Raw genomic sequence first — 56746 nt, forward strand, 5'->3', positions numbered from 1 at the left:
ATGGCGCCCACTGGATCACCGGTCACGTCGTCCAGGCGACGGGCGGCTGCCGGTCCTGAGGCTCCGGCGGGCGCCTGGGCGCGGGCAACAAAAAACGGGCCGGTTCGCAGGGGGGGAGAGCGAACCGGCCCGAGGGGGGGGAGTTACACCGTACCGCCTATGAGCGCGTGCTCAGCACCTCACGCGCCGGACGGAGTGAACGTAATCTCCACGCGGCGGTTCTGACGGCGGCCCACTTCGGTTGAATTATCCGCAATGGGGTAGTCCTCGCCGTACCCACGCACCTGGAAACTGCGGTTCGCGCCACCGGCGGAGCCGAGCGCACTGGCCAGGACTCCGTAGACGGCGTCGGCGCGTTGCTTCGACAGGACCTCGCCGTGCTCCTCGCTGCCCAGGTTGTCGGTGAACCCGAAGACCCGGATAGGTGACGAAACGTTCTTCGCATTGATGTCACCCGCGATGGCCTTGATCCGCGACGTGGCGGCCGCCGACAGCGCGGCGCTGTCCTTGCCGAACAGCACGTCCGCCTGGAGCGCGTACGTGATGGAGGTGTTGGACTCCTCATGCCGCTGTTCCGGCTGGCTCGCCTTTGTCGACGACTGATCCGTGACCGCCACGATGTCCAGCACCTTCGCCGGAGCGAGCGTCGCCCCCTCGGGCAACTTCAGCCGCGGCGACGTCGGATCGACCTTCACCGGCGCCGACGGCGCCGCCGTCGAAGGCGAAGCCGAAGGCCCCCCATCCGCCCGAGCCACCACCACCGGCCCCGCGAACGCAACCGAAACCACCGACACCACGATGACCACCGCCCCGGCAGCCCGTCGCTTCGTACGATCCATGACCGATCACCCCTCCGAAATCTGAATCTTGGCGGGCGGCATGGTGGGCAACTGGAACTCAACGGAGGTGGTGGCGGTGGGCGGGGCGGGGAACTGGGCGAAGAACGGACGGGTCTCCTTGGGCTGAACGCTCAACAGTTTCATCGTGCAGAGACATTTTCCATCGGTGTCCCGAAGCACGTAGTAGCGCTTCTTGCCCGCCTGATCAACGAGAACCGCACCGGCCATGGACGCGCCGGACTGGCTGAGCGCGGTCTCCTGGCCAACCCAATTCGTCGCATCGAAGATTTCCGTGCCGTTGTTGGTGACCATTCCCTCCACCGTGACGAAGCCGCCCGTGTCACGTATGGCTGAGCTGATGGTCACCTCGACATTCTTCTCGCCCTTGATCTGGGCCAATACCTGGGGCGGGCTGGCCGAAGCCGAAGCGCCTCCACTGGTGGACCCGGCGGGTTTGGAGGAACTGGACTGAGACACCTTGTCGTCCGGCTTCTTGTCGCCGCTACCGCCACAGCCAGCCAGCACCAGGACGCTGCTCGCCATGAGTGCCACCACCGTTGAGGCCTTGAGACCCATCCGTCGAGGCTGGTTGTTCATCGATCCCCGTTTCTTCTCTGCCCGGTCGGCCGTCAGCTGGCAAGGTGAACGAAGTAGAACATCGAGAGGTCCAGGCGAAAGTCGCTCGCCGTCGCATCGATGGTCACCGGCTCACCGGCGCAGATGAATTTGACTGCCTTACCTTCCGACCCATCGAGGACACAACGCGCCTCGACGACCGCCGAAGCCTTCGCCCCGGCATGCACATTTTCCGTACCTTCGACCACGGAGGTCCCCACCGTGCCCTGGGTCTTCACCCGGACCGAGTAGCCGACAGGGCTGGCAAGCCGCTCACAGAGCTCAAGATCGGCATGGTTCTCGTCGGCGTATCCGTGTGCGGCGCCACAGCCGTCGGATCCGCTCATGCCCGATCCCCGCAACAGCTTTTCGAGCTCGGGCAGGTCAACCGCCTGCAAAGCTGCAAGGAAAGCGGCCTGACTACCGTCGCGGGCCTCGCGCGCAGCGGCCAGAGCCGCCGCGTCAGCGGCGGTCTGGGCGCTGTTGCGCGTCACGGAAGCCTGTCCGACAGCGAAGAAGGCGAACGCGAGAAAGAACAGCGCTGCCATCGCCACGATGTAGAGACCGAGGGTCTGCCCCTCATCGCGACGCCACGGCTTTACTTGCCGCTGCCCGCCACGATCTTGTTGATCATCCCGGTGATGCCGTCCTTGACCTTCGTGCCGATGTCCGTCGTTCCCGCGAGCACGCCGATGATCACTGCGATCACGACAGCGATCCCGAGGTACTCGAACGACGTCTGCCCCCGGTCGCTGCTCAGCTTCTCGCGCATCCAGATCTGTGTGACCACGAGCCGCTTCACTGCCCAAGTGCTCATGTCTGATCGCCCCATCCTTTGTCACCTGATGAACGCCAACCACGCCCGATGCGACGGCCGGTCTCTCGTTCCCACGCTCGCTACGACCGCCGAACTCGACGTCACCCTTCACGGCGCACCGCCTCTCACCGTTCCGGTCCGTAGCGATCCGTTCTTGATTGCAGGTGCAAATATGGTTGCGTCTGCAAAGGTACACCCGAAACCCGTGCAACCGCAGCCCTTTGTGCGCCAACTGGCGCATCCAATATGGCGGTTCCGTACATGACACATGTGCGGAATCACCCATTCCCAAGGAGATTGCCGAAGTTGATCTGAGAGCCCATGACCGTGCCGGTGATCAGCAGGATCATCGTCGCAGGCACCAGCAGCATGGTGATGACCCCGGTCGCCCTCGGCACGGTCCGCGCCGCGCGGCGACGGGCGTTCTGCGCCTCGGTCCGCCGCATGTCCTGGGCGATCTGCAGCAGCGTCCTCGCAATGGGCGCGCCCAGCTCCTCGCCCTGTTGCAGCGTGCTCACGAACTGGCTGACCTGATCGCTCCTGTTGCGCTTGCGGAGCTGGTCGAAGGCGTCACGACGACTGACCCCCACATCCATCTGCCGCAGCGCGATACGGATCTCGTCCGACCACGGGCCCTTGTAGACCGTGTTGACGCGCTCCAGGGCCTGCCGGAAGCCGAGGCCTGCGCTCACCACCACCGCCAGGACGTCCAGGAAGTCGGGAAGCGTGCGCTCGATGTCGTCGCGGCGTTTGCGGACGGCCAGCCACAGGCCCAGGTCGGCCCAGCCCCAGGCGTATCCGACAAGGATCAGCGCCAGGAACCAGTGGCCACTGGTGAGGAGGGTGAACGCCGCCAATCCCCCCAGCGCCCCATACACCGCCCGTCGCGCCGCATACCGTTCCACGGTCAACCCGTGGGGGTGGCCCGCGTGGTCGATCCTCATGCGCATTTTGGCGACGCGGGCGGGGCCCATCCAGCGCATCACCATGGGGGACCAGCGCATGCCGAGTTGGTCGACGGCGTTGCCGGTGCGGGTGGTTCGGGTGCGGCCGACTTCCAAGGCGAGCATCAGGTCGTCGGGGAGTTTGGCGTCGGAGCGCAGGAGGGCTACCGCGTGGACGACGCCGACAGCGCACAGCGCCACCGCGGCGGCCAGGGCCAGGCCGATCATCAGCATCAACAACCGCCCCCTCTCATACGTCTCATACGTCTCATACGTCGATCCTCGACATCCGGCGGATCATCCAGAACCCCACCGCATACAGGCTCAGCGAGATCAGCACGCAGATGCGCCCCGCGTTGGAGCCCGTCATCGCGCTGAGCGAACCCGGCATGATCTGGTTCAGCAGGAACAACGAGCCGATGCCGATGACGGGGACGGCGTACGCGGTGACCGTGACCTGGGACATCTGGGTGCGGATCTCCCGTCGGGTCTCCTTGCGCTCCTCCAGGGTGACCGTCAGGTTGCGGAGCGACTCGACGACGGAGCCGCCGGCGCGGCTCGACAGGACGAGGGTGGAGACCAGGACGATGAGCTCGCGGCTGGGCAGCCGCTCCTGCAGCTCGGCCAGGGAGTCCTCCACGGAGTGGCCCATCGCCATCGCGTCGGCGACCTTCTTCAGCTCCTCGCCCGCCGGGGCCTCCAGCTCGTCCGCCGCCATGCCGACCGCCGTGCGCAGCGCGAGGCCCGCCTGGGTGGCGTTGGCCAGGACGCGGGCGAGTTCGGGGAGTTGGGCGATGAAGCGTTCGGTGCGCACGCGGCGGCGCCACTCCAGGAAGGAGTACGCGGACCAGAACGCGAGGATCGCGGCGATCGGCCCGAAGAACGGGGCGAGGACGACGTCGGCGACGAGCCAGGCGCCGCCGACCACTCCGATGGCGGCCGCGGTGAACTGGCCGGGGGTGAGGTCGGTGCCGGTGGAGGCGAGGCGGCCGGCGAGGCGGCGGCCCCAGCCGGTGGCGCGCACCCGCCGGTCGAGGGCGGCGAAGGGGACGTGGCGGCCGATGTCGCCCGGCTCGCCCGCGAGGCGCTCGACGAGGGCCGCTCGTTCCGCGCGGCCACCCGACCAGGCGTGCAGACCCCAGACGCCCAGCGTCAGGGCGAGCAGGGCGGCGCCGATGACGATCAGCGGGAGCCGGTCGTTCACTTGGCCTCCCGGATGTCGAGTTCCAGCTCGGTGGCGCCGACGCCGAAGGCGGCCGGGACGTGTTCACCGGCCAGGTACAGGCGCTCCGCGAGCTGGCGCGGCAGCGGGTGGTGTTCGTACCAGCCGCGGACGATGCGGTCGGCGCCGAGCGGCTCGGCGCGGAAGCGGGTCGCGCTGGTGAGCCGGAAGACGTCGCGGCCGCGGGAGGAGAGCATGGCGATCTCGACGATGCGGCGGGTGCCGTCGACATGCCGGGTGAGCTGCACGAGGACGTCCACGGCGCTGTTGATCTGGTCGCGCAGCGCCTCGAAGGGGATCTTGACCTCGCTCATCGAGGCCAGCGTCTGCAGGCGCAGCACCGCGTCCTCGGCCGAGTTGGCGTGGACGGTCGCGAGCGAGCCGTCGTGGCCGGTGGACATCGCCTGGAGCATGTCGAGGGTCTCGCCGCCGCGGACCTCGCCGACGATGATGCGGTCGGGGCGCATGCGCAGGGAGTTGCGGACGAGGTCGCGGATGGTGATGCGGCCCTCGCCCTCGACGTTCGGCGGGCGGGTCTCCAGCCGGATGACGTGGTCCTGCTGGAGCTGCAGCTCGGCGGCGTCCTCGACGGTGATGATGCGCTCGCCGTCCGGGATCAGCCCGGACAGCGCGTTGAGCAGCGTCGTCTTGCCCGAGCCGGTGCCCCCGCTGACGATGATGTTGCACTTGGCGCGGACCAGCGACGAGAGCAGCATCAGCATGTGCTCGTCGAGGGTGCCGAGGGCTATCAGCTCCCGCAGGGTGTAGGCGCGCGGGAAGCGCCGGATGGTGAGCGTCGGGCCGCTGAGGGAGAGCGGCGGGATGATGACGTTGACGCGCTCACCGCTCGGCAGCCGCGCGTCGACCATCGGGTTGGACTCGTCGACGCGGCGGTTGACGGTCGAGACGATGCGCTCGATGGTCTGGAGCAGCTGCTCGGCGGACGAGAAGCGGGCGGCGACCTGCTCGACCCGGCCGCCGCGCTCCACGTAGATCTTGTCCGGCCCGTTGACCATGATCTCGGTGACGGTCGGGTCCTCGAGGAGCGGTTCGAGGATGCCGAGCCCGAGCGCCTCGTCCACGACGCGGCGGATGATGCCCGCGCGCTCCTTGGTCGACAGGACCGGGCCCTCGCGGCTGATGATGTGCCCGAGCACGCGCTCCAGCCGGGCCCGGCGCTCGGCGGTGGCGAGCGCCGACATCTCGGCGAGGTCGATCTCCTGGAGCAGCTTGGTGCGGTAGACGGCCACCATGTGGCCCTCTTGGGTCTGGGGGGTGGCCTCTTCCGTGACGGCGAGGCGTGCGCGCAGGCTCATGGTGTGGTGTCTTCCTTCGGCATGGTCGCGCTGCGCCGCACCGGACCGAAGATGCTCACGCCGGGGATGACGGACGGGATGTTGATGACGGCGGTCGCCGTGACGGAGTCGCCGTCGTCCGAGGGGGGCGAGATGCTGGTGCCGTCGCGCAGCCAGTCGCTCACCGCGTTGCGGCCCGCGTCCTCGGCGTTCGGGTGCGGGGCGCGCAGCGCCGCGGTGCGGGCCGCGGTCCTGGCGGCGGTGCCGGCCTGGTTGGCGGCGTAGGCGACGAAGCCGAGCTGGATCCCGGCGAGGGCGATGAGCAGCAGGATCGGCAGGACGCCGAGGAACTCCAGGGACGCGGAGCCGCGTTCGCCGCGTCCACGCCGGTCCCAGCTTTCACGCCCTTCACGCCGTGCGCGCCGTCCACGAGTTCCGGTCACCGCTTCGCCTCCTCGTCCACCGTGGACGCATGTCCGTGAACCGTCAACGGGAAGTCGATGGCGCCGGGGAAGAGCACGGGGACCTTGAGGGTGACGGTGACGGTCACCTTGCCGCCGCCCCGCTCGACGGCCGTGGTGCCGTTCCACGCGCTCGGCAGGTCCCGCTGCGCCGCCGCGGCCGCGTCCTGGCCCACCGCCGCCGCCCGTGCCGCCTCGTCCGCCGCGTGGCCGGCGAGCGTGTACGTGTAGCCCGCGAGGACCGCCTGCCAGACCAGGATCAGGGTGATGAGGATGATCGGCGTCATGCCGAGGGTCTCCAGGACGACCTGGCCCCGGTCGTCGCGCAGAGCCCCGCGCCGGCCGCGCCTGGCCGCCTTGGGCTGCGGACCGCCGACGGCGAGGCCGAGTTCGGCCGCCAGCGCCCACAGGCCCTGCTTGACGGTGGAGCGGTTGTCGAGGTCGTGGAGGCGTCCGGCGTCGATGACGGACTGGAGCTCCTTGAAGGCGGCGGGCACGACGGACGCCGCGACCTTGGTGCCGGTGATGCGGGCGACGAGGGACGGCTGGATCTCGGTGGAGCGGGTGTAGCGGTTGACGACGGCCGTGGTGTCCTGCGGCTTGCGGATCTGCAGCCGGTCCCACATCCGCACCATGCGCTTGGCGGCGCGGACGGCGACGACGTCCGGGGTGGTCACCAGCAACGCCGTGTCGGCGGTCTCCACGGCCACGGCGTTCGCTGTGGTCAGCTGCGTGCCGCAGTCCACGACGACCACTTCGTACCGCTGCCGCAGCGCGTGCAGGACCAGCCGCACCGAGCGGTCCGTGACGTCCTCGCCGCGTTCGCCCTCGCCCGGGGCGAGCAGCAGGGCGGGCCCGGACTCGTGGAGGTACATCGCGTCGTGCAGGACGCGCGACGAGATGTCCGCGATGTCGGCGAGGTCGGCCATCGACCGGCGGAACTGGACGTCCAGGTACGAGGCGATGTCGCCGCCCTGCAGGTCCAGGTCGACGAGGGCGGTGGACCGGCCGGCGGCGTGCGCCGCCAGCGCGAGCTGGATGGCGGTGACGGTGGTGCCGACGCCGCCCTTCGCGCCCGCGACGGCGACGAGGGTGCCGCCGGCCACGGCGGGCAGCGCGCGCTGCGGGCTGAGGTGGCGGCGGACTCCGCCCGCCCAGGCGGCGGCCGCCTCGACGCGGGCGCCCAACTCGTCGTACGACAGCGGCAGCCCGATGACGCCGCGCGCGCCGGAGTCCATCGCGGCGGAGAGCACGGCCGGGCTCGGGTCGGCGGTGAGCAGCACGACGCCGACGGCCGGGAAGCGGAGCGCGACCTCCCGTATCAGTTCCAGCGCGGGCATCGGGGTGATGCCGTCGTGCACGATGACGACCTCGGGCAGCTCGTCGATCCCCGTCTCGGCCGCGCGGGCGAGGGTGTCGAGCAGCAGCGTGGAGTCGGGCAGCGCGGGGCCCGGCTCCGCGCCGGGCAGCTGGTGCAGCAGACCGGCCAGCGCGCGGGCGGCATCCGGATCAGCGGTGCCGGACAGGATCCTCACGATCATGGACGGCCTCCCCGGTCGGTGGCGGCCGCCGTGCCGGCGGCCGTGAACGGCATCGTCGCGACGGCGCGACGGCGGTGACCCTCGTGCCCCGTCATCGCTTGGCCGCCGCGTCGCCCAGCAGCGTGTACGTCCGGTCGCTCTCGGCCGGGGCGCGCTCGTCGCCCGGGGCGATCAGCGCCAGCCGGACGTGACGGGCGAAGGATTCGGAGAACGCGACGCGCTGCGCGTCGGCCGCGTCGAGGGCGAAGGTGATCGGCACGCCCTGGGCGGCCTGCCGCTGGGACTCCTGGTTCTTGTCGAACGCCTTGATCTCCCCGACGTCGATGACCCGCGCACCGGTGACGATGATCTTCGAGACGTCGGGGTCGGTGTCCTTCTTGCCCGCGAAGGTGGCGAAGATGTTGACCTTCGACCCTGGGGTGATCTTGCCGGCGACGCCGGTCTCCGCGTCGATCATGATGGCGATCTCCATCTGGCCCGGCTGCAGCACCGGCCTGGCCGCGACCATGCCGGACTCCAGCAGGGAGCCGCGCTTCAGCGGGATCGTGGCGACCATCCCCTGGACGGACGCGAGGTCGCGCACGGCGGTGTCGGGCAGCCACTTCTCCGGTATCCGCACCTTCTCCAACTGCCCCGAAGTCACGGCCTGATACGCCGGAACGTCCTTGGTCAGCTGGTACGCCGTGACCTTGGGCCCGACCTCCGACCGTGCGTTGCCGATGACCGTGACGACCCCCGCGAAGGCCGCCACCGCGCACACCACGGAGACCACCAGGAGGACGACACCGCGTCGCTGACGTGAATTCATCGGCAGGCAGACCTATCGCTTATGGGGTTCGAGCTGGGGGCGGTTGGGGTTCGGCAGCGGGCGCTGGTGCTGCGGAGGACGGCGTAACGGCTGCTCCGCACCCGCCGCCACCTGCTTCCGCCCGCCGGAGCGGCCCGGGCCGCCGGACGTGTCGGAGCGGTCGGAGCGGTGCGCGCCCTCGGCACGGCCGCCGAGCCGCGTCGAGCAGAAGAGGCACTGGTCGCCGATCACCTCGAGCCCGCACCACGGGCAGGTGTCCCGGCGGACCGACGTCACCAGTTGGTACAGGATGCCGATGTCGGCGATGTACGCGGTGAACTCGACGAGCCGGCCGGTGCCCCACCAGCGTGCCGACCCGTCCGGCAGCGGCACCTCGCGGATGTGCTGGGAGCGCCAGGCGGGGGCGAGCGTGCCGGTGACCCAGCCCGCGTCGAGCCCGTGCCCGGCCACGGCGAGCTGGGTGAGGAAGCCCGGCCCCGGGGGGACTGCGTCGGAGCCGGCCTCGGACAGCCCCGGTTCCGGGTGCGCCATGACGGCGAAGTGCCGTCCGGGGACGAGGGACTTGAGGTGCTTGCCGACCGTGACCGGCACCCGGTCGAGCTTGCTGACCGAGCCGAGCAGCGCGCCGGAGTACAGGTAGTACGAGAGCAGCCGGGCCGCACCCGCGAGCACGCCGGGCCCCAGGTCGGTTCCGGCCAGCTGACGCAGTTGCTCCGTGAGCAGCGCGGCGGCGAGCGGCGGCAGGTCGACGGGGACGATCGCCATCCGGTCCGCCTCGAGCGCGGCGCGCACGGTGTGCAGCCGGCGGCGCGCGGGGTCGGCGGGATCGGCCGAGGCGAGGGCGATGAGGTGCCCGTAAGCGTCGAGCGCGGCGGAGGTGCGCGCGACATGCTGCTCGAGCGGCACGGCGAGATCGTCCGCCGTGACCGTTATGACGCTCGACATCCGCAGCCCTCCTGTCCTGCGCAAGGACCGTTCACCAGCCGGATCGCGTGCGCCAGCCTATCGATGTGTAGCGGAATGAGTGCGGAAAGTCGCGGATCAGGATCGGTGAACGCACGGATCCGCTGCATGAACGACCTGTGAAGGCCAGAGGTCTTGACAACCTCATTGGTCTGGACCAACTTGGTCCCACGCAGGGCGCGTCGCCCAACCCTCTTGCGCATTCCCCACCACCCCCCAACTCCTTGCCCCCAGGAGGCAGTCGTGGAACGTGCATCTCATGCTTATCGGAGACCCAAAGCCGCGCGTACGGCCCTCGCCACCGTCGGAGCCGCCTCACTGGTGGCCGCGGGCTTCGCGATAGCCAACGTCGGGACCGCGCAGGCCGCCGACACCAACCTCATCAGCAACTCCGGCTTCGAGAGCGGGCTCTCCGGCTGGACGTGCACGGCGGGCAGCGGTGCGGCCGTGTCCACCCCGGTGCACGGCGGGTCCTCGGCCCTCAAGGGCAGCCCGAGCGGCTCCGACAACGCCAAGTGTTCGCAGACCGTGGCGGTCAAGCCCAACTCCGCGTACTCGCTGAGCGCCTGGGTTCAGGGCTCGTACGTCTACCTCGGCGCCAGCGGCACCGGCACCTCGGACGTCTCGACGTGGACGCCGTCCGCCGGCTCCTACCAGCAGCTGAGCACCAAGTTCACGACCGGCGCGAGCACCACCTCGGTCACCGTCTACCTCAACGGCTGGTACGCGCAGCCGGCGTACTTCGCGGACGATGTCGTCCTGACCGGTCCCGGCGGCACTCCCACGACGCCCCCGACCACACCCCCGACGACCCCGCCCACGACACCGCCGACCACCCCGCCAACCACTCCCCCCACGACACCGCCGACCACGCCTCCCACCACCCCGCCGACCACTCCCCCGAGCGGCAGCCTGCCCAAGCACGTCCTCACCGGGTACTGGCAGAACTTCAACAACGGCGCGACGGTCCAGACCATCGCCCAGGTGCAGAACCAGTACGACATCATCGCCGTGTCGTTCGCCGACGCCTCCGGCACACCCGGCGGGGTCACCTTCAACCTGGACCCGGCGCTGAACTACTCCGTCGCCCAGTTCAAGGCGGACATCGCGGCGAAGCAGGCGGCCGGCAAGCGCGTCATCATCTCCATCGGCGGCCAGAACGGCACCGTGTCGATCAACGACTCGACCTCCGCCAACAACTTCGCCAACAGCGTCTACTCGCTGATGCAGACGTACGGGTTCAGCGGCGTCGACATCGACCTGGAGAACGGCCTCAACGCCACCTACATGTCGCAGGCGCTGCGCAGCCTGAGCAGCAAGGCGGGCTCGGGGCTCATCATCACGATGGCGCCGCAGACGATCGACATGCTCTCCCCTTCGAGCGCCTACTTCGCCACCGCGCTCAAGATCAAGGACATCCTGACCGTCGTCAACACCCAGTACTACAACAGCGGTTCGATGAACGGCTGTGACGGCGGCGTCTACTCGCAGGGCTCCGTGGACTTCATCACCACGCAGGCCTGCACGGTCATCCAGGGCGGGCTCGACCCGTCCCAGGTCGGCCTCGGACTCCCCGCCTCGACGAGCGGCGCCGGCTCCGGCTACGTCGACCCGTCGGTGGTCAACAACGCGATCGACTGCCTGACCAAGGGCACCGGCTGCGGCACCTTCAAGCCGGCCACCAAGTGGCCGACGCTGCGCGGCGCGATGACCTGGTCGACCAACTGGGACGCCAAGAACGGCAACCAGTGGTCCAACTCGGTCGGCACCCACGTGCACGCCCTGCCGTAACACCCCGCGGATCCGTCCGCACCAGCTCACCGCGCCCCCCGGGACGGCTCATCGCCTCCCGGCGGGCGCGGTGTCATGTCGCCGCCGCCTCGCCGTCCCGGCGTCGGCGCGACCACCACCGGTACCCGGCCAGCGCCAGGACCCCCAGCGCCGCGGCGCCGCCCACCGCTGAGCCCGCCCTGAGCCCCGGCGGGGTGAAGTCGCAGCTGATGGTGCGCGAGGTGCCGTCCAGCGGGACCGACAGCAGACCCAGGTGGTTGCCGGCCGGCCTGGCGGCGCCGCCGCCCGCCGAACAGCTCCACCCCTCGATCGCCGGGGCTGCGATCACGGCCACACCCGTACTGCCGGGCGGCAGTTCCGCGCTCAGCCGACTGCCGGACACCGACACCCGCGTCGCGCCGGTGGCCTTCAGTACGGCCACCCGGGCGGTGAGCTTCGCCGGGTCGAGACAGCCGATCGGCTCCCGCGGCAGCGCTCCGGCTCCCAGCGCTATCAGGTCCACCCGCACCTCACCCGAGGCCGGCACCTTTCCCATCGGCTGGACGGTCGCTCGGTTCTGCGGCGGGCGGGCGTCGAAGCGCACCCCGCCGGACACCCCGTGCAACCCGCCCTGCCCGGCGAAGTCCGGCACCGACAGGAAGACCTCACTGCCCGCCGGGCAGTGCGCCCGCAGCACCTGCGTCGGCCCCCACTTCCCCGCCTCGCGTGCCCTGACCCCGTACTGGCCGTTCAGCGTCAGCCGCGGCACACTGCCGTCGGCGTCGCGCACGTCGACCACCGGGACGGTGTAGACCCGGGCGCCGAGCAGGGCCTCCTGGTTGCGGAAGGTGTTGTCGCCGTAGGACCGGGGCGGGCCCGCCGGGCGGACGGTCACCAGCGGGGGAACGTCCATCCGCGAGACCGACACCGTCGTCGTGTACGGGCCGCGCAGCGGGTGCCGGAACGGGTCCTGGTCGGAGTGCAGCCGGGCGCCGACGGAGAAGATCGCGTCCGTGACCGGCCCGTCGATGCTGCGCGGCGACCGGCCGCGCGAGGAGTAGCCGCCGCCGAGCGCGGTCAGGGTGCTCGCCCAGACCTCCGAGGTGAGACTGCTGTAGTACTGGGCGCCCTGCCCGCCGACGACCAGCGGGTCGTTGCCGACCGTCTGCCAGACGCCGGGATCCGTCCGGTACGCGGGCCAGCCGTCGGACCGGCTGACCGCGGCGCTCTGCACGTCCTGGCGCTGGCTCCACGGCCCGTAGTCGTCGAGCCGCCCGAGCCGCGCCTTGTCGTACGCCGCCTCCGCGACCGCCGACTCCCCCACCTGCGCACCCACCAGCAGCAGGGCGGCCAGCACCGGCACCCAGCGGGTGGTGCGCTGCCGCGCCTCCACCGTCCGCAGGAGGACGAGGCTGCCGACCACCAGGGCCAGCGAGAGCGCCAGCAGCGGCACCGTCCAGGACTCCGTGACGACGCTGGTGCTGCCGATCGCGGCCACCACCACGAGCAGCCCGACCCCGCCCAGCAGCGGCTTCCACCGTGGCGCGCCCTGCGCGAGGGAGAGCCAGCCGGCGATGACCAGCACCCCGCAGAGCACGAACGTCTGCCGGTACGAACTGCCGTTGGGCGTCGCGAACGCGTGCCACGCCAGGTGCGTGGGCTTCCACTGCATGGACAGCAGCACCAGCACCACGAGCGCGCTCCAGCCGGCCCGTTCGCGCCGGTCGACGGCGGTGTTGAACGGCAGGGTCAGCGCGAGCAGCAGCGCGGCCGTGCCGACCCAGACGGCCGGCGTCTCGAAGGTGTACGTGCCCGGCAGCAGCCGGGCCAGCACGTCGGGCATGGTCGCGGGCGCGAAGTCGTTGACGCGGCCGGGGTGCGCGAGCTTCGTCGCCTTGTAGACGACGAGGATCAGCGGCGCCGCCAGCCCGATGCCGAGCAGCACCGCCAGCACGGCCCGCCCCAGCACGGCGAGCCGGCGCCGCACGTCCTCCCGCCCGAGCAGCAGCCGCAGCAGCAGGACGAGCGCGGCGCCGATCGTCGCCATGTACGCCGTGTAGAAGTTGGCCGTCCAGGCGAGGGCCACGACCAGCGGACCGAGCACCGGGCGCCGGTTCGTCAGCGCCCACTCGCCGACCAGGCACAGCAGCGGGAACGCGATGAGCCCGTCCAGCCACATCAGGTTGTACGACGCCTCGGCCATCGACCAGCCGCACAGCGCGTACGAGGCGCCGAGCGTCCCGGCCGTCCACCAGCGGCCCTTGCGGAGCGTCAGCAGCAGGAACGCCATCGCGGCGCCCGCCGACGCCATCTTCAGGACAGTGATCACGTACACCGCCAGGTCGGTCTCGTCCCGGGGGAAGAGACCGACCAGCAGCGCGAAGGGGCTGCTCAGATATGTGCCGAGGTCGGGGAGGAAGCTGGAGCCGTACCCGGACTGCCAGTTGACGAGCAGACCGCCGTCGGCCCTGCCGTGCAGCAGGTCCCACAGGTGGGCGTGGAACGGGACGAACTGGTTGCCCAGGTCGCTGACGCTGCGGCTGTGGTGCCCGAACGGAAAGGTCGTCGCGACGGCGTCGCCGACGCAGAACGCCAGCGCGGTGATCAACGCGGCCAGGGCGGTGGCACGGCGCCGGATGTGCGGGGCGGTTTCGCGTCGTTGAGCCGGGGTGGCGGTGCTGGTGCTGGTGTCACTGGTGGCGCTGTCACCGGCCCCTTTCGGGGCGGCTTCCTTCGTCGGCATGGCTTCCTCCGCAAAGGACGCTAACCCGCCGAAACCCCGGATGCGCCCGGTGACCCGAATGCCCGTTCACCCGACGCCCCTGCTTCAGGGGGTGTTCACTGCGCGTTCCGTCAGCGCAGGGAACCGAAGAAGCGCCGGAGGTCTCCCACCAGCAATGCGGCTGTAGATCTTCTTCTGCTGCTTCCTACCGCCACGCCAGGGAGCGATGCGGTCAGGTGCGTTCCGCGGTCAGGTACCTTCCGGGTCCACATCCGGGTCCGCGTCCCAGCGGAAAGTGGTCATCACAGCGTCGAACAGCTCCACCATCAGATCGGCGAGCCGGGGCTCCACGTCGGCCGTCGGCGTCGAGAACGCGGCGGCCAGGCAGCGTCCGGGGACGCCGGGGAGCGGCAGCACGTAGTCCACCCGCCGGGCCTCACCCACGACGTACTCGCGCCGCTCCTTCCTGCCCTCCACCGCCAGCTCCGACACGACGAACGACGCGGGCGGCGGTGCGGCTCCGCCGCGCGACCGTACGGGGAGGTAGAGGTCGATCCCGGCGCCGTCCCGGCGCGCCCGGACGGCCAACTCCCGCAGCCGGCCCTCCAACCGGACCCGTAACCGCGCCACCGCGTCCCCGTGGGAACCGTCGAAGGCCGCCCCCACGATCCCCCGGATCGCGTCCTCGGTCCCCTCGCGCAGCGGGATCCGCCCCCAGCCGGGGGGAAGCACCAGCCCGTATCCAACAACCGCCACAACCGCACCCTGTTCCGTCGCTGATTCATGCCTGTGACCTATGCCAGACCGAATCGTTCCACAAGGACACAACCCCACAGGAGTCCGGACAAATGTCCAACACATGCACGAACACAGCCGACTTGAAGGTCGACGGCCGTCTCCTCGACGCCTCGGAGCACTCCCTCGGCTCGATCCGGGCAGCCCTGCAGCGCTGCCCCGCCACCCAGGACGCCCTCGCCCACGCCGTCGGCGCGCCCCGCATGGCCGACGTGATGCACACCTTCTCGGACAACTGGAAGGACAACCGCAAGGAGACCCTCTGGAACCTCGGCCAGGTCCTCAACCTCATCCGCGAGACGAAGGCCGCCTTCGCGTCCGTCGACCGCGAACTCGCCGCCCGAGCGAAGGGCTGAGCCCTCCCGATGCCCCGCCGCCCGCACGACTGGCACCCCCTCCGCACCGAGGACCGCCACGCCGACCCCACCCCCGGCTCCCCCGCCGACATCCGCACCGGCCGTCGGACCCTGTCCGACACCGCCATCGAGATCCGCACCCAGATCGCCCGGCTCCGGGCCCTGTCCGACGGCACCGGCCTGAAGGGCGACTACGCGGATGCCCTCCAGGACGGCGCGGACCGCCTGCGCGACAAACTCGGCAAGGTCGCCGACCGTTACGAGAAGGTCGCCGTCAAGGTCTCGGCCTGGGCCGAAGCCGTCGAGGACGCCCAGCACCAGACCCTCGACGCCCACCGCGCCGCCACCGCCGCGCACGACATCATCACCCCGCTCGACGCCCTCCCCGAAGCGGATCTCACCCCCACCCAAAAGAGCGACCTCGACCACGCCCGCGCGTCACTCGTCCGAGCGCAGGCCGTCTTCGACGGCGCCGTCGGAGACTACGCATCCGACGCGCGCCGCCTCTCCGGCGCCATCGAGGAGATCCTCGACGACTCGCTGGAGGACTCGTACTGGAGCTGGACCTCCAACCTCCTCGAACGCAACGCCGCCTGGATCAACGAAGCACTGGAGATCATCGGCTGGATCGCCACGGTCGTCGCCATCGCCGCCGTCCTCATCGCCTGCGCTCCCACCGCCCCGGCCTGGCTCGCCCTGGCAGCCTCCTGGGCCCTCGCCGGAGCAGAAGCCGCCACCTACGGCACGGCCCTCATCCACACCACCCTGGCCGCCACAGGCAACGGCACGTGGGCCGATGTCGGCCTCGACATCGTCGCCATCCTGACGCTGCGCATGGGCAAGGCGGCGGAGCGGGGGGTGACGGCGGGAGTCGACGCGACGAGGGTTGCCTCGCGGCAGGCGGCGAAGGACGCCGTGGCGGCGTCGAGAGCGGGCCAGCGCGATGCCCGCCAGGGGATCGCGCGCGAGCTGCAGAATCGGACCATCTCGAAGCCGAGACGGCAGTTCCTCCAACGCCAGCTAAAACGCATGGACGCGCAGGCCCGCGCAGCGGCGAAGTACCCGTCGCAACACGAGCCGAAGGTTTCGGCGGCCGAAATCCTGCGTTCGGGCGGGTCCAGAGAGACAGCCGTAGCCAAGAAGGCGAGTGCGCATGAAGGTGCCAAGCATGCGGAGAGTTCAGCCGTTCAATCTGCAGCCCGCGATGTCGGCGGCAGCGCAGTGAAGAATTTCAGAGCCTTCGCAGTCGGCACGTCGGCTGATCTCGCAGATAAATCGGCAGGCAACAGCGAGATCTTCGCCTCCAAGCCAAGCGTGGATTCCTACGGCTCAGCCAAGGACTCGTTCAAGTTCCACACCAGTTGGCTCGACCCCGACCTCACAACCGGAGACCCGAATTGAGCTGGGTAGATGTTCTCTATCGGCTGGACACCTGGGTTGACATCACCCCTGTGCCTTCATGGGAGGAGGCGGGATGGGATGACCAGAACCAATGGGCGCAATCATCTGCGGACACCATCCTCGCCCTCCGTCGGCAGCCGTACAGGTGGTTCCCCATGCGACGGCTGTCAAAGGCGATCATCCGGTCCTACGATGCCCACGCCAAGCGTCAACTCGGCATGCGCACGTACCTCCACATGACGGACGATGCCCGTGCGTCCTTCACCGTCTCGCTAGGCTACTTTCCCGCCGAGGGCGATCGAACCCGCGCGCTCAGACGCCTCTGCCGCGCCGAAGACCCCGAACTCCTCCGCCCTCCACAACTCGACACCTTCCACGCCGGCCACCTCGGCGAGGGCCTAAAAGCCCTGGGGCACGTCGTGCTAGACGACAACGAGATCGTCGCCAACCTCTGGTACGCCTTCCGCGACGAGACGCACGCACTCGACGTCGTCGTGTTCGCCTCCACCGGCGACCTGGTGCGGCTGCACGACGTCGGGCCCGACATCGATGCCCTCGTGCACGGGATCAAAGTGCGGGCGGATGACGAGGAGGGGTGGTGGGCGGGGGTCGCTGATGACATTCCCGCGGATATCGACCGTTGATACGAGAAGGGGCGCGCCGGCCCCGCCCGCGGGCAGGCGCACCCCTTCGGCCTAGATAACAAGGCTGAGCGACGCGGCGACCACGAAGCCCGATACCGACAGGACGGACTCGAGGACCGTCCAGGACTTGAGGGTGTCGCGTTCGGAGATGCCGAAGTACTTGGAGACCATCCAGAAGCCGCCGTCGTTGACGTGTGAGGCGAAGATGGAGCCGGCGGAGATCGCCATGATGACCAGGGCCAGGTGGGCCTGGGAGAAGTCGCCCGCGGAGAGCATGGGGGCGACGATTCCGGCGGTGGTGACGATGGCGACGGTCGCGGAGCCCTGGGCCACGCGCAGGACCACCGAGATCAGCCAGGCCAGCACGATGATCGGGAGGCCCGCGCTGTCGAAGGCGTCGGCGAGCGCCTGAGCGACCCCGCTGCCCTTGAGGACGGCGCCGAAGACACCGCCCGCGCCGACCACCAGCAGGATGTTGCCGACCGGCTTGAGCGAGGACGTCGAGACGGTTTCGAGGGACTTGCGGGACCAGCCGCGGCGGATGCCGAGCAGGTAGTAGGCGAGGAAGAGCGCGATCATCAGGGCCACGAAGGGGTGGCCGAAGAACTCGATGACCGATCGGAGGGTGCTCGGGTCCAGGGCGATGGAGGAGAACGTCGCGCACAGGATGAGCAGCAGCGGGGTGCCGATGATGGCGAGGACCGTGCCGAGCGAGACGGGGGTCTCGACGGGGGTGACGCCCGCGGCCTGCTGCTCGGCGGCGACGGCCGCCTTCGCCTCGTCGGCCGCGTCGACCATGTCCTGCGGGACGGGGACGAAGATGCGGTTGCCGATCCAGGCGGCGTAGACCCAGGCGGCGATGACGGACGGGATGCCGACGGCGGCGCCCATCAGGATGACCCAGCCGAGCTGGACGTGCAGCAGGCCGGCGGCGGCGACCGGTCCCGGGTGCGGGGGCAGGAACGCGTGGGTCATGGAGAGGCCCGCGAGCAGCGGCATCGCGTAGAGGACCATCGACTTGCCGTTGCGCTTGGCGGCGGCGTAGACGATCGGCGCGAGGACGAAGATGCCGACGTCGAAGAAGACCGGGATGCCGAAGATGAGGCCGGTCAGGCCCATCGCGAGCGGGGCGCGCTTCTCGCCGAAGGCGCTGAGCAGGCGGCCGGAGAGTGCTTCGGCGCCGCCGGATATCTCGAGGATCGCGCCGAGCATCGTGCCCAGCGCGATGATGATCGCGATGTGGCCGAGGGTGCCGCCCATGCCGGTCTCGATGAGCGAGGTGGCGCTGGACTTCTGCACCGTGCCGAAGAGTTCGGTGACGGACAGTCCCGCGGCGAGGCCGACGGCTATGGAGACGCCGAGCAGGGCGACGAACGGCTGGACGCGCGCCTTGATGATGAGCAGGAGCAGCAGGCCGATGCCGAGGGCTGCGACGGTCAGCAGGCCGGCCGTGCCGTGGATCAGCAGGAGGAGGCCGCCGGTGTGCGGCACCGGTGGTGGCGGGTCCGCGGCGAGGGTGGTGAGCGATGAGAACACGTGGGGACTCCGTATTCGGGGATGCGGGCAGGGGGGACCGCGGCACGGCGCCCGTGGTGCGGGCGCCGTGCCGTGCGGTGTCGGGGGTCGGGTGGCGCGGTGCTGCAAGGGGAAGAGCTCAGGGGAAGAGCTCAGGGAAAAGCTCAGCCGAGGACGGCCAGCGCGTCGATCTCGATCAGCAGGCCGGCGGGGAGGCCGACGTAGACGGTGGTGCGGGCCGACGGGGCTTCCTTCAGGCCGGCGAAGTACTCGTTGTAGATCGTGTTGAACTCCGCGAAGTGCGCGGTGTCGGTGAGGTAGACGCGCGTCATGATGACGTCCTCCCAGGAGGAGCCGCCCTCTTCGAGGATCGCCTTGACGTTCGCGAACGTCTGGAGGGTCTGTTCGCGGAGCGTCGGTCCCGCGGGGGTCGGGGCCTGGCCGTCCACCGCCGGCAGGAAGCCGACCTGGCCGGCGACCTGGAGGAGGTTGCCCTTGCGCACGCCGTGCGAGAACCTGGCGGGCGGGGTGGTGTGGGTCGCCGGGGTGATGGCGGTCTTGCTGTCGCTCATGGGGTGTCCTTCGAAACGGTGTTTCCTGAGTACTCCCGGCTGATGGCCTCCGCGGTACGGAGGATCAGCGGGCGCAGTTTGAGCAGTTCGTCGGCGGTGACGACGACGTTCGGCGCGGAGACGGACATCGCCGCGGCGATCCTGCCGTCGGCGCCCCGGATGGGGGCGCCGACGCAGTTGATGGATTCCTCGTGGCCGCCGAGGTCGGTGGCCCAGCCCTGGTCGCGCACGCGCAGGAGCTCGGTGAGGAAGGCGGCCGCGTCGGGTGTCGACCGGGCCGTGTACCTGGGGTATTCGAGGCGCTCGGCGATGGAGCGGCGCTCGGCCTCGGGGAGGTCGGACAGGAGCAGTTTGGCGACGGCGGCCACGGTGATCGCGACGGGCTTGCCGATCCGCGAGTACATCCGTACGGGGTAGCGGCTCTCGACCTTGTCGATGTAGACGACCTCGCCCTCCTCGTAGACCGCGAGGTGGATGGTGTGGCCGATCTTCTCGTTGAGCGCGAGGAGGTGCGGGTGGGCGATCTCCCGTACGTCCAGGGTCTCCATGGCCTGCTGGGCGAGGGCGAAGAGCCGGGCTCCGAGCCGGTAGCGCTGGTCCTCCTGGCGGTAGACCATGCCGTGCTCGTGGAGGGTGCGCAGCAGCCGGAGCGCCGTGGACTTGTGGACGTCGAGGCGGGTGGCGACCTGTTCGAGGTTGGCGGGTCCCTCCGCGAGCAGCGGCAGGATGCGCAGCGCGCGGTCGACTGTTTGGCTCATCTGTCCTTCTCCGTCCGTCCGGCCCGATCCGTCTGTCCGGCCGGTTCCGTCCCATCGGCCTGGTCCGTCCCACTGGCCGGTTCCGTCCCACCGGCCTGGTCCGTCCATCCGGGGCCCAGCCGCAGTGTCCCCCACGCTTCGTCGCCGAGGGCGACAAGGGCGTCGGCGTGGGCGCGTGCGGGCGGGGTGCCAAGGTCGCCGGGGACGGTGAGGGCGGCGGCGGCCATGACGTGCCCGTGGCGCAGCCGGTCGGCGAGGGACAGCCCGCGCAGGGTGGCGGAGAGGAAGCCTGCGGCGAACGCGTCACCGGCGCCGACGGGCTCGACGACGTCGACGCCGAGGGCCGGCACGAAGGTCGCGGTGTCGCCCGTGAAGGCGGTGGCGCCCGTGCTGCCCTGTTTGACGACGAGGACGGTGGGCTCGGGGAGCGCGGTGCGGATGGCGGCGGCGTCGGCCAGGCCCCAGGCGTCCTGCGCCTCGTCCTCGCCGACGAAGACGATGTCGCAGCCGCGGGCGAGTTCGGCGAGCAGCCAGGGGTCGTCGCCGGTGCGCCACAGGGCCGGGCGGAAGTTCACGTCGTACGAGACGAGGGGCCGGCCCGGCTCGCGGGCGACCAGGGAACGCATGAGGGCACGGCACTCGGGCGACAGCGCCGCGGTGATGCCGGACAGGTGCAGGATGCGGCCGGACCAGGCGTCGCGCCGGTGCACGGTCTCCGGGGACATGGCGGCGGCCGCGGAGCCGGCGCGGTAGTAGAGCACGGCGGTACGGTCCGCCAACTGCTCCTTGAAGTAGATGCCGGTGGGGCGGTCGGCGTCGCGCTGGACGGCGGTGACGTCGACGCCGGTCGCGGCGACGGCGCGGATCAGGTGGTCGCCGAAGCCGTCGCCGCCGACGCGGCTGATCCAGCGGGCGCTGTGACCGGAGCGGGCGAGGGCGCAGGCGACGTTGGACTCGGCGCCGCCGATCCCGCGGTGGAAGGCGGGGACGTCGGCGAGGCTGCCGGGCTGCGAGGGCACGAAGGTGACCATGGATTCGCCAAGGCACGCTACGTCGAACTGCGGGCCGCTCGGGACTGCGGGCACGGTCGCTCTCGCTCCTCATGGGGTCGTGGTGTCCGGCGGGCTCCACCCGCCCCGGCCACTGGCCGGTGCTTCACACACCGTTGACCCGGTGCTTGCCGGGATGTTAGACAGCTCAAAGCACGACATGCAATGGACGTTGCACATGTTGCAACGCAAGGGTCCGCGAAGAGATTCTCCAGGAGGTTCCATGGACGTCGCGAAGACGACCGAGCGGCTGCACGAGGAGCGGGTCGGTTTCCGCTTCAAGGGCCTGCCGCCGGATGCCGCGGAGCTGACCCTCGGTGAGCTGGCGGCCGAGCGGCGCTCGCTCTTCGACGGCGGCTTCACCACTCCGGTGCTCACGCTGTCCGCCGAGTCCCTGGAGCACAATCTCGCGCTGATGGAGAGCTACTCCGAGAAGTACGGCCTCGCCTTCGCCCCGCACGGCAAGACGTCGATGGCGCCGCAGCTCTTCGCCCGCCAAATCGGCCGCGGCGCCTGGGGCATCACGGCCGCCGTCCCTACCCAGGTCCGGGTGTACCGCGCCTTCGGCGTCCAACGGATCTTCCTGGCGAACGAGTTGGTGGACGCCGCCGCGCTGCGCTGGCTCGCCGCCGAACTCGCCGCCGACCCGGACTTCCGCTTCGCCTGCTACGTCGACTCCGTGCGCGGCGTGGAGCTGATGGACGCGGCCCTCGCCACCGGCGACCGGTCCCGCCCCGTCGACGTCGTCGTGGAGCTGGGCGAGGAGGGCGGACGTACCGGCGTACGCGGCGCCGCGGCCGCCACCGAGGTCGCCGACGCCGTCGGCGCCGCCCGCCACCTGCGGCTCGTCGGGGTCGCCGGGTACGAGGGCGAGATCCCCGTCAAGACGCCGGAGACCGTCCGCGACTGGCTGAACCGGCTCGTCGCCCTCACCCGGGACTTCGACGCCGCCGGACGCTTCGCGGACGCCGACGAGATCATCCTCAGCGCGGGCGGCAGCGGCTGGTTCGACGCGGTCGCCGAGGTGTTCCAGCCGGTCGGGGCGGCGGACTTCTCGAAGCCGCTGCTCAAGCTGCTGCGCTCGGGCGCGTACATCACCCACGACGACGGCCACTACCGCGAGATCACCCCGTTCCACGACCGGATCCCCCAGGAAGGCGCTCTCCAGCCCGCGTTCCGGCTGTGGGCCCAGGTCGTCTCGAAGCCGGAGACCGCGCTCGCCTTCCTCAACGCCGGCAAGCGCGACGCCTCCTTCGACCTCGGACTGCCGGAACCGCAGGTCGTCCGCGGCACGGACGGCGTGCTGCGGCCGGCGGCCGGGCTGACGGTGACGGCCCTCTCCGACCAGCACACGTTCGTCGCCATCGCCCCCGGCGCCGGTCTGGAGATCGGCGAATGGGTCGGCCTCGGCCTCTCCCACCCCTGCACGGCGTTCGACAAGTGGAAGCTGCTGCCGCTGGTCGAGGCGGACGGCACGGTCACGGAGTACATCCGCACGTTCTTCTGAGCCGTCTTCCCACCCAGTCACCCGTCCGAGCAGAGGAAAGGCACCGGCATGGATCTCGTGTTCCGCGACGTGAGCGTCATCGACGGAAGCGGGGAGGCCGCGTACCGGGCCGACATCGGCATCGACGCGGGCCGGATCGCCGAGATCCGGCCCGAGGACGAGGCACGCTTCGGGGACGTGCGGCTGACCGGGACCCGGGTCGTCGACGCGGGCGGCCTGGCGCTCGCCCCCGGGTTCATCGACATGCACGCGCACAGCGATCTCGCCCTGCTGCGGGACCCCGACCACTCCGCGAAGGCCGCCCAGGGCGTGACGCTGGAGGTGCTGGGGCAGGACGGGCTGTCGTACGCGCCCGTCGACGACCGCACCCTCGCCGAGGTCCGCGCGCAGATCACCGGCTGGAACGGTGACGGCTCGGACATCGACTTCGACTGGCGCAGCGTCGGCGAGTACCTGGACCGGCTCGACCGGGGCATCGCGGTGAACGCCGCGTACCTCGTCCCGCAGGGCACCGTCCGGATGCTGGCGCTGGGCTGGGAGGACCGCCCGGCCACGGCGGCCGAGGTGACCACGATGAAGCGGCTGGTGGCGGAGGGGCTGGAACAGGGCGCCGTCGGCCTGTCGTCGGGGCTGACGTACACGCCGGGGATGTACGCGTCGGACGCCGAACTCACCGAGCTGTGCCGGGTGGTGGCGGCGTACGACGGCTACTACTGCCCGCACCACCGCTCGTACGGGGCGGGCGCGCTCCAGGCGTACGAGGAGATGGTGGCGCTGACCCGGGACGCCGGCTGCGCCCTGCACCTGGCGCACGCGACGATGAACTTCGGGGTGAACAAGGGCAGGGCGCCGGAGCTGCTGGAACTGCTGGACCGGGCCCTCGACGCGGGCTCCGACATCTCGCTCGACACGTACCCCTACCTCCCCGGCTGCACGACGCTCGCGGCGATGCTGCCGAGCTGGGCGACGGAGGGCGGTCCGGAGGCGACGCTCGCACGGCTGCGGGACGACGCGACGGCGGAGCGCATCCGCCACGTGATGGAGGTCGACGGGGCGGACGGCTGCCACGGCGTGCCGATGGACTGGGCGACGATCGAGATCTCCGGGGTGAGCGACCCCGGACTCGCGGGCTGCGTCGGCAGGACCGTCGCGCGCAGCGCGGCCGAACGCGGCGAGGAGCCGTTCGTGACGGCCCGGCGGCTGCTGATCGCCGACCGGCTGGGGACGACGATCCTGCAGCACGTCGGCCACGAGGAGAACGTCCGGGCGATCATGCGGCACCGGGTCCACACCGGCGGCAGCGACGGCATCCTGATGGGCTACAAGCCGCACCCGCGCGCGTACGGGACCTTCCCCGAGTACCTGGGCACGTACGTGCGCGAGCTGGGCATCCTCTCCCTGGAGGAGTGCGTCGCGCACCTCACCTCCCGCCCGGCCGCCCGGCTGCGGCTGCCCGACCGGGGCCTGGTCCGCGAGGGCTACCGGGCGGACCTGGTGCTCTTCGACCCGGCGACGGTGGCGGCCGGTTCCTCCTTCGACGCCCCGCGCGTCCTGCCGACCGGCATCCCGCACGTCCTCATCGACGGCCGTTTCGTCATCGAGGACGGCCGCCGCACGGACGTCCTGGCGGGCCGCTCGGTCCGGCGGGAGCCGGCGCGACGGTAGTGGGCGCGGCACGGCCGGTCAGCGGGCCGGACGGCCCCGCCGTCCGGCCGCCGTGCGGGCGGCCGGACGGAGCAAAGGGCCACCATCCCGTGCCGACGTGGCGAAAAACACCGGGCGGCCGGGCGTACTCGCCCGTAAGGTGACGGGCATGCAGCAGGTGATCCAGTCCACGAAGCTCGCGAATGTCTGTTACGAGATCCGAGGCCCGGTCCTCGAAGAGGCGATGCGGCTCGAGGCGGCGGGCCATCGCATCCTCAAGCTCAACACCGGCAATCCGGCGCCCTTCGGCTTCGAGTGCCCGCCCGAGATCCTCGAGGACATGCTGCGCACCCTGGGTGACGCGCACGGTTACGGCGACGCGAAGGGCCTGCTCTCGGCGCGCCGGGCGGTGATGCAGCACTACCAGACCAAGGGCATCCCGCTGGAGGTCGACGACGTCTACCTCGGCAACGGCGTCTCGGAGCTCATCCAGATGTCGATGCAGGCGCTGCTCGACGACGGCGACGAGGTGCTGGTCCCCGCGCCCGACTACCCGCTGTGGACGGCCTCGGTCTCGCTGGCCGGCGGTACCGCGGTGCACTACCGCTGCGACGAGCAGGCCGACTGGATGCCGGACCTCGCGGACATCGAGCGCAAGGTCACCGACCGCACCAAGGCCATCGTCATCATCAACCCGAACAACCCCACGGGCGCGGTCTACGACGACGAGATGCTGCGCGGTCTCACCGACATCGCGCGCCGCCACAAGCTGATCGTCTGCTCCGACGAGATCTACGACAAGATCCTGTACGACGGCGCCACGCACACCCCGACCTCGGCCATCGCCCCCGACCTGCTGACGCTGACGTTCAACGGGCTGTCCAAGGCGTACCGGGTGGCGGGGTACCGCAGCGGGTGGATGGCGGTGTGCGGTCCGAAGGCGCACGCCTCCAGCTACATCGAGGGTCTGACGATCCTGGCCAACATGCGGCTGTGCGCCAACATGCCCGCCCAGCACGCGATCGCCACCGCGCTCGGCGGCCATCAGTCGATCAACAGCCTCATCCTGCCCGGCGGCCGGCTGCTGGCGCAGCGCGACGCCGCGTACGACGCGCTCACCCAGATCCCGGGTGTCACCTGCGTCAAGCCGAAGGGCGCGCTCTACCTCTTCCCCCGGCTGGACCCGAGCGTCTACAAGATCAAGGACGACCGGCAGATGGTCCTCGACCTGCTGCGCGCCGAGAAGATCATGGTGGTGCACGGCACCGGCTTCAACTGGCACGAGCCGGACCACTTCCGCATCGTGACCCTGCCGTACGCGGACGATCTGACGGAGGCCGTCGCGCGCATCGCGCGCTTCCTGGACGGCTACAGCCAGCCGTAGGCGCTCTCGCTCGCCGAAAACGCCCGAGGGCCCGGTCACGACGTGCGTCGTGACCGGGCCCTCGGCGTGAGGGTTGGCATCGGTCCGTCCGGCAGACGGTCTTGGTCGGGGTGTCTGCCGTGCGGCCGGAAGCCGCGCCACCGGGCGGGCCACCCGCATCGCACATGCGGGTGGTCCGCCCGAGTCCATGTCTCCGAGCCCGGCGGGCCCCCGCCCCCGCGAGAGGGGGAACCGCGCCGGAGGCGGGTCGTCAGCCCAGGCGGGCGACCAGCGCGCGGTACTCGTCCCACAGTTCCTTCGGTGTGTGCTCGCCGAAGGTCTCCAGGTGGGAGGGGATCAGGCCGGCCTCGTCGCGCCAGACCTCGAGGTCGACGGAGAGCAGCAGGTCCAGGTCCTCCTGCGAGATGTCGAGCCCCTCGGTGTCGAGGGCGCCCGCGGCCGGGAGGATGCCGATGGGCGTCTCGACGCCCTCGCCCTCGCCGTTGAGGCGTTCGACGATCCACTTCAGGACCCGGCTGTTCTCGCCGAAGCCCGGCCACACGAAGCGGCCGCCGGCGTCCTTGCGGAACCAGTTGACGTAGTAGATCTTCGGCAGCTTGGCGGCGTCGGCCTGCTGGCCGATCTTGATCCAGTGGCCGAAGTAGTCGCCCATGTTGTAGCCGCAGAACGGCAGCATGGCGAACGGGTCGCGGCGCAGCTCGCCGACCTTGCCCTCGGCGGCGGCGGTCTTCTCCGAGGCGATGTTGGAGCCGATGAAGACGCCGTGCTGCCAGTTGAAGGACTCGGTGACCAGCGGCACCGCGCTGGCGCGGCGGCCGCCGAAGAGGATCGCGGAGATCGGCACGCCCTTGGGGTCCTCCCACTCGGGCGCGATGGTCGGGCACTGCGAGGCCGGGACGGCGAACCGGGCGTTGGGGTGCGCGGCCGGGGTGCCGGACTCGGGCGTCCAGTCGTTGCCCTTCCAGTCGATGAGGTGGGCCGGCGGCTCGTCCGTCATGCCCTCCCACCAGACGTCGCCGTCGTCGGTCAGGGCGACGTTGGTGAAGACCGTGTTGGCGTACATGGTCTTCATGGCGTTGGCGTTGGTGTCGTCGCCGGTGCCGGGCGCCACGCCGAAGAAGCCGGCCTCGGGGTTGATCGCGTAGAGCTGGCCGTCCTCGCCGAAGCGCATCCAGGCGATGTCGTCGCCGACGGTCTCGACGGTCCAGCCGGGGATGGTCGGCTGCAGCATCGCGAGGTTGGTCTTGCCGCAGGCCGAGGGGAACGCGGCGGCGATGTACTTGGCCTCGCCGGTCGGCGGGGTCAGCTTGAGGATCAGCATGTGCTCGGCGAGCCAGCCCTCGTCGCGGGCCATGACGGAGGCGATGCGCAGCGCGTAGCACTTCTTGCCGAGCAGGGCGTTGCCGCCGTAGCCGGAACCGTAGGACCAGATCTCGCGGGTCTCGGGGAAGTGCGAGATGTACTTGGTGGTGTTGCAGGGCCACGGCACGTCGGCCTGTCCCTCGGCGAGCGGCGCGCCGAGGGTGTGCACGGCCTTGACGAAGAAGCCGTCGTCGCCGAGGTCGTCCAGGACGGCCTTGCCCATGCGGGTCATGGTGCGCATGGCGACGGCGACGTACGCGGAGTCGGTGATCTCGACGCCGTTGGCGGAGAGCGGGGAGCCGACCGGGCCCATGCAGAACGGGACGACGTACATGGTGCGGCCGCGCATGGAGCCGCGGAACAGGCCCTGGTCGCCCGAGAAGATCTCGTGCATCTCCGCCGGGGCTTTCCACCGGTTGGTCGGGCCGGCGTCCTGCTCGCGCTCGGAGCAGATGAACGTGCGGTCCTCGACCCGGGCCACGTCGGTGGGGTCGGAGGCGGCGTAGTAGGAGTTCGGGCGCTTGTCGGGGTCGAGCTGCTTGAAGGTGCCGTTCGCCACGAGGTCGTCACAGAGGCGCTGGTACTCGGCCTCCGAGCCGTCGCACCACACGATCTCGTCCGGCTGGGTGATCTCGGCGATTTCGCCGACCCAGGCGATCAGGTCCTTGTGATTGGTGGGAGCCGCAATTTCGCGCGCCACGATCGCTCCGTCCCGCCGAATTTGCACAGATTCGGCGTCAGATTTGAGGGTTTTGCGGACTCTAGTCCTGCTGTCCGCATGGTGGAACTACCTCGGCCCCTTGGGGGCTGCGACCCGGACGCCACGTGGCCGCTCATCCGGTGCCGACTGCACTCATATGAGTGTCGGGGGAGAAAACCCGATCTGTCCAGGGCGCAAAGGGTGAGCATCGCCACTTCACCCGCCGAAGCTACGGTGCCGTAACCTACGGTCCCGTAGGTAGGATTGACGCCATGGACCCCGTCGAGGAGACTTCCGCTGTGTCTCAAGCCGTAGAAGAGCTCGACCCGCCCACCCTCCTGAAGCCCCTGTTCAGAGGGTGGATTCATGCCGGTATGTTCCCAGCGGTACTCATCGCGGGAGTGGTACTGACCGCCTTCGCGGAGAGCACCCGGGGGCGCATCGCCTGCGGAGTCTTCACCGTGACGGCCTGCGCGCTGTTCGGCGTGAGCGGCCTCTACCACCGGGGGACCTGGGGTCCGAGGGGCGAGGCGATCCTGCGCCGCCTGGACCACTCCAACATCTTCCTGATCATCGCCGGCAGCTACACGCCGCTCGCGATCCTGTTGCTCCCGTCGAACAAGGCGACCCCGCTGCTGTGGTTCGTCTGGGCCGGCGCGCTGGCCGGCATCGCCTTCCGGGTCTTCTGGGTCGGCGCCCCGCGCTGGCTCTACACCCCCTGCTACATCGCGCTCGGCTGGGCGGCTGTCTTCTACCTGCCGGAATTCCTGCGCACCGGCGGCATCGCGGTACTGGTCCTGGTCGTCGCCGGCGGCCTGCTCTACAGCGCGGGCGGCGTCATCTACGCCCTCAAGCGCCCCAACCCCTCGCCCCAATGGTTCGGCTTCCACGAGGTGTTCCACACCCTGACGCTGGCGGCCTTCGCCGCCCACTACGTCGGGATCTCCCTGGTCGCCTACCGGCACGCGTAGCCGCCGCGAGGGGCCTGGACTCCGGCTCATGCCCCGCTCAAGGCAACCGCCCAACGGCCCGCCGCAGACTCGACCCAGGCGCCCGCGACCGATCCGGTCGCGGGCGCCTTTGCGTACCCGGACGCCTTCCCCCGCCCGGCGCACAACAGAATATTGACAGGCTCCATCTTTTGCGAGCTACTATCAATTGATAGCAGCTCTTGAAAATTTGACGGAGGAGTGTCATGACCGCACAGCTCGACCCCCGGCGCTGGTGGGCGCTCGGAGCCATGGTCGCGAGCATGCTCGTGCTCGGCTTCGACATGACGATCCTGAACGTGGCGCTCCCGACGATGGCCGGCCAACTCGGCGCCACCACCGGCGAGCAGCAGTGGATGGCGGACGCCTACGTCGTCGTCTTCGCCGCCCTGATGCTCCCCGCGGGGCTGCTCGGCGACCGCTTCGGCCGCCGCAGGATGCTCGTGACCGGTCTCGGGATCTTCCTCGCCGGCTCGCTCGTCGGCTCGCTGGCCACCAGCGTCGAGCCGGTCATCGCCGCCCGCGCGGTCATGGGCATCGGCGGCGCGCTGGTCATGCCGCTCGCCCTCGCCGTGCTGCCGTCGCTCTTCGCGCCCAACGAGCGCGCCAAGGCGGTCGGCATCGTCACCGCCGCCTCCGCGCTCGGGATGCCGCTCGGCCCGATCATCGGCGGCTTCCTGCTCAACCACTTCTGGTGGGGATCGGTCTTCCTGATCAACGTCCCGATGGCCGCCCTCGGGATCATCGCCTGTGTCTTCCTGCTGCCCGAGACCCGCGACCCGGCGTCGCCCAAGGTCGACGCGGTCTCCACCGCGCTCACCGCCGCCGGCCTCGGCACGCTCATCTACGGGATCATCGAGGCGCCCGCCCGCGGCTGGACCGACCCGGTCGTGGTGGGGATGCTCGCCGGGGCCGCCGTCCTGATCGCCGCCCTCGTCCTGCGCGAACGCCGGATGGCCCGGCCGATGCTGGACATGACGCTGCTCGGCCACCGCCCGTTCCTGCTCAACACGCTCGCCGCGACCCTGGGCATGTTCATCTTCTCCGGGCTGATGTTCGTCCTCCCGCCGTACCTGACGGCGGTGCTCGGCAACGACGCCTTCGGCACCGGCCTGCGACTGCTGCCGATGATGGGCGGCGTGATGTTCGCCGCCAAGGGCAGCGCCTCCCTCATCCAGCGGTTCGGCGCCCGCGCGGTGATCAGCGGCGGCCTGGTGGTCCTCGCCCTCGCGGCGTTCCTCGGCAGCCGTACCACCGTCGACACCGGCTACGGCTTCACCGCCCTGTGGCTGTCCGTCGTCGGCTTCGGGTTCGGCTTCGCCGTGGTCCCCGCCATGACGGCGGCGCTCAGCGCGCTGCCCACCGACCGGGCGGGCAGCGGCTCGGGACTGCTGAGCACCGTGCGGCAGGTGGGCGCCGCGATCGGGATCGCGCTGCTCGGTTCGCTGCTGGTCGGCGCCTACGCCGACCGGCTGCCGGCCGGGGCGCCGCACGCCGCCGCCGACTCCGTCGTCGCGGCCCACGTGGTGGCCGGCAGGCTCGGCGACCCCGGCCTCGCCTCCGCCGCGAACGCCGCCTACGTGCACGGCATGTCGACGGTCCTGCTGGTCTGCGGCGTCACCGCCCTCCTGGCGGCGCTGCTGACCGCGACGCTGCTGCCCAAGGACGGTGCCGACGCGGTGACCGGACCGGATGCCGAGCCCGAGGACTCCGGAGCCGCACCGCCGGTGGCCGCGCTGCCCGCCGATGCCGGACAATGACGGGCATGCCAGCACGCACCACGGCCGCCACGACCAGCGCCCCGCCCGGCCCGCCGAAGACCGGCCTGCGGGAGCGGAAGAAGATCCAGACCCGCCAGGCGATCCGCAGGGCCGCGTACCGGCTCTTCGAGGAGCAGGGGTACGACGCCACGCCCGTCGACCGGATCGCCGAGGCCGCCGACGTCTCCCCCAGCACCGTCTTCCGGTACTTCCCCACCAAGGAGGACATCGTCCTCACGGACGAGTACGACCCGCTGATCGAGGCGGCGATCCGGGCCCGCCCGGCCGGCGAGTCCCCGCTCCAGGCGATCCGGCACGCCATCGTGGAAGCGCTGCGCGCCGTCTACGAGGACCCGCAGGAACGCGCGGACCTCAGCGCCAGGACCAGGCTGCTGCGGGACGTGCCGGCCGTCCGCGCCCGCTCCATGGAGAGCATGTCGCTGACCAGCCGGATGCTCGCCCGCGTCATCGCCGAGCGCACCGACCGCCCGGCGGACGACCTGGAACTGCGGATCTTCACCGGGGCGGTACTCGGCGCCTTCCAGGAGGCCACGATGCACTGGGCCGAGCACGACCAGCGCGGCGACCTCCTGGACGTCGTCGAGCGCACCCTGGACGTGCTGGAGCGCGGACTGACCCTCTAAGCCGTTCCGGGCGCGGTTCCCACCAGCGCGGCCAGCGCGGCCGGATCGGTGGTCGGCGCGTCGCACACGAAGTGCCGGCAGACGTACGCCGCCGGGCGGTCGCCGACGAGCGGCCGCTCGTGCAGCAGGGGGAACTCGTCACTGCCGGGCGCGCCCGGTGCCACCACGGCGCCGGGGGCGGTGGCCAGCAGCGCCGTCCGGTGCAGCGCGGCGGTCGCCGGGTGGTCGGGCGCTCCCACCACCGCGATCTCCCGGGGGCCGTCCAGGGCCGCCTCGGCGACGGCGAGCCCCCACCCGATGAAGCGCGGCGCGCGCGGCGCCAGTGCCCCCACGACGCCGAGCGCGCGTTCCGCCGCCTCGCGGTGGGCGCTCGACCCGGTGTGGGCGGCGTACGACAGCAGAGCACCGGCGGCGGCCGTCCAGCCGGACGGGGTGGCGTTGTCGGTCGGGTCCTGGGGGCGGCGGATCAGCGCCTCGGCGTCGTCGGCGGTGTCGTAGAGCGTGCCGTCGGGGGCGATGAAGTGGTGCACCACCGAGTCGAGGAACAGCCCCGCGAAGTCCAGCCAGACGCCTTCGCCGGTGACCGCGCCGAGGGCGAGGAAGCCCTCGGCGACATCCGCGTAGTCCTCCAGCACCCCGGAGTTGGCGCCCACGACACCGTCGCGCGACGTGCGGGCGAGGCGGCCGGCGTGGTCCATGTGGACCCGCACCAGCACGTCGGCCGCGTCCAGTGCGGCCCTGACCAGGTCCGGGCGGTCGAAGTACGCGCCGGTCTCGGCGAGCGCCGCGATGGCCAGGCCGTTCCACGCGGCGACGACCTTGTCGTCCCGGCCGGGCCGCGGCCGCTCCTCGCGGGCCGCGAGCAGCCGCTCACGGATCGACGCCGCGCGGTCCGCGTCACCGGGCGCGGCGTCCGCCGCCAGCCGCAGCACGGAGGCGCCCTCCTCGAAGGTGCCCTCGCGCGTCACCCCGAAGTGCGCCGCGGCGAACGCCGCGTCCTGCTCGCCGAGCACCGCCCGCAGTTCCTCGGGCGTCCAGGCGTAGAACGCCCCTTCGGCGTGCGAACCGCCCTCCCGTCGCCCACCACCACCCTTCTGCGGAAGCGCTTCGCGCGCCCCTTCCTCTTTCCGGTCGCTGTCGGCATCCAGCGCTGACGCGAACCCGCCCTCGCTCGTGCGCAGTTCGCGCACCATGAAGTCGGCGGTCTCCAGCGCGACACGGCGCGCGAGATCCGAGCCGGTGGAGCGCCACAGGTGCGCGTAGACGCGGCACAGCAGCGCGTTGTCGTAGAGCATCTTCTCGAAGTGCGGCACGGTCCAGGTGCGGTCCACCGCGTACCGGGCGAAGCCGCCGCCCAGCTGGTCGTAGATGCCGCCGCGGGCCATCGCCTCGCAGGTGTCGGACGCCATCCGCAGGGCGTCCTCCGATCCGGTGCGGGCGTGGTGGCGGAGCAGGAACTCCACGGCCATGGACGGCGGGAACTTCGGCGCTCCGCCGAAGCCGCCGTGCTCCGCGTCGTACTCCCCGGCCAGCGCGAGCAGCGCGGCGTCCAGTTCCTTCGCGCCGGGTGTCACCGACGCCCCGTAGGCGCTCTGCCGGTCGCCGAGGTCCTTGACGATGCGCGCGGCGACCTCGTCCACCTCGTCCCGCCGCTCCCGCCAGGCCGTGCTCACGCCGTCCAGCACCTGCCGGAACGAGGGCATGCCGTGGCGCGGCTCGGGCGGGAAGTACGTGCCGAAGTAGAACGGCTCGGCGTCCGGGGTCAGGAACACCGTCATGGGCCAGCCGCCCTGCCCGGTCGCCGCCTGCACGGCCTCCATGTAGACGGCGTCGACGTCCGGCCGCTCCTCGCGGTCGACCTTCACCGGCACGAAGTGCTCGTTGAGGTGGGCGGCGACCGTCTCGTCCTCGAACGATTCATGCGCCATCACATGGCACCAGTGGCAACTGCTGTAACCGACGCTGAGCAGCACCGGCACCCCGCGCTCGCGGGCCTCGGCGAACGCCTCCGCGCCCCACGGCCACCAGTCCACAGGGTTGTCGGCGTGCTGGAGGAGGTAGGGAGAGGTGGAACGGCTGAGTCGATTGGCCATGTACCCACCCTCACACACGGTGTCGCCCTGCGACGTGTACGGCATCGAGGCTGGGACGGAACTTCCCGCCGCCGCGCTGAAGGCGATCACCTCCACACCCACGTCGCGATCATCGAAACGCCTTCGAGCCGTCCCCGAACGGTCGTCCTACGCCGGTCACAGACGGCCGTCCGACCGTTCGCTGAGGCGTTCCGACGGCACCGACCAGTAGGCTGAGCCGCAGAACCGTCGAGCATCCTCGAGGGAGGTACGCCATGTCTGCTGAGATGGTCGCGCCGGCGTGGATGCACACGCAGATCAGCGCGGAGCAGTACGACTCGTGGTCCGCGGAGCAGTGCGCCGGCATCGAGATCGTGGACGGGATGGTCGTCGTGAGCCCGAGCACGACGAAGCGGCACAATCGGCTGGCCCGGATCCTGGCCAACGCCCTGGATTCCGCCGCGGGGGCGGACTGGAACGCCGACACGGACTTCGACGTCCGCCTGCAGAACGTACCGCTGACAAATCGGCGTCCGGATGTCGTCGTGTACCGCGCGGACACCCTCGACCTCACGCCTACCCGCCCTGAGCACGTACTCCTGGTCGTCGAGGTCGTCTCGCCGGGCTCGGAGACCACGGACCGCGTCGTGAAGGTGGATCAGTACGCCAAGGCGGCCATCCCGTTCTACTGGCGGATCGAGCAGGCCGCCACGGGCATTCCGCTCGTCTACACCTACGTTCTGGATCCTGCCAGCAGGGCCTACCGGGACGGCGAGGTGTTCACCGGCGTGATCAAAGCCGTCGTGCCCTTCCCCGTCACGGTCGACCTCGCCGCCATCTGACCGGACCGCTCTCGCTCAGGTGAACCCGCAGGAGAGCGCTAAACGATATCGCTATTCAAGTCATGGTGATATCGTTTGGCGTGTCTGACATCCGAGGGAGGCCAGCATGGCGAGGACAGTGATCGACCTTGACGAGACCATGGTCGCCGAGGCAATGCGCATCTTTGGCACCAAGACAAAAGCCCAGGCCGTACGGCTCGCTATGGAAGATGCCGTCAAGCGACACCTGCGGCAGGAGGGCTTCGAGGCCATGGAAGCCGGCGACTTCGACTTCAGCGAGATCATCGAGAGCACCGGTCCTCGCAACGGCGACGGGACCCTCAAGCGCCGAGGCGGCCGGGCCGCCTGATGCAAGACCGCTACCTGATCGACAAATCAGCTTTGGCACGCTGGACGAAGCCCGGCGTCAGAGAGGTACTCAAGCCCCTCCATGAGCGCTATCTGCTTGTAGTCTGCCAACCCACCGAGTACGAGATGATCCACTCGGCCCGGGATTCCGCTGAGGCAACGCGAATCAGCACCTGGCTCCGCGCCTTCGACTACCTGTCCAGTGACGACGACACCTTTACCCGCGCACTGAAGGTCCAGCGCCACGCACTCAACGCGGGCTTCCACCGGGCACTGTCACTTCCCGACCTCCTGATCGCCGCCACAGCGGAACTGAACCGGCTGACCGTGCTCCACTACGACGGCGACTTCGACATGATCGCCTCCCTCACCGGCCAACCCACCGAGTGGGTCGTGCCACCAGGCACCGCCGACCGCTGAGCAGTACTGAGGGCGCTGTTGCGACCGCTGACTCCTGCGGGGAGCCTGGCGGCCCCGACATCGACGATCGTGTGTGTAACGGAGGGCCAGACTCCAGGTCGGCCCCTGCCGCGGTAGCCCGGCCGATACTGAACCCGGCATGAAGAACGCGTACGCTCCGTGCCGGAGAGCGAGGCATCCGGCCGGCCCGGCGAGGGGACTGAGATGAGTGCACGCACACGCAGCGGGCCGCCGGTGCGGCAGTCTCTTCCGGCCCGGGCCACGTCCGGAAGCGGCGGGGAAGTATCGGACGCCACCCTCGGCGGCGAGGGCGGGCGGGCCGCGCGGTGACGAACTTCACCTTCCAGGCAGCAGGGGCCGGGTCCATCGCCGCCCACCGAATCGGAACGGCGATCACCGGCCCCGTCACCATCCTGTCAGCCGAGTTGCTCAACTCGGCGCGTGACGTTCAGGCGCCGGGCGGCCTCACCAACCTGCCACCGGTCCCCCTGTGTGTCGGTCGCACGGACGCGCTGGATCGACTGCACGGCTTGTTCGTGGCGCAGCCTGGACAGCGAGCTTGCGGGGCTGCCGTCGTCCAAGGCCTCGGCGGCGTCGGGAAGAGCACCCTCGCGCTCGCGTATGCCCACAGGCACCGTCGTGACCACACCGTGGCGTGGTGGATCGCCGCCGATTCGCCCGCCCGCATCGAGCAGTCGCTGGCCAATCTCGCTCTGCGACTGATTCCCGCATGGGCTGGCAGCGCATCCACCGAGGAACGTGTCGCTTGGGCGATGATGTGGCTGCATTGGCATCCCGGTTGGTTGCTGGTCTTCGACAACGTCGAGGACCCGGCCGATCTGCGGCCCTACGTCGGCGCGCCGGACGGCTACGTCATCGCCACCAGCCGACGGGCAGCTGGCTGGCCAACCTCGGTCACGCCCCTCGCCCTGGACGTACTCGACCTGATCGAAGCGAGCGAACTCCTCTGCCGGCACGCGTGCGGGAATTCGCCGACCCCCCGTCAGACACAGGAGGTCCGCGCCCTCGCAGCTGACCTCGGGCAACTCCCCCTCGCGCTGGAGCAGGCCGGCGCCTACCTCGCACAGAACCCGACGATCGGCATCGAAAGCTATCGCCGAAGACTGGTCGGCAAGTTGGACAAGGCTCCCGACGGCGTCGACCCAGAGCGCACTATTGCCCGGATCTGGGGCCAGACAATCGGCACCCTCGCCGAGCGCAACCCCCTGGCGGTCGCCATTCTGTCCACGCTGGCATGGCTGGCACCTGATGACATACCGGTGGAACTGCTGGCCTCGGTCGCCGACGACAGCGACGACCTCCACGAGGCCCTTGGGATCCTCGGCGTCTACTGCATGGTCTCCCTCACCCGGGACGCAGTGAGCGTCCACCGACTGGTCCAGACCACCATCCGGAGTCAGTCGACCCTCGGTGGCACGGCTCCAGCTGGCCGGCTGGAGGCCGAACGGCTGCTGTGCGCCGCGGTCGTCCCACTGGGAGAACCTCCCAGTTCCGGCCGATCTTCCGCCTGGGATCGGCTGCTCCCGCACGTTGTCGCGCTCGCGGCCACCACTCCTGACGGGCACTCGGACACCTTTCCCGCCGGAAGGTATGCGAGCGCTGCGAGCTACCTCACCGACCTCGGCCACGACGCCCGCGCCGTTCCGCTGCTCACGGCGGCCCTCGCCAGCTGCGAAGCACTCGCCGGCGCGGAACACGAACTCACCATGAAGGTCCGCGCGAACCTGGCCAACGCCTACCACGGAGCGAGGGACTTCGGCCGGTCCATCGCGATCCTCGAACCGCTGGTCGCCCAGTGCGAGCAGGTCTTCGGCGACTCCCACCCGGGGACGCTTACCGTCGCCTCCAACCTCGCCACCTCTTACCGTGATTCCGGCGATTTGACCCGAGCCGTCGCACTTCACGAGGGGACGTTGGCCCGGCGTAGGCGAGCACTTGGCGACGACCACCCCGACACTCTCGTCAGCTGCGAGGAACTGGCCTGCACCTACCAGGTGTCCGGCGACCTGGTAGGTGCCGTCTCTCTGCATGAAGCGACCCTCACGCAGTACGAGCGATCCCTAGGACCGACCCATCCTGTCACGCTGAGCAGCCAGAACAACCTGGCGGCGGCCTACCTCGCGGCGGGTGACCTGTCCCGCGCCATTCCGCTGTACACCGCCGTCCTCGCCCACCGGCAGCGGGCACTCGGCGACAGCGCCCCTGAGACCATCTCCAGCCGGAACAACCTCGCTGCCGCCCACCTGAGCGCCGGACGCCCCGAAAAGGCGGCCCATCACCTCGAAACGGCCCTGGCCCAGAGCGAGGAGGCGTATGGCGAGGCCCACCCGGAGACCATTGCCGTCCGCGCAAACCTCGGATGCGCCTACCGAGACGCCGGGAACGCGTCCCGTTCCGTCGCACTGCTGGAGAGTGCGGCCGCGCAGAGTGCCCACCTTCTAGGCGACACTCACCCCCAGACCCTCACCACCAGGAACGGGCTGGCAGATGCGTATCGGGCTGCCGGCGACAACGCTCGGGCAATCGCCCAGTACAACGCCGTCCTCAACCATCGCGCCGAACTGCTCGGCGAGATCCACCCCCACACGCTCGCCACCCGGAGCAACCTCGCGAAGGCCCACAGCGCGGCGGGCGATCTGGCTCACGCTGTCCTGCTCTACACGACCACAGTGACCCAATGCGAGCAGGTCTTCGGCGAATCCCACCCGGACACCCTGGCCAACTGCATCAGCCTGGCCGAAGCGCTGCGGCTGACCGACGATCCAGCGCGTGCCGTCCCCCTCTTGGAGACGACGCTGGAACGGTGCGTCCGGTCGCTCAGCGAGGATCACCCGCACACCGTGGTGTGTCGGATCAACCTGGCCGCCGCGCATCTCACTGCCGGCGACGTCGGGCGCGCCATCCAGCTCCTTGAGGCCGCCACACAGCACGCCGACCGAATCTTCGGCGACATCCACCCGCACACGGTGACCGGCAAGGTGCACCTGGCTGCCGCCTACCTCGAATCCGGCAATGCAGCACAGGCAGTCGCCATCCTCGAGGACATCCGCTCGCAACTGGACGTCGAACTCGGCGGCACCCACCCGCAGACGCTCCACGCCACCGCCATGCTGGCACGCGCCCACGGCAGGTCCGGCGGCCTCGCCCGGGCGGCCGAACTGCTGGAACACACGGTCGCACTCACTGGGAAGGAACTCGGCGCCACCCACCCGGACACTCTCGGACAACGGCAGTACCTGGCCGAGATCCACCGTGCCGACGGCCGACCCGATCTGGCCGTGCCGCTATACGAAGCCAACCTCGCCCATTGGCAGTTAACCCTCGGCGACCACCCGAACGTCCTGATCGCCCAACTCACCCTGGCGGACACTCACCAGGAGGCCGGCGCACACCGAAAGGCGATCGCCCTTTATCACGCAGCCCTCGACCGGGTCGAGCCCACCCTGGGCTCGGAGAACGCGCTCGTCGCACAGATCCGCGCAAGGATCAGCTCGGTCGAATAGGCCGCTTCGGGGGCTAACCATGGGTACTCCAGGGAAATTTCTTCGTTTTCCCTGATCAGCAGCCTGGTGGTCGAAAGTGTAGTCCGGCTGAGCCAGGGGACAGGAAGGTGTTCGCTTGACTCGCGCGAAGTAAGGCCGGCCGACGGGCCGCGAGTTGCGGAGTTGCCGGGTGCGAGCTGGCTGGGCGTCCTAGTCTGATGCCCCAGCCGCAGTCAATGACAGGAACTCAGAGGTGGGTTGTGGGAGCGGAGATCTCGCAGTTCGTGGAGCAGACAGGGCCGTATCTGAGCGCGGCCTTGGGTGCCTATGGTGCAGGGGTGCTGGCCCGGGCTGAGGACGCTGCGGTGGGAGCGACGGCGAACGCCGGGCGCAGCATATTGCAAGCGGTCTGGCGGCGCCGGGGCCCGGCCGGGCGCCCGGAACTGGAGGCGGCGGTGCGTGAGGCTGCCGAGGAGCCGGAAGACGCTGACGCTGCGGCCGCGCTGCGCCAGCAGATCAAGCGGACGCTACGGGAGGATCCGCAGTTGCTTGCCGAACTGGCCGCCCAGCTTCCCGCAGCCGGCGTGGTGACGATCACCGCGTCCGGTGAGCGGTCCATCGCCGCACAGACCATCGGCACGGCCATCACCGGCGACAACACCACGATCCGTCGGTGACCGACCCCCGGCCCAGCATGAGCGCCGCCTCCGCAGTCCTGATCGCGTGCTCCTGGACGCAGGCGTCAATGTTGCCACCCAGTCCCTCACCGTACGTGTCCATACCGATATCCCGTGAATAGCCCCAGATCAGCACTGCCTGGTTCTGTTCGCCTACTGGCACCAGTGGCAACTGCTGTAACCGTCGCTGAGCAGCACCGGCACCCCGCGCTCGCGGGCCTCGGCGAACGCCTCCGCGCCCCACGGCCACCAGTCCACAGGGTTGTCCGCGTGCTGGAGGAGGTAGGGAGAGGTGGAACGGCTGAGTCGATTGGCCATGTACCCACCCTCACACACGGTGTCGCCCTGCGACGTGTACGGCAGGACACCTGGGGCGGGCGGGCGACCAGGGGGAGCTACGTTGAGAGAAGCGCCAGAGCCGGCGAACCCGTCCGGGAGGGACCGGGCGGAGGTCGAGAGCCGGGTGAAGCTGGCCGTGGTCGAGGAGGCGCGCGGCAGCACGGCGGCGGACGCGGAGCGGCTGCTGCGGCGGGCGCTGGACTCGCTGGACGAGATCATGGCGCAGGCCGCCGCGGAGTACGCGCTCTACCTGCGGGCTGCCGGCACCGGGCCGGGCGGGCCGACGGGGCTCGCCGGGCGGTTCGGCCGCGAGACGGTGACGACCGCCGTGATCACCGCGGGGGCGGTCGGGGCGACCGCGTTCGCCGTGGACGTGATCGGCCAGAACCTGTCGGCCGGGGCGTCCCTCACCACCGGGCTGGCCGCGGGGGCGGTCGGAGCGCTCGCCGTGGGGCTCAGGGGCCCGCGCGGGAACGAGCCGGCCGCGTCGGCCGACGATCCGGCCCCGTACCGGCTGCGCTGGCTGGACGCGGTGGAGCAGCGCGGTATCCGGCCCTTCCTCGAACAGCACCGGAGCCGGGCCACGGCGGAGTCCGCCGCCTCCCGGTCCTCCTCCCCCACCGCGACCAGCGGTCGGCACCAGGTCCCGGCGCCCCGCAGGACCGACCGCAGCGCCGCCGCCAGGACCCGGTCCGTGCTGGAGCAGTCGTTCGGTCAGCTCCCGTCGGCGGAGGGCCCGTTCGCCGGCCGCCGCAAGCAGCTCGCGCAGATCACCCAGTGGGTGCACCAGGCCCGGGTGTCCACGGAGACCAAACCGACCGTCGTCGTCCTGCACGGCCCGGCCGGCGCCGGGGCGACCACCCTCGCGGTGCGCGCCGCTCGCCAGCTGCGCGACCAGTTCCGCGGCTCGTGCGTGGTGGACCTGCGCGGCGGGGCCCTGGACGAACGCCCGCTGCCGACCCGGGACGCGCTGCTGCACCTGCTCAACCGGCTCGGCGCGCCCCGCGAGCAGTTGCTGTTCCGCGAGCGCCCCAACCACGAGCAGCACCTGCGGCGTCTCGCCGACCAATACCAGAAGCATCTGACGGGCACGCCGGTGACGATCGTGCTCGACGACGCCTCCGACGCGGAACAGGTACGGATGCTGGTCCCCGAGCGGTCCGAGGCGCTGGTGCTCGTCACCGCCCGCGAGCCGCTCTCCCTGGACCTGCCGAACGCGTGGGTGCACAGCCTGCCCATCGGCCCGCTCCACGCCGACGACGCCCATGAGCTGCTGAGTGAGCTGGCCAGGGCCGCGAAGGCGCCCGAGCCCACCACGGTGGAGTCCGAGCGGCTGCGGCTGCTGTGCGACGGCCTGCCGATCGCGCTGCGGATAGCGGGCGCGGCGCTGGCGGACCACGGCACGGCCGCCGGGCTCGCCGCCGACCTGGAGGCGTACGGGCCGCAGGAGGCCGTCGAGCGGATGCTCGCGCTGCGCTACCGCGACCAGTCCGAACCGTCCAGGCGGCTGCTGCGCCGGCTGGCGCTCGCCGGACGGACCAGCTTCGGCGCGGCGGCCGCCGCCGCGCTGCTGGCCACCGACGAGCAGGAGGCCGGCCGCCGGCTGGACGAACTGGCGCGGGCCGGGCTGATCGAGCACATCCGCGGCAGCCGCTACCGGCCGCACGACCTGGTCCGCCGCTTCGCCCACGCCCGGCTGCTGGACGAGGAGGACCCGGCCGAGCGCGCCGCCGCCCACGAGCGGCTGATCCGCAGCTACGCCGAGCTGGCCAACGCCGTGATCCGCCTCGTCGAGGGCAAGACGTCCACCCGGGCCGGGCGCTTCGGCGCCCATGGCTTCGCCTCGCTCGAATCGGCGCTGCGCTGGCTCGACGACGAGTCCAGCTTCATCACCGCCGCGCTGCGGCACGCCGAGGGCGTGGACCGCACCGTCGTCCAGGCCCTGCTCGGCGCGCTGTGCGACTACTGCCTGCTGCGCGGCGACCTGTACCGGCTCGGGGAGATCAGCGAGCTGGCGCAGGCGTCCAAGGCCGCCCCGGACGAGGAGCAGAACATCCTGGTGCGCTCCGTGCAGTGGCGCACCGGCATCGCGGCCCGGCAGCTCGGCGAGCTCGACAAGGCGCGTTCCACCCTCAGCTCCGTCGTCGACCTGTACTTCGAGGCACAGCACCCGGCGGGCGCCGCCCGTGCGCTGGGCAGCCTCGGCATCACCCTGCACCACCAGGGCAATCTGCGGGAGGCGGAGATCAAGCTCCGCGAGGCCCTGGAGCTGCAGGCCGCACCGGAGCTCGGTGAGGACCGGGCCTGGACACAGCACGCGCTGGCGGCCGTGCTGCGCGACATGGGCCAGCTCGGCAAGGCACTGCCGCTGCTGCTCGAATCCCTCGAACTGCACCGGCAGAACGAGAGCGTCAGCGGGCAGGCCTGGGCGCACCTTCAGCTCGGGCAGGTCCATCTGCGGCTCGGAGCGGTCGACGAGGGCGAGGCGGAGCTGCGCAGCGCCGGCCAGTGCTACGCGCTGACCCGTGACCCGCGCGGCGCCGCCTGGACCTGCACCCAGCTCGCCCGCGCCACCCTGCAGCGCGGTGACGCCCAGGGGGCCGCCCGCGAGCTGGACGAGGCCCTGGTACGCCACCGGGCCTGCGAGGACGCCCGCGGCGAGGCCTGGACGCTGTACTACCTGGGGCACGCGCTGGAGGAGTCGGGCGACAGCGACCAGGCGCTGCGCACCCTGGAACGGGCCCGTTCCATGTTCAGCCGCATGCGGGACGTGTACGGGCTGGCCTGCGCCCGCCACCACTCGGCCCGGGTCACCCGCGACCAGCGCGCCGTACGCACCGGCAACCTCCGCAACAGCGGCTTCGCCCGGCAATTGCTCCAGGACGCCCGGCAGGACTTCCGGCGGATCGGTGTCGAGCACGGCGAGGCGTGGTCCTGCGTGGAGCTCGCGGTGATCGACGCGGGCAACAACCGCTACGTCGAGGCCCTGGCGCTGCTGGACCAGGCCCTCGAGCTCTTCGCCGGCCTCGGCGACCGGCGCGGCCAGGACTGGGCGGTCTTCCTGCGCTGCACCGTCCGGCCCCTGCTGTCCGAGGGCGGCGCCGGGCAGGCCGTCGAGGAGCTGCGCGCGCTGCTGGCCGCGCACCATCCGGGCCGGGACCCGGACCTGGAGGAGTACGCCGAGGCCTACTCCGTCCTGCTGGAGCGCGGTGCGGCCGCCCCCGGCGGCGGCTGGGAGGCGTGGCGGCTGGGCATGCTGCCGCGGCGATCGGCGCGCATGGTCATGGACCTGCTGCCGATCACGCCCTGAGGCCGGCGGCGGGGAGCGCCGGCCGGGCCGGTGTGCGTCCGGCCCGGCCGGCGCCCTCGGCGCGTCAGGAAGCCGGGTTGTCCTGGGCCGCCTGGGCCGCCTGGGCGGCCTGCGCTTCCCGGTGGGCCCGCAGACCCCGCGACGGCTTCGGAGCGGCCGTCGCGCCGGCGGGGCCCGGGGCCTCCTCGAAGTCGATCTTCTTGAACTGCTTGACCATGTTCTTCATCAGGCCCCACAGCGACAGCGCGATGGCCGCGAAGATCACGAAGCCGATGAGGCCGGGCGTCACCTTGTTGTTGTCCAGCTCCTGAGCGGCGAGCGGGACGTACTGGGTCAGTGCGTGGGAGGCAATCACGGTACCCATTGTGCGCTAGGCCCTGTCCGGCGGATCACGGGCGGTCCGTGGACCGTCCGCCGGACGGGTTCTAGAGGGTGCGGATGCCCGCGAAGAGGTCGTCCTCGGGCAGCGAGGTGTCCACGAGCGAGCGTGCGAGCTCGTAGTCCTCGGTCGGCCAGACCTCCTGCTGGATCTCCATCGGGACGTGGAACCACGCGCCGTCCGGGTCGATCTGGGTGGCGTGCGCGAGCAGCGCCTTGTCGCGGATCTCGAAGAAGTCGGCGCAGGGCACATGGGTGCTGATCTGCCGCTCGGGGCGGTCGAACTGCTTCCAGCGCTCCAGCCACTCCGCGTACGGGGACTCCAGGCCGCGGGAGAGCAGCGCCTCGTGCATGGCGACGGTGCGGGCCCGGTTGAAGCCCTGGTTGTAGTAGAGCTTCTGCGGCGTCCACGGCTCGCCGGCGTCGGGGTAGCGCTCCGGGTCGCCCGCCGCCTCGAAGGCGACCATGGAGATCTTGTGGGTCATGATGTGGTCGGGGTGCGGGTAGCCGCCGTTCTCGTCGTAGGTGGTGATCACCTGCGGCTTGAACTCGCGGATCAGCTTCACCAGGGCCCCGGCGGCCTCGTCCACGTCCTGCACGGCGAAACAGCCGTCGGGCAGCGGGGGCAGCGGGTCGCCCTCGGGGAGGCCGGAGTCGACGAAGCCGAGCCAGGACTGCTTGACGCCCAGGATCTCGCGGGCCTCGTCCATCTCCTTGGCGCGGACCTCGTGGATGTGCTCCTCGATGTAGGGGTCACCCTGGAGCTTGGGGTTGAGCACCGAACCGCGTTCCCCGCCGGTGCAGGTGGCGACCAGTACGCCCACCCCCTCGGACACGTACTTGGCCATGGTGGCCGCACCCTTGCTCGACTCGTCGTCGGGGTGGGCGTGGACGGCCATCAGTCGCAGCTGCTCAGTCAAGGCTGGATCCTCTAGTCATCAGTAGTGGCCCCCTCGTTCCATGTAAAGGGCGCCTCCTATAGTGACCGAAGCGAGGGGGCAATTAATTCCATGTCCCCCACCGGAAGGAACGATCATGGCTGCGGTGCGCGAGGGGCTGCCCGAAGGGCGCTACGGACGCGGCGCCGACGCGCGGGCCGACCGGCGGCTGAAGATCATCGGCCTGGTGCTGGGCGTGCTGGCACTGGGCGGGATCGGCTGGTTCGGCTGGCACTCGGTCGCGGGCACGGACGTGAGCGGCGAGGTCATCAAGTCCCGCGCGGTCTCCGACCGGACCGTGGAAATCCATCTGGAGGTCCGCAAGGACGCCGGAACGGTCGCCGTGTGCACCCTGCGATCGGTGGACGAGGACCACACCGAGGTGGGACGCATGGACGTGACCCTGCGCGACCACAAGAAGCAGATAGACACCGTGGTCACCATGCGGACCACTCACCGCGGGGAGACCGCCGAGCTGCTCGGCTGCAAACCGGCGGGCCAGGGCTGACCTGCCACGACGGCATACTGACTGACACACCGGTTGCCATACCGATGGTCTCACTGACATTTTCCCGCTGCCTTGTGGCTGCCGGAATTGTTAGGCTCCAGGTTTCGCCCCGCCACGCGATGGCAAGGCACTTTGACGCAGTCCCATGTACCTACGAGGAGCACCAGTGACCCAGACCAGCGAGAGCGTCACCTGGCTGACCCAGGAGGCGTACGACCAGCTGAAGGCCGAGCTGGAGTACCTGTCGGGTCCGGCACGCGCTCTGATCATCGCCAAGATCGAGGAAGCCCGCCAGGAGGGCGACCTCAAGGAGAACGCCGGCTACCACGCTGCGCGCGAGGATCAGGGCAAGCAGGAACTGCGGGTCCGCCAGCTGACCCAGCTGCTGGAGCGTGCCAAGGTCGGCGAGGCGCCCGCCGACACGGGCGTGGTCGCGCCCGGCATGATCGTCACGATCGCCTTCGACGGCGACGAGGACGACACCATGACCTTCCTGGTGGGCTCGCGTGAGTACGTGAGCGACACCCTGGAGACGTTCTCCCCGCAGTCCCCGCTCGGCAAGGGCGTGAGCGGCAAGAAGGCCGGCGAGAACGCCGTCTACGAGCTGCCGAACGGCAAGAAGTCCTCCGTGAAGATCCTCTCGGTCAAGCCGCACCGCGGCTGACCGGCAGAACACCGACGCAGAACGGGCTCCCCGCCGTGGGTACGGCGGGGAGCCCGTTCTGCGTCGCGGGGTCCGGCTTGGGCGGTCCCTGGGCGGGTCGCGTCAGGCGGTCGCGGAGCGGTACTTGCGCACCGCCAGGGTGCGGAAGACCACGAGGATCAGCACGGACCAGAGCAGCGACGCCCACACGGCGTGCTGCATGGGCCAGGCGCCGGAGTGCGAGACGCCCGGATTGCCGAACAGCTCCCGGCAGGCCTGCACCGTGGCGCTGAACGGGTTCCACTCGGCGATGTGGCGCAGCCAGGGCGTCATGTTGCTGGTGTCCGCGAAGGCGTTGGAGATGAACGTCACGGGGAACAGCCAGATCAGGCCGCCGGAGGTGGCCGCCTCCGGGGTGCGGACCGACAGGCCGATCAGCGCGCCGATCCAGGAGAAGGCGTACCCCAGCAGGAGGAGCAGCCCGAAGGCGCCGAGCATCTTGGGGATGCCCTCGTGGACGCGCCAGCCCACGATCAGGGCGACGATGGCGAGCACGACGACGGTCAGCGTCGTCTGCACCAGGTCGGCGAGGGTGCGGCCGGTGAGGACCGCGCCGCGCGCCATGGGCAGCGACCGGAACCGGTCGATGAGGCCCTTGTTCATGTCGTCGGCGATGCCGGCGCCCGCGCCCGCCGTGGCGAAGGTGACGGTCTGGGCGAAGATGCCCGCCATCAGGAATTCCTTGTAGGTGTTGGCGTCGGTGCTGCCGCCGACCTTCATCGAGCCGCCGAAGACGTAGGTGAAGAGCACCACGAACATGATCGGCTGGATCAGCCCGAAGATGATCATCTCGGGGATGCGGGTCATCCGGATCAGGTTGCGCTTGGCGATGACCAGCGAATCCCGGACGGACTGCATGACCCCGCCGCCCGGCCGGGGGACCAGCGTGGTCGGGGCGGTTGCTTCGGTGGTTGCCATCACTTGGCCTCCTCTTCCGGTGCGGCGACCTCGGCCTCGTGGCCGGTCAGCGAGAGGAACACGTCGTCGAGCGTCGGGCGGCGCAGCCCGATGTCGTCGATCTCGATGCCCCGGGCGTCGAGGTCGCGGATGACCTCGGCGAGCAGCTTGGCACCGCCGTCGACCGGGACGGTGATCCGTCGGGTGTGGTCCTCGGTCTTGGTGTCGCCCTTGCCGAAGCCGCGCAGGGCGCCCTCCGCCTCGGTGAGCCGGTCCCGCTCGTGGACGACGACCTCGACGCGTTCGCCGCCGGTCTGCGCCTTGAGCTGGTCGGAGGTGCCGCGGGCGATGACCTTGCCGTGGTCGATCACGCAGATGTCGTGGGCGAGCTGGTCGGCCTCTTCGAGGTACTGGGTGGTGAGCAACAGGGTCGTGCCGCCGGCCACCAGGTCCTGGATGACCTCCCACATGACCTGCCGGTTGCGCGGGTCCAGGCCCGTCGTGGGCTCGTCCATGAACATGACGGGCGGCTTGACGACGAGCGCGGCGGCGAGGTCCAGCCGGCGGCGCATACCGCCGGAGTACGTCTTGGCGGGCCGGTCGGCCGCGTCCGCGAGGTTGAAGCGCTCCAGCAGTTCGGCCGCGCGGAGCTTCGCGTCACGGCTCTTCATCTGGTAGAGCTGGCCGACCATCTGCAGGTTCTCGCGGCCGGTCAGATACTCGTCCACCGCCGCGAACTGGCCGGACAGGCCGATGTGGTGGCGGACTTCGTTCGGGTGCTTGAGCACGTCGATACCGGCCACGACGGCGTTGCCGCTGTCCGGTTTGAGCAGGGTGGTGAGCACCCGCACGGCGGTGGTCTTGCCGGCGCCGTTCGGGCCCAGCAGTCCCAGAACCGTGCCTTCCGGGACGTCGAAATCCACTCCGTCCAATGCCCGTACGTCACCGAAGGTCTTGACCAGACCTTCGGCGTAGATCGCGCCTGGCATGTGACTACTCCCAATCCGGGGATAGGTCTCTGTGTGTGTCGAATGATCGCGGGGTCCGCGGCCGTCCGCGGCCCTTTCGGCCGTCGTCGGAAGCCCGCACACATGGCGTCCAAACGCGACACATCGCGAGCATGCAGCATGCGATATATCGCGTCAAGACCAGGACCCCGGAATCTTCGCGCACCGCCCGAAAGCGTTCGGGCGCCGACTCGAAGCAGGAGTCAGATGACCACGTACCCGGCACCCAGCAACGCGGCCTCGACCGCCTCGCAGTGCTCCGGCCCCTTGGTCTCCAGGTGAAGCTCGACCTCCGCCTCCGTGAGTCCGAGCCGGGGATCGGTCCGTACGTGGCTCACGTCCAGGACGTTAGCGTCCGCCTCTGACAACACCGCCAGAAGCGTCGCGAGCGCGCCCGGACGGTCCGTCACCCGCAGCCGCAGCGACAGGTAGCGACCCGCCGCCGCCATGCCGTGCCGAAGGATCCGCTGCATCAGCAACGGGTCCACGTTCCCGCCGGACAGCACCGCCACCACCGGGCCCTCGAAGGAGTCCGGATCCGACAGCAGCGCCGCCACCGGGCTCGCGCCGGCCGGTTCCACGACCATCTTCGCCCGCTCCAGGCACAGCAGCAGCGCGCTGGAGAGGGCGTCCTCGGAAACCGTACGGACTTCGTCGACCAGTTCGCGAATGATTTTGAAGGGGATGTCCCCGGGCCTGCCGACCATGATCCCGTCGGCCATCGTCGCCACCGCGTCCAGCGCCACCGGGCGGCCGGCCGCCAGCGAGGGCGGGTACGCCGCCGCGCCCGCCGCCTGCACACCGATCACCTTCACGTCGGGACGCAGCGCCTTCACCGCCAGCGCGACACCCGCGGCGAAGCCGCCGCCGCCGATGCCGACGACGATCGTCCGCACCTCGGGGCACTGCTCCAGGATCTCCAGGCCCACCGTGCCCTGGCCCGCGATGATGTCCGGGTGGTCGAAGGGGTGGATGAAGACCGCGCCGGTCTCCTCCGCGTACGCCTTGGCGGCGCGCAGCGTCTCGTCCACCACCTGTCCGTGCATCCGCACTTCCGCCCCGTAGTCGCGGGTCGCCGCGATCTTCGGCAGCGGCGCACCCACCGGCATGAACACCGTGGAGCGCACACCGAGCAGTGACGCGGCCAGCGCGACGCCCTGCGCATGGTTGCCGGCGCTCGCCGCGACGACCCCGGCGGAACGTTCCTCCTGTGTCAGGCCGGCGATCCGCACATACGCGCCACGCACCTTGAACGAGCCCGTACGCTGGAGGTTCTCGCACTTCAGGTGCACCGGCGAGCCGATCAGACCGGTCAGGTACCGACTGCCCTCCATCGGGGTCACCCGGGCCACCCCGGACAGCATCTTGTGCGCCCCGCGCACGTCGTCGAGCGTGATCGGGTGATGTACTGCGGGCGCCGCTCTGTCCATGCGCCCAGTCTCCCAGTTCCCGTCCCGCATCACCGCCGGACCCTGGTTTGTGCGGGATGGGTCTCATGGTGACCCGCTCCGCGTACTCTTCTCCCAACCTCCGCGAGACCGACAGAACGCGAGCTTCCGGCCATGCCCAATCCATCGGAGACGCCCTCCTCTCCCCCCCTCGACGAGGAGGGGCCCACCGAACTCTTCGAGCGCCTCCAGCACCAGGTCGCCCTCTTCGCCCGGCGCGCGGAACAGACCCGCCTGGGTGGTGTGGGCAAGGCCCGCAACTCCATGGACCGGGCCGCGTACCTGCTGCTCAACCGGCTCGACCGCGAAGGCCCCATGGGCGTCAAGGCGCTCGCGGAGGGCATGGGCATCGACTCCTCCACCGTCACCCGCCAGGTCGCCCCGCTCGTGGACACCGGCCTGGTGAAGCGCACCTCGCACCCCGAGGACGGCCGCGCCGTCGTGCTCGCGCTCTCGCCGCGCGGGCTGGGGCGGCTCGAAGAGGTCCGCAGCTCGCGCAAGGAGCTGATGGCCCAGGTCACGGAGGGCTGGAGCGAAGGCGAGCGGGAGACGTTCTGCGACCTGCTGGGACGGTTCAACCTGGCCCTGTCGGAATGGCACGCGACGACGGTGCAGGCCGGTCCGCCGGAGGAGTAGGCGGGGTCCGCCGGAGCAGCGGGCGGGTCGCGAGGGGCGAGCAGGCGGGTCGTGAAGGGCGAGCAGGTCGGGACGCGGGCAGGTCGGGACGGGCCCTTCCGGCACGTGACGACGGTGCGGCCGGGTCCGCCGGACGAGTCGATCTTGACGGGCCCTTGACCTGAACCGCCCACCAGGCGTCCACTGGCGGCGTGGGCACGCGCCGGGCGGCAGCGGAGTACCAACGGGACGTCGAGTTTCAGGCGTTCACCGCAGGAGCGGCGGGACGGCTTCTGCACGCCGCCACCCTGCTCACCGGTGACCCGGCCGCCGCCGAGAAACTGCTGGGAACCGTCCTGGCGCACACGTACGCGAACTGGTTCCGGACCCGTTCCGACGACCCGTACGACCAGGCCCGCACCGAACTCGTCCGGCGCTTCGCGTACCGGCCGTGGTGGCGCCGTCCGCACGGCGGGGCCCTGGACCGGCTCAGTGCCCAGGAGCGGCTGGTGGTCGTTCTGCGGCTGTTCGAGGGCGTCGCCGAGGAACAGGCCGCCGCGCAGCTGGGGCTGCCCGTGGAGCGTCTGCGGGCCATCTGCAACCGTGCCACGGCGACCCTCCGCAGCCGCCCCGCGCCGGCTCCGGCCCGGTCGGTGGCCGAGGCCCGCGCGGCGGCGGAGAGAGCCCGCGGAAAGCCGCCGGGGAGCCCGCCGGCCGGTCCGCCGGCCGGGCCTTCGGAGGGCCTTCCGGGCGGCCCGGCGGGGAGTCCCGGCGACAGCCCCTCCACCGCGGACGAGATCCAGGGAGCCGCGTCATGATGCCCCCGGACCGCAAGGAGGAGGAGGTCCGCCGGGTCCTCGACACCCCGCACCCGTACGTCCCCGCCGAGCTGGCCGAGCGGGCCGCCGAGCGCGGCCGCCGCATCCTGCGGCGGCGGCGCGCCGTGCACCGGCTGCTGTGGCTGCTGCTCGTCGCCGCGATCGTGACGGGCCTGGTGTTCGCGGTGCTGCAGTGGCCCGACCCGCAGCCGCTCGACACCACGCCGCCGGTGGACACCTGGTAGCGGGCCACCAGGTGTCCGGAACGGCTGCTAGCCGAGCGCCTGCCTGAGGTCCGCGAGCAGGTCGTCGACCGACTCGATGCCCACCGAGAGCCGCACGAGGTCCGCCGGGACCTCCAGGGCGGAGCCCACCACCGAGGCGTGCGTCATCCGGCCCGGGTGCTCGATCAGCGACTCGACGCCGCCCAGCGACTCACCCAGCGTGAACAGGCCCGCGCGGTTGCAGACCCTGACGGCCGCCTCCTCGCCGCCGTTCACCTGGAAGGAGATCATTCCGCCGAACGCCTTCATCTGCTTCGCCGCGATCTCGTGCCCAGGGTGCTCGGGCAGCCCCGGGTACAGCACCCGCGACACCTTGGGGTGCGACTGGAGCATCTCCGCGATCCGGGTGGCGTTCGCGCTGTGCCGGTCCATGCGCACCGCCAGCGTCTTGACGCCGCGCATCACCAGCCACGCGTCGAAGGGCCCGGCGATCGCGCCCATCGCGTTCTGGTGGTAGGCCAGCTCGTCGCCGAGCTCCGCGTCGGCGGCCACCAGCGCGCCGCCGACGACGTCGGAGTGCCCGCCCATGTACTTCGTCGTCGAGTGCAGGACGACGTCCGCGCCGAGCGCGAGCGGCTGCTGCAGGTACGGGCTCGCGAACGTGTTGTCCACCACCAGCCGCACGCCGGTGCCGGCGCCGCGGGCGATCTCCGCCAGCGCCGCGATGTCCGTGATGCCGAGCAGCGGGTTCGACGGGGTCTCCACCCAGATCGCCTTGGTGTTCGGCCGCAGCTGCGCCCGCACGGCCGCCGGGTCGGACGTGTCCGCCACCGACCACTGGACACCCCAGCGCTCGACGACCTTGCTGAACAGACGGAACGTTCCGCCGTACGCGTCGTTCGGGATCACCACGTGATCGCCGGGCGACAGGATGGTGCGCAGCAGGCAGTCCTCCGCCGCCAGCCCGGACGCGAACGCGAGCCCGCGCCGGCCGCCTTCCAGGGCCGCGAGGTTGGCCTCCAGCGCGGACCGGGTCGGGTTCGCGGAGCGGCTGTACTCATAGCCGCCGCGCAGCCCGCCCACTCCGTCCTGCTTGTACGTCGACACCTGGTAGATCGGCGTCACCACGGCGCCGGTCTGCGCGTCGGCAGCCTGACCGGCGTGGATCGCGAGGGTTTCGAAATTCTGGTGCTGCTGGTCGTGGTCGCTCATTCCCCCGAGCGTAGTCGCCCGACCCCGCCGACCGCCCGCCCGGACCCGGCCACCTGGCCCGTATGATCCGGTCCGGAGTTCGAACGCTTGTCCTGTGGGGGGACCTCTTTCCATGAGCGCAACCTTGCGCGCGCCGCGCGCTCTCCTGCTGCTGCTCCGGCCGGCCGTCCTGATCGTTCGCGGACTGTTCACGTTCCGCCGTGCCAAGGGTGCCCGCCCCCGCCCACCTCGGCCGTCCCGCCGGCCTCACCCAGGAGCCCTCAACGCATGGCAATAGCGCTGCTCGTCTTCGTCCTGCTCTGGCTGGTCCCCAGGCTCCGCCTGCGCTACCACCAGGCCATGGCCCGGAGGACGGCCACCCGACCGCCCGAGCCCGGCCTGGTGCCGAAGGAGCAGCAGGACACCACCCGTTCCGGCCCCGACCCGGTACTGGACGTCGCCCTGGCCGCCGGGCGGGCCGGCGATTGGCTGCCCGCCGCCCAGCTGCTCGCCGACACCGGCGACGACCCGATTCTCCGGGACCGCCGGGCCGAATGGCTGGGCAAGCTCGCGGCCTGGGACAACACCTTCTTGAAGGCCTGGCAGAAGGAACGGCCCGACGACCCGACCGCGGCACTCGTCGAGGCGCACGGGCTGGTCGGCCTGGCCTGGAAGCGGCGTGGGGGCCACTACGCACGCAGCACTACCCCGCAGCAGATCGAGGGGTTCTTCACCGTTCTGACCCAAGCACGGACCGCGGCCGCCCGCTCCGTGCAGCTGGCCCCCGAGGACCCCTGCGCGCGCATGCCGGAACTCTGGGTCGGGATCGGCTTCCGGTACTCGCACCAGGACTTCGCCACGATGTGGGCGCAGATCGACCAGCGTGCCCCTCACCACTTCCAGGCCCACAGCGCGGCGCTGCAGTACTTGTGCGCGAAGTGGCACGGTTCGGGTGAGCTGGCGAACGGCTTCGCCGCCAACGCCGCGGCCGGCGCTCCCCTCGGCAGCCTGCTCCGGTCCCTGCCGCTGATCAGCTGGTACGAGCACAACGGCCTGCACGGTGTGAAGCGCGCCGGCTACCGGGCGTCGTACCTGGTCACCCGGGTCGACGCCCTCCTGGCCGATGTGGCCGCCGCCCGCCCGGACCACCCCCAGCTGCCCGAGGCCCGGCACCTCCTCGCGTACTTCCTGTACAAGCAGGGACGCTTCCAGGAGTCCGCCGAGCAGTTCCGGCTGGTCGACGGCTGGGTCGACGCCCTCCCCTGGCGCTATGAGGCGGATCCCGCGGAGTCCTTCGTCGTCATGCGGAACCGGGCGATCAAGCGGGCGCTGAGGCGGGCGAAGTAATGGTGCGGAATCCCGCGGCCCGCTCGGACGTTCTCCGGTAGCGAGCCGATCCCGGAGGAGTTAACCCCCATGTTCCTGAACCGCCACAAGAACCACCTGCCCTCCGCCGACGAGGCCCTCAAGGGCCGCACACAGCCGGAATTCGACGTGCCCGCGCGCCACACCGTGCTGGGCAAGCAGCTGACCGGCCCGTATCCCGCCGATCTGGCGATCGTGGACTTCGGAATGGGCTGTTTCTGGGGAGCCGAGCGCAAGTTCTGGCAGACCCCGGGCGTGTGGACGACCCTCGTCGGCTACCAGGGCGGCCACACCCCGAACCCCTCGTACGAAGAGGTCTGCAGCGGTCTGACCGCCCACACCGAGGCCGTCCGCGTGGTCTACGACCCCGCGCTGGTGTCCTTCGCCGAGCTGCTGAAGGTCTTCTGGGAGTCCCACAACCCCACCCAGGGCAACCGCCAGGGCAACGACTCGGGCACCCAGTACCGCTCGGCCGTCTACACCCACACCCCGGACCAGCTGACCGGCGCCCAGGCCTCCCGCGACGCCTACCAGCAGATCCTCACCAAGTCCGGCTACGGCGACATCACCACCGAGATCCTCCCGGCCGGCCCCTTCTACCCGGCCGAGCCCTACCACCAGCAGTACCTCGACAAGAACCCCGACGGCTACTGCGGCATCGGCGGCACGGGCGTCGACCTCGACTCCCCGTCGGAGACGAACTGGGGCCGGTCCTGCCCGACCGGGATCGCCCCGGCCGGCGGCTGATCCGCACCCGTCCCGTCGGGGGCCGGGCCTTCGTCAGGTGGCCGGGCCCCCGACTTCCCGTTAGGTCGCGGGGACCCGCTCCGTCACCGTGACGCGGCCCTTGCGGATGGTGGCCAGGCGGGGGGCGCGTTTGGCGATGGCGGAGTCGTGGGTGACCAGGATGAAGGTCAGGCCGTGTTCTTTCCAGAGGCCTTCGAGGAGGCCCATGATGTCGTCGCGGGTGGCCTCGTCGAGGTTGCCGGTGGGCTCGTCGGCGAGGAGGACCTTGGGCTTCTTCACGAGCGCGCGGGCGATGGCCACGCGCTGCTGCTGACCGCCGGAGAGTTCGGAGGGCAGGTGGTTCAGGCGCTCCTCGAGGCCGACGGACTCCAGGGCCTCGACGGACAGCCGGCGGCGTTCCGCGGGCTTGATGCCGAGGGGGACGAGGGCGGTCTCGACGTTCTCCTGGGCGGTGAGCGTCGGGATGAGGTTGAAGCTCTGGAAGATGAAGCCGATGTTCTCGGCGCGCATCTTGGTGAGCTTGGCCTCGCCGAGTCTGGCGAGGTCGACGCCGTCGAACTCCACCGAGCCCTCGGTCGGACGGTCGAGGGCGCCGAGCATCTGCAGCAGGGTGGACTTGCCGCCGCCGGTGGGGCCCTGGATGACGAGCTGGTCGCCGTCCGCGATGGTGAGATCGACACCCCGCAGGGCCTCGACGGTGTCCTTGGCGCGACGGTAGCGCTTGGTGACGCCGGTCAGCTTGTACATGGTCAACTCCCTTGAGACTGAGGTGGGTGGCTATTCGACGCGGCGCAGGGCGTCCGCCGGGCGGAGCCTGGAGGCGCGCCAGCCGCCGAAGGTGCCCGCGATGAGGCCGCCGGCGACGGCGAGGCCGACCGACAGGGCGATGGTGCCGAGGCTGACGGGAGCGGTCAGCGCGATGTCCAGCGCCTTCGTCGCGGCCTGCCGGCCGGGTCCGCCGCCGAAGCCGCCACCGCCGCCACCCCGGCCGCCCGTGGAGGCGACCGACGCGGTCAGGGTCGGGCTGATGGCGGTGATGAGGTAGGCGCCGCCGAGGCCGAGCGCGATACCGAGGACGCCGCCGATGAGGCCGGTGACCAGGGCTTCGCCCATCACCTGACCGGTGACGCGGCGGCTCGTCCAGCCGAGCGCCTTGAGCGTGCCGAACTCACGCACCCGCCTGCTGACGGCGGAGGAGGTGAGCAGTCCCGCGACCAGGAACGCGGCGATCAGCACGGCGATGGAGAGCCACTTGCCGAGGTTCGTCGCCAGGTCGGAGGCGGTGGAGAGGGAACCGGAGACCGTGGAGGCGAGGTCGGCGGAGGTGGTGACCGTCGTACCGGGGACGTTCTTCTGGATGGCGGACTTGACGCCGTCGATCTGCTGCGAGTCCGTGGCCTTCACATAGACCGTGGTGACCTTGTCCTTGGCGCCGGCGAGCGTCTGGGCCTGCGTCAGCGGGACGTAGACGCTGGCGGCGGAGTCGCCGCTGTCGGCGGTCGCGATACCGATGACCTTGTACTTGACGGTCTTGATGGTGAGCGTGCCACCGACCGCGAGCTTGTTCTCCTTGGCGTAGGAGCTGTCGAGGACCGCGACGGCGGCGTTGGACTGCGCGGTCGTGAAGGACGTACCCGAGGTGATCTTCGAGGAGGTCAGCGGACCGAGGGTCGGCTTGGAGACGTCCACGCCGTAGACCGAGTAGTTGTTGACGTCGAACTGCGCGCCGCCGCCCTGCACCTCACCCGGCGGCTGCGCACCGCCACCGCCGCGCCCGCCGCCGGTGGTCTGGCCCTGCTTGACCTGCCCCCGGTCGAACTGCCCGTTGACCTTCAGCACCCGAAGGCTCAGCCCGCCGACCGCGTCGTCCACGCCCTTCTGCCCGGCGACCTGGGAGACGACCGTGGTGGGCAGCGACTCGAAGCCCTGCACCATCACCTGGTCGCTGCTCTGCTCCTTGGAGCCGTCGGTGGCGCCGAAGTTGAACCTCGGACGCCCGGCGGCCCCGGTGGTGCCCTGCGCGGCGGCGGCCTTGGTGACCGTCATGTCGGTCCCGAGCCCGTACAGGGACTGCAGGACCTTCCCCTGCGCCACCTGCATCCCCGCGGAGGCCGAGTTGACGGTGATGACCAGCCCGATGCCGAGCGCCAGACCCAGCGCGATGACCAGCGCCGCTTTTCTGCGACGCCGCAGTTCGCGCCGGAGATATGTGAAGAACATGCGATTCCTCGCCGTTGCCACCCCCGGCCAGGACTCGGGGGGATGAATGGGGACGGCGGGAGTACGAGAGGGTCTTGCGAACCCTCTCGTACTCCCGCTGCGCCGTCACGGTAGGAACACGCGGTGATGAACGGGTGAGGTGCGGCTGAGAGCCTGATGAGAAATCAGCGGGCACCGAGCAGGTGGTCCATCGCCAGCTGGTCGAGCTGCTCGAACGCCATGCCCTTGACCGCCGCCGCCTCGACGTCGAACTCCTCGAACGCGGAGCGGTCGCCGAGCAGTTCGGCCAGGGTCTCGCCCTCGCCCAGCGTCGGCTGCGCCAGCTCGTCGAGCCGGGACGCCCTGAGGGCTTCCTGGACGGCCGGGTCGGCGCGGAACGCGGCGGCGCGCTCCTTGAGCAGCAGGTAGTTGCGCATGCAGCCCTCGGCCGAGGCCCAGACGCCGTCGAAGTCCTCGGTACGCGGCGGCTTGAAGTCGAAGTGCCGGGGCCCTTCGTAGCCGGCGGTCTCCAGCAGGTCGACGAGCCAGAACGCGTCGCGCAGGTTGCCCGCGCCGAAGCGCAGGTCCTGGTCGTACTTGATGCCGGTCTGGCCGTTGAGGTCGATGTGGAAGAGCTTGTCGTGCCACAGCGCCTGCGCGATGCCGTGCGTGAAGTTGAGCCCGGCCATCTGCTCGTGGCCGGTCTCGGGGTTCACCCCGACCATCTCCGGGTGCTCCAGCTCGTTGATGAAGGCGAGCGCGTGGCCGACGGTCGGCAGCAGGATGTCGCCGCGCGGCTCGTTCGGCTTGGGCTCCACGGCGAACCGCAGGTCGTACCCCTGCCCCAGCACGTACTCGCTGAGCAGGTCGAACGCCTCCTTCATCCGGTCCAGCGCGACCCGGACGTCCTTCGCCGCCCCGGACTCCGCGCCCTCCCGGCCGCCCCAGGCGACGTAGACCTGCGCACCGAGCTCGACGGCGAGGTCGATGTTGCGGATGGTCTTGCGCAGCGCGTACCGCCGGACGTCGCGGTCGTTGGACGTGAAGGCGCCGTCCTTGAAGACCGGGTGCGTGAAGAGGTTCGTGGTGGCCATGGGCACCACCAGACCGGTCGCGTCCA

The 56746-nt window shown here is 70.7% G+C and carries 49 protein-coding genes and 3 pseudogenes (1 of these 52 running past the window's edge); 23 read left to right on the plus strand and 29 right to left on the minus strand.

Annotation, left to right across the window (positions count from 1 at the left end; all coding sequences use genetic code 11):
• Window positions 1–179: 179 nt before the first annotated feature.
• From O3X23_RS22020 to O3X23_RS22070, 11 genes and pseudogenes are all read right to left on the minus strand, one after another.
• Complete coding sequence (locus O3X23_RS22020; protein ID WP_269273196.1) at window positions 180–839, minus strand: OmpA family protein; 660 nt, start codon at window positions 837–839, stop codon at window positions 180–182.
• A gap of 6 nt (window positions 840–845) precedes the next feature.
• The gene (locus tag O3X23_RS22025; RefSeq protein ID WP_269273197.1) at window positions 846–1436 is read right to left on the minus strand and encodes a hypothetical protein; all 591 of its coding nucleotides are present in this window, start codon (window positions 1434–1436) and stop codon (window positions 846–848) included.
• 32 nt (window positions 1437–1468) lie between these two features.
• Window positions 1469–2020, minus strand: a pseudogene (locus O3X23_RS22030) (pilus assembly protein TadG-related protein); the annotation flags it as partial.
• Window positions 2021–2052: 32 nt separating this feature from the next.
• Complete coding sequence (locus O3X23_RS22035) at window positions 2053–2271, minus strand: hypothetical protein (RefSeq protein ID WP_269273198.1); 219 nt, start codon at window positions 2269–2271, stop codon at window positions 2053–2055.
• A 278-nt stretch (window positions 2272–2549) separates the two neighbouring features.
• Window positions 2550–3443: a DUF5936 domain-containing protein gene (locus tag O3X23_RS22040; protein WP_269273281.1), complete on the minus strand. Its 894-nt coding sequence runs from the start codon at window positions 3441–3443 to the stop codon at window positions 2550–2552.
• Window positions 3444–3483: 40 nt separating this feature from the next.
• Window positions 3484–4419: a type II secretion system F family protein gene (locus O3X23_RS22045; RefSeq protein WP_269273199.1), complete on the minus strand. Its 936-nt coding sequence runs from the start codon at window positions 4417–4419 to the stop codon at window positions 3484–3486.
• Window positions 4416–5753 carry a CpaF family protein gene (locus tag O3X23_RS22050; protein WP_269273200.1) on the minus strand — a complete coding sequence of 446 codons (1338 nt, stop codon included), beginning with the start codon at window positions 5751–5753 and terminating at the stop codon, window positions 4416–4418. The genes O3X23_RS22045 and O3X23_RS22050 overlap by 4 nt, the downstream gene beginning before the upstream one ends.
• Window positions 5750–6175 carry a TadE/TadG family type IV pilus assembly protein gene (locus O3X23_RS22055; RefSeq protein WP_269273201.1) on the minus strand — a complete coding sequence of 142 codons (426 nt, stop codon included), beginning with the start codon at window positions 6173–6175 and terminating at the stop codon, window positions 5750–5752. Before O3X23_RS22055 ends, O3X23_RS22050 begins: the two co-directional genes overlap by 4 nt.
• A complete protein-coding gene (locus tag O3X23_RS22060) occupies window positions 6172–7734 on the minus strand; it encodes an AAA family ATPase (RefSeq protein ID WP_269273202.1) in 1563 nt (520 codons plus the stop codon). Before O3X23_RS22060 ends, O3X23_RS22055 begins: the two co-directional genes overlap by 4 nt.
• A 91-nt stretch (window positions 7735–7825) precedes the next feature.
• A complete protein-coding gene (gene cpaB, locus O3X23_RS22065; RefSeq protein ID WP_269273203.1) occupies window positions 7826–8542 on the minus strand; it encodes a Flp pilus assembly protein CpaB in 717 nt (238 codons plus the stop codon).
• A gap of 12 nt (window positions 8543–8554) precedes the next feature.
• On the minus strand, window positions 8555–9487 hold the full coding sequence (locus O3X23_RS22070) for a hypothetical protein (RefSeq protein ID WP_269273204.1): 933 nt from the start codon (window positions 9485–9487) through the stop codon (window positions 8555–8557).
• Window positions 9488–9748: 261 nt separating this feature from the next.
• Between O3X23_RS22070 and O3X23_RS22075 the strand changes: the two genes are divergently transcribed.
• Complete coding sequence (locus O3X23_RS22075; protein WP_443047932.1) at window positions 9749–11296, plus strand: chitinase; 1548 nt, start codon at window positions 9749–9751, stop codon at window positions 11294–11296.
• A 73-nt stretch (window positions 11297–11369) separates the two neighbouring features.
• Here O3X23_RS22075 and O3X23_RS22080 read toward each other — a convergent pair whose 3' ends face one another.
• Both O3X23_RS22080 and O3X23_RS22085 read right to left on the minus strand, forming a co-directional pair.
• Window positions 11370–14018: a YfhO family protein gene (locus O3X23_RS22080; protein WP_269273205.1), complete on the minus strand. Its 2649-nt coding sequence runs from the start codon at window positions 14016–14018 to the stop codon at window positions 11370–11372.
• 228 nt (window positions 14019–14246) lie between these two features.
• The gene (locus O3X23_RS22085) at window positions 14247–14753 is read right to left on the minus strand and encodes a hypothetical protein (RefSeq protein WP_269273206.1); all 507 of its coding nucleotides are present in this window, start codon (window positions 14751–14753) and stop codon (window positions 14247–14249) included.
• Between the two features lie 92 nt (window positions 14754–14845).
• Here O3X23_RS22085 and O3X23_RS22090 point away from each other — a divergent pair, with 92 nt between their 5' ends.
• The 3 genes from O3X23_RS22090 to O3X23_RS22100 all read left to right on the plus strand — a co-directional run bounded on the left by O3X23_RS22090 (window position 14846) and on the right by O3X23_RS22100 (window position 17193).
• On the plus strand, window positions 14846–15148 hold the full coding sequence (locus O3X23_RS22090; RefSeq protein ID WP_269273207.1) for a hypothetical protein: 303 nt from the start codon (window positions 14846–14848) through the stop codon (window positions 15146–15148).
• A gap of 9 nt (window positions 15149–15157) precedes the next feature.
• Window positions 15158–16549 carry a hypothetical protein gene (locus O3X23_RS22095; protein ID WP_269273208.1) on the plus strand — a complete coding sequence of 464 codons (1392 nt, stop codon included), beginning with the start codon at window positions 15158–15160 and terminating at the stop codon, window positions 16547–16549.
• 155 nt (window positions 16550–16704) lie between these two features.
• Window positions 16705–17193, plus strand: coding sequence for a hypothetical protein (locus O3X23_RS22100; RefSeq protein WP_269273209.1), 489 nt, complete (start codon window positions 16705–16707; stop codon window positions 17191–17193).
• Window positions 17194–17244: 51 nt separating this feature from the next.
• Here O3X23_RS22100 and O3X23_RS22105 read toward each other — a convergent pair whose 3' ends face one another.
• The 4 genes from O3X23_RS22105 to O3X23_RS22120 form a co-directional block, all read right to left on the minus strand.
• A complete protein-coding gene (locus O3X23_RS22105) occupies window positions 17245–18729 on the minus strand; it encodes a GntP family permease (protein ID WP_269273210.1) in 1485 nt (494 codons plus the stop codon).
• A 143-nt stretch (window positions 18730–18872) separates the two neighbouring features.
• Entirely contained in the window at window positions 18873–19280 is a 408-nt protein-coding gene (locus O3X23_RS22110) for a RidA family protein (protein ID WP_269273211.1), read from the minus strand.
• Entirely contained in the window at window positions 19277–20038 is a 762-nt protein-coding gene (locus O3X23_RS22115) for an IclR family transcriptional regulator (protein WP_269273212.1), read from the minus strand. The genes O3X23_RS22110 and O3X23_RS22115 overlap by 4 nt, the downstream gene beginning before the upstream one ends.
• Window positions 20035–21123, minus strand: coding sequence for a sugar kinase (locus O3X23_RS22120; RefSeq protein ID WP_269273213.1), 1089 nt, complete (start codon window positions 21121–21123; stop codon window positions 20035–20037). The genes O3X23_RS22115 and O3X23_RS22120 overlap by 4 nt, the downstream gene beginning before the upstream one ends.
• Window positions 21124–21310: 187 nt before the next feature.
• Here O3X23_RS22120 and O3X23_RS22125 point away from each other — a divergent pair, with 187 nt between their 5' ends.
• From O3X23_RS22125 to O3X23_RS22135, 3 genes are all read left to right on the plus strand, one after another.
• Window positions 21311–22594, plus strand: a complete 1284-nt coding sequence (locus O3X23_RS22125; protein WP_269273214.1) for an amino acid deaminase — start codon at window positions 21311–21313, stop codon at window positions 22592–22594.
• A 48-nt stretch (window positions 22595–22642) separates the two neighbouring features.
• Window positions 22643–24259: an N-acyl-D-amino-acid deacylase family protein gene (locus O3X23_RS22130; RefSeq protein WP_269273215.1), complete on the plus strand. Its 1617-nt coding sequence runs from the start codon at window positions 22643–22645 to the stop codon at window positions 24257–24259.
• A gap of 148 nt (window positions 24260–24407) precedes the next feature.
• Window positions 24408–25622, plus strand: coding sequence for a pyridoxal phosphate-dependent aminotransferase (locus tag O3X23_RS22135; protein ID WP_269273216.1), 1215 nt, complete (start codon window positions 24408–24410; stop codon window positions 25620–25622).
• Window positions 25623–25872: 250 nt separating this feature from the next.
• On the opposite strand, the gene O3X23_RS22140 is transcribed toward O3X23_RS22135, so the two are convergent.
• Window positions 25873–27684: a phosphoenolpyruvate carboxykinase (GTP) gene (locus tag O3X23_RS22140; protein WP_269273217.1), complete on the minus strand. Its 1812-nt coding sequence runs from the start codon at window positions 27682–27684 to the stop codon at window positions 25873–25875.
• A gap of 272 nt (window positions 27685–27956) precedes the next feature.
• On the opposite strand from O3X23_RS22140, the gene trhA reads away from it, so the two are divergent.
• The 3 genes from trhA to O3X23_RS22155 all read left to right on the plus strand — a co-directional run bounded on the left by trhA (window position 27957) and on the right by O3X23_RS22155 (window position 31077).
• Window positions 27957–28655 (plus strand): PAQR family membrane homeostasis protein TrhA, encoded by a 699-nt coding sequence (trhA, locus tag O3X23_RS22145; protein WP_269273218.1) that lies wholly within the window; start codon window positions 27957–27959, stop codon window positions 28653–28655.
• Window positions 28656–28879: 224 nt separating this feature from the next.
• Window positions 28880–30433, plus strand: coding sequence for a DHA2 family efflux MFS transporter permease subunit (locus tag O3X23_RS22150; RefSeq protein ID WP_269273219.1), 1554 nt, complete (start codon window positions 28880–28882; stop codon window positions 30431–30433).
• Between the two features lie 5 nt (window positions 30434–30438).
• Entirely contained in the window at window positions 30439–31077 is a 639-nt protein-coding gene (locus O3X23_RS22155; protein ID WP_269273220.1) for an acyl-CoA-like ligand-binding transcription factor, read from the plus strand.
• On the opposite strand, the gene O3X23_RS22160 is transcribed toward O3X23_RS22155, so the two are convergent.
• The gene (locus tag O3X23_RS22160) at window positions 31074–33170 is read right to left on the minus strand and encodes a thioredoxin domain-containing protein (RefSeq protein WP_269273221.1); all 2097 of its coding nucleotides are present in this window, start codon (window positions 33168–33170) and stop codon (window positions 31074–31076) included. The genes O3X23_RS22155 and O3X23_RS22160 overlap by 4 nt on opposite strands.
• A gap of 254 nt (window positions 33171–33424) precedes the next feature.
• Here O3X23_RS22160 and O3X23_RS22165 point away from each other — a divergent pair, with 254 nt between their 5' ends.
• The 5 genes from O3X23_RS22165 to O3X23_RS22185 all read left to right on the plus strand — a co-directional run bounded on the left by O3X23_RS22165 (window position 33425) and on the right by O3X23_RS22185 (window position 38939).
• A complete protein-coding gene (locus tag O3X23_RS22165; RefSeq protein WP_269273222.1) occupies window positions 33425–33991 on the plus strand; it encodes a Uma2 family endonuclease in 567 nt (188 codons plus the stop codon).
• 106 nt (window positions 33992–34097) lie between these two features.
• Window positions 34098–34340 carry a type II toxin-antitoxin system VapB family antitoxin gene (locus O3X23_RS22170; protein ID WP_269273223.1) on the plus strand — a complete coding sequence of 81 codons (243 nt, stop codon included), beginning with the start codon at window positions 34098–34100 and terminating at the stop codon, window positions 34338–34340.
• Window positions 34340–34759 (plus strand): PIN domain nuclease, encoded by a 420-nt coding sequence (locus O3X23_RS22175; protein WP_269273224.1) that lies wholly within the window; start codon window positions 34340–34342, stop codon window positions 34757–34759. Before O3X23_RS22170 ends, O3X23_RS22175 begins: the two co-directional genes overlap by 1 nt.
• Window positions 34760–35085: 326 nt before the next feature.
• Window positions 35086–38283: a tetratricopeptide repeat protein gene (locus O3X23_RS22180; RefSeq protein WP_269273225.1), complete on the plus strand. Its 3198-nt coding sequence runs from the start codon at window positions 35086–35088 to the stop codon at window positions 38281–38283.
• A gap of 239 nt (window positions 38284–38522) precedes the next feature.
• Window positions 38523–38939, plus strand: coding sequence for a hypothetical protein (locus O3X23_RS22185; RefSeq protein WP_269273226.1), 417 nt, complete (start codon window positions 38523–38525; stop codon window positions 38937–38939).
• A 159-nt stretch (window positions 38940–39098) separates the two neighbouring features.
• Here O3X23_RS22185 and O3X23_RS22190 read toward each other — a convergent pair.
• Window positions 39099–39257: pseudogene (locus O3X23_RS22190) on the minus strand (DUF255 domain-containing protein); the annotation flags it as partial.
• Window positions 39258–39402: 145 nt separating this feature from the next.
• Between O3X23_RS22190 and O3X23_RS22195 the strand changes: the two are divergent.
• Entirely contained in the window at window positions 39403–42588 is a 3186-nt protein-coding gene (locus tag O3X23_RS22195; RefSeq protein WP_443047935.1) for a tetratricopeptide repeat protein, read from the plus strand.
• Window positions 42589–42652: 64 nt separating this feature from the next.
• On the opposite strand, the gene O3X23_RS22200 is transcribed toward O3X23_RS22195, so the two are convergent.
• Together O3X23_RS22200 and mca are read right to left on the minus strand one after the other, a co-directional pair.
• Window positions 42653–42943, minus strand: coding sequence for a hypothetical protein (locus O3X23_RS22200; protein WP_269273228.1), 291 nt, complete (start codon window positions 42941–42943; stop codon window positions 42653–42655).
• A 70-nt stretch (window positions 42944–43013) separates the two neighbouring features.
• Entirely contained in the window at window positions 43014–43886 is an 873-nt protein-coding gene (mca, locus tag O3X23_RS22205) for a mycothiol conjugate amidase Mca (protein ID WP_269273229.1), read from the minus strand.
• 115 nt (window positions 43887–44001) lie between these two features.
• Between mca and O3X23_RS22210 the strand changes: the two genes are divergently transcribed.
• Together O3X23_RS22210 and greA are read left to right on the plus strand one after the other, a co-directional pair.
• Window positions 44002–44412, plus strand: coding sequence for a DUF4307 domain-containing protein (locus tag O3X23_RS22210; RefSeq protein ID WP_269273230.1), 411 nt, complete (start codon window positions 44002–44004; stop codon window positions 44410–44412).
• Between the two features lie 166 nt (window positions 44413–44578).
• Window positions 44579–45076: a transcription elongation factor GreA gene (gene greA / locus O3X23_RS22215; protein ID WP_269273231.1), complete on the plus strand. Its 498-nt coding sequence runs from the start codon at window positions 44579–44581 to the stop codon at window positions 45074–45076.
• A gap of 102 nt (window positions 45077–45178) precedes the next feature.
• On the opposite strand, the gene O3X23_RS22220 is transcribed toward greA, so the two are convergent.
• The 3 genes from O3X23_RS22220 to ilvA all read right to left on the minus strand — a co-directional run bounded on the left by O3X23_RS22220 (window position 45179) and on the right by ilvA (window position 48449).
• Entirely contained in the window at window positions 45179–46033 is an 855-nt protein-coding gene (locus O3X23_RS22220; RefSeq protein WP_269273232.1) for an ABC transporter permease, read from the minus strand.
• On the minus strand, window positions 46033–47001 hold the full coding sequence (locus O3X23_RS22225; protein ID WP_269273233.1) for an ATP-binding cassette domain-containing protein: 969 nt from the start codon (window positions 46999–47001) through the stop codon (window positions 46033–46035). Before O3X23_RS22225 ends, O3X23_RS22220 begins: the two co-directional genes overlap by 1 nt.
• 221 nt (window positions 47002–47222) lie before the next feature.
• Window positions 47223–48449, minus strand: a complete 1227-nt coding sequence (gene ilvA, locus O3X23_RS22230; RefSeq protein WP_269273235.1) for a threonine ammonia-lyase — start codon at window positions 48447–48449, stop codon at window positions 47223–47225.
• Window positions 48450–48581: 132 nt separating this feature from the next.
• Here ilvA and O3X23_RS22235 point away from each other — a divergent pair, with 132 nt between their 5' ends.
• The 3 genes and pseudogenes from O3X23_RS22235 to O3X23_RS22245 all read left to right on the plus strand — a co-directional run bounded on the left by O3X23_RS22235 (window position 48582) and on the right by O3X23_RS22245 (window position 50145).
• On the plus strand, window positions 48582–49103 hold the full coding sequence (locus tag O3X23_RS22235; protein ID WP_269273236.1) for a MarR family winged helix-turn-helix transcriptional regulator: 522 nt from the start codon (window positions 48582–48584) through the stop codon (window positions 49101–49103).
• A 191-nt stretch (window positions 49104–49294) separates the two neighbouring features.
• Window positions 49295–49762: pseudogene (locus O3X23_RS22240) on the plus strand (sigma factor-like helix-turn-helix DNA-binding protein); the annotation flags it as partial.
• A gap of 134 nt (window positions 49763–49896) precedes the next feature.
• Window positions 49897–50145 (plus strand): hypothetical protein, encoded by a 249-nt coding sequence (locus O3X23_RS22245; RefSeq protein WP_269273237.1) that lies wholly within the window; start codon window positions 49897–49899, stop codon window positions 50143–50145.
• A gap of 27 nt (window positions 50146–50172) precedes the next feature.
• On the opposite strand, the gene O3X23_RS22250 is transcribed toward O3X23_RS22245, so the two are convergent.
• A complete protein-coding gene (locus tag O3X23_RS22250) occupies window positions 50173–51336 on the minus strand; it encodes a cystathionine gamma-synthase (RefSeq protein WP_269273238.1) in 1164 nt (387 codons plus the stop codon).
• Window positions 51337–51603: 267 nt separating this feature from the next.
• Here O3X23_RS22250 and O3X23_RS22255 point away from each other — a divergent pair, with 267 nt between their 5' ends.
• Window positions 51604–52662 carry a hypothetical protein gene (locus tag O3X23_RS22255; protein WP_269273239.1) on the plus strand — a complete coding sequence of 353 codons (1059 nt, stop codon included), beginning with the start codon at window positions 51604–51606 and terminating at the stop codon, window positions 52660–52662.
• Window positions 52663–52731: 69 nt separating this feature from the next.
• A complete protein-coding gene (gene msrA / locus O3X23_RS22260; protein WP_269273240.1) occupies window positions 52732–53427 on the plus strand; it encodes a peptide-methionine (S)-S-oxide reductase MsrA in 696 nt (231 codons plus the stop codon).
• A gap of 60 nt (window positions 53428–53487) precedes the next feature.
• Here msrA and O3X23_RS22265 read toward each other — a convergent pair whose 3' ends face one another.
• From O3X23_RS22265 to xylA, 3 genes are all read right to left on the minus strand, one after another.
• Window positions 53488–54174 (minus strand): ABC transporter ATP-binding protein, encoded by a 687-nt coding sequence (locus O3X23_RS22265; protein WP_269273241.1) that lies wholly within the window; start codon window positions 54172–54174, stop codon window positions 53488–53490.
• Window positions 54175–54204: 30 nt separating this feature from the next.
• Window positions 54205–55647: an ABC transporter permease gene (locus O3X23_RS22270; protein WP_269273242.1), complete on the minus strand. Its 1443-nt coding sequence runs from the start codon at window positions 55645–55647 to the stop codon at window positions 54205–54207.
• 164 nt (window positions 55648–55811) lie between these two features.
• A protein-coding gene (gene xylA, locus O3X23_RS22275; RefSeq protein ID WP_269273243.1) for a xylose isomerase crosses the window boundary here: on the minus strand, window positions 55812–56746 show its 3' portion. It continues 235 nt past the right edge of the window; only the last 935 of its 1170 coding nucleotides appear in the window; its start codon lies off the right edge, out of view; it ends in the stop codon at window positions 55812–55814.

Origin of the sequence: Streptomyces sp. H39-S7 (genome assembly GCF_027158205.1) — a bacterium.
Classification (GTDB): Bacteria; Actinomycetota; Actinomycetes; order Streptomycetales; family Streptomycetaceae; genus Actinacidiphila.

Excerpts from the sequence above, each read along its gene's own strand:
- O3X23_RS22235 (WP_269273236.1), top strand. The coding sequence starts at position 48,582 with ATGCCCAATCCATCGGAGACGCCCTCCTCTCCCCCCCTCGACGAGGAG.
- O3X23_RS22135 (WP_269273216.1), top strand. The coding sequence starts at position 24,408 with ATGCAGCAGGTGATCCAGTCCACGAAGCTCGCGAATGTCTGTTACGAG.
- O3X23_RS22220 (WP_269273232.1), bottom strand. The coding sequence starts at position 46,033 with ATGGCAACCACCGAAGCAACCGCCCCGACCACGCTGGTCCCCCGGCCG.
- O3X23_RS22095 (WP_269273208.1), top strand. The coding sequence starts at position 15,158 with ATGCCCCGCCGCCCGCACGACTGGCACCCCCTCCGCACCGAGGACCGC.
- O3X23_RS22160 (WP_269273221.1), bottom strand. The coding sequence starts at position 33,170 with ATGGCCAATCGACTCAGCCGTTCCACCTCTCCCTACCTCCTCCAGCAC.
- O3X23_RS22270 (WP_269273242.1), bottom strand. The coding sequence starts at position 55,647 with ATGTTCTTCACATATCTCCGGCGCGAACTGCGGCGTCGCAGAAAAGCG.
- O3X23_RS22020 (WP_269273196.1), bottom strand. The coding sequence starts at position 839 with ATGGATCGTACGAAGCGACGGGCTGCCGGGGCGGTGGTCATCGTGGTG.
- O3X23_RS22170 (WP_269273223.1), top strand. The coding sequence starts at position 34,098 with ATGGCGAGGACAGTGATCGACCTTGACGAGACCATGGTCGCCGAGGCA.
- O3X23_RS22070 (WP_269273204.1), bottom strand. The coding sequence starts at position 9,487 with ATGTCGAGCGTCATAACGGTCACGGCGGACGATCTCGCCGTGCCGCTC.
- msrA (WP_269273240.1), top strand. The coding sequence starts at position 52,732 with ATGTTCCTGAACCGCCACAAGAACCACCTGCCCTCCGCCGACGAGGCC.
- O3X23_RS22175 (WP_269273224.1), top strand. The coding sequence starts at position 34,340 with ATGCAAGACCGCTACCTGATCGACAAATCAGCTTTGGCACGCTGGACG.
- O3X23_RS22250 (WP_269273238.1), bottom strand. The coding sequence starts at position 51,336 with ATGAGCGACCACGACCAGCAGCACCAGAATTTCGAAACCCTCGCGATC.
- O3X23_RS22155 (WP_269273220.1), top strand. The coding sequence starts at position 30,439 with ATGCCAGCACGCACCACGGCCGCCACGACCAGCGCCCCGCCCGGCCCG.
- ilvA (WP_269273235.1), bottom strand. The coding sequence starts at position 48,449 with ATGGACAGAGCGGCGCCCGCAGTACATCACCCGATCACGCTCGACGAC.
- O3X23_RS22255 (WP_269273239.1), top strand. The coding sequence starts at position 51,604 with ATGGCAATAGCGCTGCTCGTCTTCGTCCTGCTCTGGCTGGTCCCCAGG.
- O3X23_RS22080 (WP_269273205.1), bottom strand. The coding sequence starts at position 14,018 with ATGCCGACGAAGGAAGCCGCCCCGAAAGGGGCCGGTGACAGCGCCACC.
- O3X23_RS22050 (WP_269273200.1), bottom strand. The coding sequence starts at position 5,753 with ATGAGCCTGCGCGCACGCCTCGCCGTCACGGAAGAGGCCACCCCCCAG.
- O3X23_RS22040 (WP_269273281.1), bottom strand. The coding sequence starts at position 3,443 with ATGATCGGCCTGGCCCTGGCCGCCGCGGTGGCGCTGTGCGCTGTCGGC.
- O3X23_RS22115 (WP_269273212.1), bottom strand. The coding sequence starts at position 20,038 with ATGAGCCAAACAGTCGACCGCGCGCTGCGCATCCTGCCGCTGCTCGCG.
- O3X23_RS22110 (WP_269273211.1), bottom strand. The coding sequence starts at position 19,280 with ATGAGCGACAGCAAGACCGCCATCACCCCGGCGACCCACACCACCCCG.
- O3X23_RS22025 (WP_269273197.1), bottom strand. The coding sequence starts at position 1,436 with ATGAACAACCAGCCTCGACGGATGGGTCTCAAGGCCTCAACGGTGGTG.
- O3X23_RS22090 (WP_269273207.1), top strand. The coding sequence starts at position 14,846 with ATGTCCAACACATGCACGAACACAGCCGACTTGAAGGTCGACGGCCGT.
- O3X23_RS22165 (WP_269273222.1), top strand. The coding sequence starts at position 33,425 with ATGTCTGCTGAGATGGTCGCGCCGGCGTGGATGCACACGCAGATCAGC.
- O3X23_RS22125 (WP_269273214.1), top strand. The coding sequence starts at position 21,311 with ATGGACGTCGCGAAGACGACCGAGCGGCTGCACGAGGAGCGGGTCGGT.
- O3X23_RS22265 (WP_269273241.1), bottom strand. The coding sequence starts at position 54,174 with ATGTACAAGCTGACCGGCGTCACCAAGCGCTACCGTCGCGCCAAGGAC.
- O3X23_RS22245 (WP_269273237.1), top strand. The coding sequence starts at position 49,897 with ATGATGCCCCCGGACCGCAAGGAGGAGGAGGTCCGCCGGGTCCTCGAC.
- trhA (WP_269273218.1), top strand. The coding sequence starts at position 27,957 with ATGGACCCCGTCGAGGAGACTTCCGCTGTGTCTCAAGCCGTAGAAGAG.
- O3X23_RS22035 (WP_269273198.1), bottom strand. The coding sequence starts at position 2,271 with ATGAGCACTTGGGCAGTGAAGCGGCTCGTGGTCACACAGATCTGGATG.
- O3X23_RS22100 (WP_269273209.1), top strand. The coding sequence starts at position 16,705 with ATGCGACGGCTGTCAAAGGCGATCATCCGGTCCTACGATGCCCACGCC.
- O3X23_RS22130 (WP_269273215.1), top strand. The coding sequence starts at position 22,643 with ATGGATCTCGTGTTCCGCGACGTGAGCGTCATCGACGGAAGCGGGGAG.
- O3X23_RS22225 (WP_269273233.1), bottom strand. The coding sequence starts at position 47,001 with ATGCCAGGCGCGATCTACGCCGAAGGTCTGGTCAAGACCTTCGGTGAC.
- O3X23_RS22210 (WP_269273230.1), top strand. The coding sequence starts at position 44,002 with ATGGCTGCGGTGCGCGAGGGGCTGCCCGAAGGGCGCTACGGACGCGGC.
- cpaB (WP_269273203.1), bottom strand. The coding sequence starts at position 8,542 with ATGAATTCACGTCAGCGACGCGGTGTCGTCCTCCTGGTGGTCTCCGTG.
- O3X23_RS22060 (WP_269273202.1), bottom strand. The coding sequence starts at position 7,734 with ATGATCGTGAGGATCCTGTCCGGCACCGCTGATCCGGATGCCGCCCGC.
- O3X23_RS22150 (WP_269273219.1), top strand. The coding sequence starts at position 28,880 with ATGACCGCACAGCTCGACCCCCGGCGCTGGTGGGCGCTCGGAGCCATG.